The following is a 44,145-nucleotide window of genomic DNA, read 5'->3' as shown; positions in this document are numbered from 1 at the left end:
ATAGCTTGTTCATTATAATGAGAGTCACCATCTATTTCAATCACTAGGTTTAATTTATTGCTGTATAGATCAACGATGTAATTGCCTAGAGGCTTTTGTCTATTAAAGCCATAACCTCGGAATTGACTCGCTCTTAACTTCTGCCAAAGCAGAATTTCAGAAAGAGTGCTATGGGCTCTAAGTTCTCTGGAGAATTCACGTAATGATTTGTTGTATGGCAAAAAATACATACAGTTAATTTAAAAAAAATATGGAGTTAAATCCCCCTTACCCCCTTTACAAAGGGGGAGTTGATCCGTATTCAAAATGTATTGAGATCAGTTATGGTGTGATTGAGTTCAGTAAATAGTCGTCTATAATCTAGTAATTGCCTGTAAACACTTTGCGAAAATAGTTGAAGTGCAACTGACGCGACTCCCCCTTTTCAAAGGGGGAGTTGAGCCGTTTTCAAAAGGTATTGGTATCAGTCAAGCTGTGACGGAGTTCAGAAAATAGCCGTCTATAATCTAGTAATTGCCTGTAAACACTTTGAGAAAATGGTTGAAGTTCAACTGACGCGACTCCCCCTTTTCAAAGGGGGCAAGGGGGATTTGTCTATTTCCGAGTGAACGACTCTTCAGCTTTACATAAGAGAGTTGATCCGTATTCAAAATGTATCTGGATCAGTCAAGGTGTGACGGAGTTCAGTAAATAGTCGTCTATATTCAAGTAATTGCCAGTAAACACTTTGAGAAGATAGTTGAAGTGCAACTGACACTTCTCCCCCTTTTCAAAGGGGGCAAGGGGGATTTTCTACCTTTCCGAGTGAACAACTCATCACCTTTACATAAGAGAGTTGATCCGTATTCAAAATGTATTGAGATCAGTCATGGTGTGATTGAGTTCAGTAAATAGTCGTCTATAATCTAGTAATTGCCTGTAAACACTTTGCGAAAATAGTTGAAGTTCAACTGACACGACTCCCCCTTTTCAAAGGGGGCAAGGGGGATTTTTGAATCTGTGTGTTGTCTTTTACCAAGAAGGAGTTGATCCGTTTTCAAAATCTACTTAGACTATAAGAGGTCTCATTTTTTTCTTACCTTAATAGCTCACTAACCCACTTCAAGTCAGATGAAAAAGCGTGTCACAGGAATAGGAGGGATATTTTTTAAAGTAGAAGATCCTAGCAAGACTAAGGATTGGTATCAGAAGCATCTGGGGTTAAATACCGATGCATATGGAGCTACTTTCGAGTGGCGGAATTCCGAGAATTCTAATAAAAAGGGGTATACCCAATGGTCGCCTATGAAGGACGATACTACCTATTTCAAGCCTTCGGAAAAGGATTTTATGGTGAATTACCGTGTGGAAAATCTGGTGGAACTGGTGCAAGAATTAAAAGCAGAGGGAGTGACTATTCTGGATGAAATCGATGATACCTCTTACGGAAAGTTTATACATATTTTAGATCCAGATGGGCATAGTATCGAACTTTGGGAGCCGGTTGATAAGGTTTATGATAAAATTGCCGAAAACAAAACTAAAACCTAAGCACCATGAATGATATTAAAATCCAACATGAGTTTGACGGAAAAAGGGGTTCATTTTTTCTGGAAGAGGGAGCCAAGCGATTTGGAGAAATGGTCTATGTGATGGCCGGGCCAAAGAAGATGATCATTGAGCACACTGAAGTCGATGAAAGCCTGAAAGGACAGGGAATCGGCGGAAAGTTGCTGGATGAACTGGTGGCCTACGTGCGTAAGGAAGAGATCAAAGTCATTCCATTGTGTCCTTTTGCTAAGGCGATGTTCAAGAAAAAGGAAGAATTGCAAGATGTACTTAATTAGTACTAGCGATTATCCCCATCCGATAGCTATCGGATGCCAGTTACCTAAAATTCTTTGCTAGCCAGCTGGACGGAAGAATGATGACCGAAGTGGCCTAAATGCTAATGTTGACCGAAACTTGTAATGCTTTTGTCTCTTGGTTGGTAGAAAAGCGTGTGTATTAGAACTTTCTAAAAAAAGAGTGTCCAGATAACCCAGGCCAAGGTTAGTATCACCATGAAGGCGAAGAAATAGCCACTACTGGAGGAGGAAGAGTATCTGCTAGCTCTGAACCGGATGCTGTCATTTATACTTTTGAGATCAGCTTTCTCCATGTTTTTCTCTCGAGAAACCCCATCTGAACTCGTGAGTTTTGGGCGTATTTTTCCCAGATTCCGATTCTCCTTAGAAGATTTATTTCCTGAAACACTGAAGCCGGCTCCTCCTGTCATGATTAACTAATTGTCCTTCAAAATAATAATTTCTTAGCAAGTAGAAAAGTATTTTTAGCTGGAGGACATTTGCAGGGATTTGCTTTCCCAACTCATAAAGGCTGCAATCAATTGAAAATTGAAGAAGACTTTCATTACTATAGGATTGTCTATATTCCGCTCACTTTGGGAAGGGTCAGCCCAAAAAACCTTTACTATTTTGGCTTCTAGTTAAACTATTCTCCTTGACCTTTATCTAATCGGTAGTTCTATTTATATGAAGTTTTTCACAAATTTAATGGCACACACGCTAAATTTTAAACACATGAGATTGATCGTACTGTGCTACCTGGCTTTTTTGATTTGTTCCTGTGCCGAAGCACAAAAACCTGCTCCTACTGCATCTAATCTCTATTTTCCCCCAAATCAATCAGTAGTTTGGGAAAAACAAGCTATCAGTGAGCTAGGTTGGGACGGGGTGAAATTTGCCGAATTTTTAGCTTGGCTGCCTACCCAGGATACTCGGGCTTTTATCATTTTGAAAGACGGGAAAATTGTGGTGGAGGAGTATTGGGGAGATAAATTGACAGGCTTGGGTAAGATGGATCAAAATTCTTATTGGTATTGGGCAAGTGCAGGAAAAACGCTTACAGCTACACTGGTAGGTATTGCTGAAAATCAATCGTTGCTAAAGACAAGTGATCGTACTCAGAAATACCTAGGAGAGGGTTGGTCTTCCTTGACCAATAAGCAGGAACGTGCTATTGATCTGATCCATCATCTCACGATGACTACGGGTTTGGATGATGCTGTGAGCAATATGGATGATACTAATCCGGCTTCATTAACATTTATAGCGGAGCCAGGAGAACGATGGGCGTATCATAATGCGCCTTATACTTTGTTGGAGAAAGTAGTTCAGAATGCCTCCGGAAAGAGCTTTCAAAAATACTTTGAGGATAATCTGGGTAGTAAGGTAGGGATGAAGGGTTTTTGGCAGAAGACAGGCTTAAACAATGTGTTTTACAGTGATGCAAGGTCTTTTGCCAGGTTTGGTCTTTTGCTGCAAGCTCATGGCAATTGGAATGGGGAACAGATCTGGTCTGGTGATTTTTTTGAAAAGCTATCACAGTCATCGCAGGTTGTCAATCGCAGCTATGGATATCTAACCTGGTTGAATGGTAAGTCCTCGTATATGCTTCCACAATCCCAAACGATATACCCTGGGATGCTGGTTCCCAATGCTCCGGCTGATATGTATCAGGCTATGGGTAAAAATGGGCAGTTCCTGATGGTAATTCCTTCTGAAGGGTTAGTGATTGTCAGAATGGGTGGAGCAGGAGATAACTCGCTGGTGCCTTTTCTGCTGATCAGAGAAATGTGGGAAAGGCTAGGTCCCGTACTCGTTAAGTAAAATTCCTTAACTGGGGAATTATAATATCCCTTGATTTCTAATTTCTTCGATTTTGCCAAGGGTAAGTGGCTTCTCTAGAAAACCAGATACAATTTCATAGCCTTGAGCTTTAAATCTGTCCTGGTAATCAATGGAGCTGGAAAGGATGACTATTTTGTCCAACCTGTGCCCATATAATTCTAAGTATTTATCAAGAAATTCCCAGCCATTTAGGACAGGCATATTGATGTCTAAAAAAATAAGGACAGATTGATCCGCCTCAATATCATTGAGTTTGTCTAGCGCTTCTTCTCCCTCTAGAAATTCTACGATATTCTCAGAAATGCCAATTTTCCCAAGTAGCCTTTTGTTAATAAGGTTGTTAATGGGATCATCATCCACTAGAAAAATTGTGTCAAAATGGGTCATTTAGATGATTAAGGTAGAAAAAAACCGTTTGGTAAAGCCAAAATACAATTAATACCGATTCAAGAAAAATGATTAACTACCTTTTTTATTTTAAGGCGAATTAATTTGGAATGTAAAGTAAAAAAAGGAGATCCATAGGATCTCCTTTTAGGTTATAAAGAAGGGGGATGATTACATCATGCCGCCCATTCCACCACCGCCCATTGGAGGCATTGATGGAGAATCTTCTCTTACGTCTGCTACCACACACTCAGTAGTCAAAAGAAGTGCTGCAATAGAAGCTGCATTCTCAAGAGCTAGACGAGTTACTTTAGTAGGATCGATTACACCAGCCTTGAATAAGTCTTCGTATACATCCGTTCTAGCGTTGTAGCCATAGTTACCTTTGTGCTCTCTGATCTTGTTGATCACTACAGAAGGCTCACCACCTGCATTGGAAACGATAGTTCTCAATGGAGATTCGATAGCCTGTCTGATGATGTTGATACCAGTATCTTCATCTTCGTTAAGACCTTTAAGGTTGTTAAGTGCTTCAGCAGCTCTTACAAGCGCTACACCACCACCTACAACAACACCTTCTTGTACTGCTGCTCTAGTCGCGTGAAGTGCATCGTCTACACGATCTTTCTTTTCTTTCATTTCTACTTCAGTAGCAGCACCGATATAAAGGATAGCCACACCGCCAGAAAGTTTAGCAAGTCTTTCCTGCAATTTCTCTCTGTCGTAATCAGAAGTAGTTTTGTCTATCTGAGCTTTGATCTCAGCGATTCTGCCTTTGATAGCAGCTTTATCACCAGCACCATTCACTAGAGTAGTATTGTCTTTGTCAATATTGATTTTCTCAGCTCTTCCAAGCATATCAATAGTTGCGTTTTCTAGTTTGAAACCTCTTTCTTCAGAGATAACTGTTCCGCCAGTAAGGATAGCGATGTCTTCCAACATTGCTTTTCTTCTGTCACCGAAACCTGGAGCTTTCACAGCAGCTACTTTCAAAGCGCCTCTGATCTTGTTCACTACTAGTGTAGCAAGTGCTTCGCCATCTACATCTTCAGAGATGATCACCAAGCCTTTGCCTGACTGAGCTACTGGCTCAAGAACTGGAAGCAATTCCTTCATCGAAGAGATCTTCTTGTCGTAGATCAAGATGTAAGGCTGCTCCAATTCAACTTCCATTTTCTCCGTGTTAGTCACGAAGTAAGGAGAAAGGTAACCTCTGTCAAACTGCATACCTTCTACAGTTTTCACATCAGTTTCAGTACCTTTTGCTTCTTCTACAGTGATCACACCGTCTTTACCTACTTTGTCCATGGCGTTAGAAATCATCAAACCGATTTCCTCGTCATTGTTAGCAGATACAGTCGCTACTTGAGCGATTTCCTTAGAAGTAGAGATTTGCTTAGAATCAGCTTGAAGTTGCTTAACAACAGCAGAAACTGCTTTGTCAATACCTCTTTTAAGATCCATTGGGTTAGCTCCGGCAGCTACGTTTTTGATACCAACGCCGAAGATAGATTGAGCAAGGACAGTAGCAGTAGTAGTACCGTCACCAGCATTGTCAGCAGTTTTTGAAGCTACTTCTTTCACAAGCTGAGCGCCCATGTTTTCGATTGGCTCTGCCAATTCGATTTCTTTTGCTACAGATACACCATCTTTAGTGATAGTAGGTGCACCGAATTTCTTGTCAATGATCACATTACGTCCTTTTGGACCCAATGTTACTTTTACTGCATCAGCAAGTGCATCAACGCCCTTCTTCAGTTGGTCTCTTGCACTTGTGTTGAAAAATAATTGCTTAGCCATATTGTTAAATGTTTTTTGTTAACGATTAGGGATGATTAATTAAAGGATTGCAAAGATGTCTGATTCTCTCATGATCAGATAGTCACTGCCTTCTACAGTCAATTCAGTACCTGAATATTTACCGTACAATACTGTATCGCCAACTTTTACAGTTAGAGGCTCATCTTTTTTACCATTTCCTACTGCCACGACAGTACCTTTCTGTGGCTTTTCTTTAGCGGTATCTGGGATATAAAGTCCAGAAGCTGTTTTCTCTTCAGCTGCAGCAGGTTGTACCAAAACTCTATCTGCAAGAGGTTTGATGTTCACATTTGACATAGTATAAATTCGTTTAAGGTTAGATTAAAATGTACTTGCCTAATAGCACTTCCTGTGCCAAGGAAAGAATTGGGTTAAAGGCTGACAAATCGGCTGTTATTGATCGTCAAATGAAGGGGTGAGCCTGTTTTTATTGGCAGGAGAACCTGACATTTTTGCTCTCATGGCTTCAGAATTGTCAGAAATTCGTAATTTATATTCAAAGCTATTCCATATGACTACTCTACCTAAAAATTGGATTACCGAAGGCCATATAGATTTTGAATATAAAAAGTATCAGTTGTTGGCCTACCTACAGGAAACGAACAAGCATTTTAATGCAATGAAGCTTTATCCTGTGCTCTCAGATTTGATCGACCACTACCATGACTTGAAAGAATTGAAATCAGGTAGCTCAGAAATGGACAAACTTTTTCCGAAAACCTTAGATTCTATTGACTTTGAAAAAGGCAAGCTGAATTACCAGTCTAAAGTAAGCGAAGATGGGGTGATGAAAGAACTTTCTTTGATTACTGAATTCGCATTGCCAAAGCTGGTTTCACAAATTGAAGAAGGTAGGACTATTTACGATTATGTAGAGGATCAATTGGAATTTGAACCGGTGGGTATCGTTCCAATCTACAATCAGGAAGGGTATATTTTGCTTTCTAGAGAGCAAAAGAAGGAGGTTCATGCCTTTCGCTACAAATCAAGTTTGCTCCATTTTGCTGGTGAAAAATTCCGGAGTATTAGTATGTGGCTTGTTGGAGTATTTCAACGAAGCTTGGTCAATACCCTTGAAAAGATAAAAATGGACCTGGTGCGAGAGATTAAGGAGCTGCCAAACCCTGCTACTTGGAGAATCCATAGTCAGCTAGAATTTCCTATCGAAGAGACGCTAATTCCTATCAGTAAGCGCCTTCTCCTTAAATCTGTGACCAGTTAGGCTATTTCAAGGTTCTGCCTCCTTTCAAAAAGTTTGCAGAAGCTATAAACTGAAAAAGTCTGCCCGATTAGGAGCAGACTTTATAAAGTCGTAGGAAGTTTTCTTCTTAGTTTCCTGAAGTAGTATCAGTCTCCACTGGAGTTTCTTCAGTAGCTGCTGGAAGCAAGCTTTCAGTTTCGCCAAAAGTAGGAGCGACCACTTGTTGCTTAGCGCTATCAATGTTTGGAGAAGAAAATTGGTTGGATTGTGCTCCTGTATAGAAAGCAGAAGATGCCAACGATAATGCAAGAATAGAGATCGCCAATACCCAAGTAGCTTTTTCAAGTACATTTCCGGTACGGGTAACACCCATGATTTGAGAAGCACTACCGCCAAATGCTGCACCAGCTCCACCTTTAGAATTCTGTCCAAGGATAACCAAGATTAGCAATACCGCTAAAATTAGAATAATTGTAATCAATAAAGTAAACATATAATATGGGTGTTAATCTTTCAGTTTTTCGATCAAGTCCGCAAAGTAAGTCCTTTTATCCGGAAACTTCAATACCAACTTCTCATAAATTTCTTTAGCTATTTGCTTCTTACCCTGTTTGGCAAGAATTTTCGCGTAAGACTCTGACATCAATTTGTCATTGATCTGAGTACTTGCCGCTGCAAGGTTCTCTGTGTTCTGGTTTGCTTCGATCTCTTTGATCGTTGCCAGCTTAATATCTTTTTTACTAAATGCCTTGATCAAGTCTATCTGCTCGATCTTCTTTTCGCCCACGATTACCCTTTTTTCTTTTCGCTTGATCGTTTCGATCAGGTCATCTTTCGGAGGTTTCCTTCTTCTAGGTTTTGGTTTCACTACCTCAGGTACTTCCGGGGTTGCTTCCTCCTTAGGGATTGTCTCTGGTATAGGTTCTGATTTGGCTTCCGTTTTTACCTCTACTTCTGAAGTAGTGGTTTTAGCTGGAGTAGTCTTTTCTTCTGCCTTCTCAATCAGTACTTTAAGCCACATTCTATCTGGACTTGTGATCGCCGCATATCCTAGAGCGGGAGTTTTTACGGTGCTATCTTTTTGAAATTCATAGCGCGCTGTAAGGATATGAGGTATTTGGAAGTAAGGGAAATTTTCCTGCACCTTCTGTAACTGCAGGATCTCACTGCGATCTAAAGGATCGGATTTTTGGATTATTTCTAAAAATTGGGCTGCGTTCACGTGAATATTTCTTTTGGCTTGAATATAGGTAAAATACGAGTTATCGACTGGCGCTGTGAAGATATCTTGAATGATAGTGAAAATCTCATCTACCAACTCTTTTTCCATAGCGGAGAAGGTGGTAGTTCTCGGATCGTAATCTTTGAAAAACGTGAGGGGTCTTTTTAGAGTTTCCTCGTCGTTTGAAGTGTTAATATATTCTACATCAATAACAATAGTTATGCGCATGGTGGCAGCACTCAGATTATATTTAATCTCGGTATTGCCTGCTGCTAGGTTCTCAGTATGCTGCTTTGCTTCGATCTCTTTGATCGATTCTAGTTTGACTTCCTTTTTGCTAATAGATCTGAAGAGAGTTGTTGGCTCCTTCGTCTCGTCTACCAATTTTTTTTCCTCTTCTTTTTCCCTTTTCTCTATCACATCCTCCTCAGTCGTAGCATTATTTTCTTTCTGCTTTTCTATCAGGCTTTTAAGCCAGATTCTGTCTGGACTTGTGATCGCTGCATACGCTAGGGAGTAGGTGTTTTCGGTTACATTTTGTTGATATTCATAGCGTGCTGTGAGGATATACGGGATTTGAAAATAGGGGAAATTTTCCTGCACCTTCTGTAGCTGCTGAATATCCCTGTGATCTAAAGAATCGGCTTTATGGAGTATTTCTAAAAATTGGGCTGAGTTCAAGTGAATATTCCTTTTAGCTTGAATATAGGGAAATTACCAGTTAGCGACGGTTGCTGTAAAGATATCCTGAATTATGCTGGTGAATATTTCGTCTACTAAGTCACTTTCCACATCCAAAAAGGTCGTAGTCCTAGGGTCATAATCCTGATAAAAGGAAAATGCTCTTTTTAAATTTTCTTCTTCATTAGTTGTGTTGATGTATTCCACTTCCACACTAATAGTCAGGCGCATATTACCCGCACGATCAGGGAGATTTGGATCGCCACTCGAAACTGCCGCCTGAGGAGTCAGGGTGTATCGTGTGATTGCTCCCATGAATTGCAAATTACCATTCGACCGTACCAATTCTAATTGGGTGTTTCTTTGGTAATATTCTTTCAGCGCTTCGGTGAATTTCTGCTCAATATTCGCCGTTCCTCCACCGGAATCATTGAAGAAGTTATCAACGGTGAACGTTTTCACTTCTTCATAATTGATGTTGGTACCTGTGAAGCTATATTTTACCGCGCAGCTTTGGAAAAGGAGAAAGACCAACCCCAGAGCAAAGAGTGTAAGCTTATTGGTCGATTTCATATTGTTTGATCTTTCTATAAAGTGTACGTTCTGATATTCCCAGATCACTTGCAGCATATTTTCTCTTATTATTATGCTTGCGCAAAGCTCTGAGAATCATTTCTTTTTCTTTCTTTTCCAGCGAAAGAGAGTTGTCATCTTCCTCATGAATAATATCCTCTATAGCGTCATCTTCATAATCTTCGTCGTTAGTGGAGTTTGATTTTTTAGAATCAATCACTAAAGGAACGTAGCTAGAATTGGATTCCGTACTTTCTTTAGTGCCAAATCCACTATCCAAATCTTCAAAAAGTCCTTGGTGCTTCTGTATGATGTTTTGATTCAGCCCGCCATTTTGATAAGTCTCCAGCACAAGTTTTTTCAACTCATTCATGTCTTTTTTCATATCAAAAAGCACCTTGTACAACAAATCTCTTTCGGAGAAATCTGAAGAATCACTGTTTTTGCCCAAACTTGGAAGGGTCATAGGCAGACGGGAATTGTCTGAAGGAAGGTACTTCGCCAAAGTGGCGGCATCTACATCCCGCTCACTTTCCAAAAGGGAGATTTGCTCCGCAATATTTTTCAGTTGACGAATGTTGCCGGGGAAAGAATAACGCATCAAAGCTGCTTGAGCTTCCGCGTCCAAGGAAATAGGGCGGACGTGATATTTTTCAGCAAAGTCGGATGTGAATTTTCTGAAAAGTAAAACCATGTCCTCTCCACGCTCTCTCAGAGGTGGTACAAAAATCGGCACTGTATTAAGTCTGTAGTAAAGGTCTTCTCTGAAATTTCCTTTTTCTACAGCATTGAGAAGTTTGACATTGGTTGCCGTGATTACACGGACGTTCGTTTTAAGCACTTTTGAAGAACCAACTTTGATGAATTCTCCATTTTCAAGTACGCGAAGTAGTCTGGCCTGAGTACCAAGAGGCATTTCGCCAATTTCATCAAGGAAGATGGACCCGCCATCAGTCACTTCAAAATAGCCTTTTCTGGCTTCGTGAGCTCCGGTAAAAGAGCCTTTTTCATGACCAAAAAGTTCGGAATCAATCGTTCCTTCTGGAATAGCACCACAGTTGATTGCAATGAATTTGCCATGCTTGCGAAGACTGAGTGAATGAATAATCTTCGAGAAACTTTCCTTTCCACTACCACTTTCACCTGTGATCAGCACAGTCATGTCAGTAGGAGCTGCCTGCATAGCCACTTGGATAGCATGATTCAGGTGTGGACTATTGCCAATGATCCCGAAGCGCTGTTTGACGCTTTGTATTTCCGGATTAGTAATCATTAATGTTTCGGGTTTATTTCAATCACCTCACCAAACAGTGTTGCTGGAGTGCAATCAATGATTTTTACGCTTAAGTAGTCGCCTTTGGAATAGTTACCAGCAGGAATGATCACCACTTTATTTGCTGAGTTTCTGCCTTTATAGTCATCTGCTGATTTCTTCGATGGGCCTTCCACTAGTATTATCTGTTCTTTTCCGAGGTCGAGTTTATTTCTCATAAGAGAAGTAGCGCTCTGCTTAACGATCACTTCAGATAATCTTCGTTTTTTTACTTCCAAGGAAATATCATCTGGGTATTTCTTTGCTGCCAAAGTCCCTGGTCTCTCCGAATAGTAGAACATGTAAGAGAAATCGAATTTTACGATATCCATCAGAGAAAGTGTGTCTTGATGCTCTTCCTCTGTTTCGCTGCAGAATCCAGTGATCATGTCGGATGATATTCCACATTCCTCACCTAGGATCTCTCTGATTTTGGAAATGCGCTCCAAGTACCATTCACGATCGTAGGTTCTATTCATCATTTCCAACACGCGTGAATTTCCGCTTTGTGCAGGCAAGTGGATGTAATTACAGATGTTATCGTATTTCTTTATCGTGTATAGTACCTCGTTGGTAATGTCTTTGGGATGAGAAGTGGAGAATCGTACGCGGAGCATAGGGTCTACCAAGGCAACCATTTCCAGCAAATTGGCAAAGTTGACAACCGTAGTTGAATCCTCATCTTTTTTGTTCAGTCTGGCTTTGTTATTCTCTTCAGCAGACCATTTGTAGCTATCCACATTTTGACCGAGTAGCGTGACTTCCTTGTATCCTTTGGAGAAAAGGTCTTTTGCTTCTTCGACGATGGAATAGGGGTCACGGCTTCGTTCTCTACCACGAGTGAAAGGCACTACGCAGAATGAGCACATGTTGTCACAGCCCCGCATGATAGAAACGAATGCTGTTACGCCGTTGGAATTCAGACGAACCGGAGAGATGTCTGCGTAAGTTTCCTCACGTGAAAGGAATGTGTTTACTGCTTTCTGACCGTCTTCGGCTACCGAAAGTAAGTTTGGTAGATCACGGTAAGCATCTGGGCCTACGACGATGTCCACGATTTTTTCCTCTTCGAGAAGCTTCTCTTTCAGTCGCTCAGCCATGCAACCAAGCACGCCGATAGTCATTCCGGGCTTGCTTCTTTTAGCACGTTGAAAATCTGTGAGGCGCTTTCGTACGGTTAGCTCGGCTTTTTCGCGGATGGAGCAGGTGTTGAGAAAAATTACATCTGCTTGATAAAAATCAGAAGTCGTGTCAAATCCACCTTCTTTCATGATGGATGCTACGATCTCTGAATCTGCGAAATTCATGGCGCAACCGTAGCTCTCAATGTAGAGTTTTCTGGTTTTGCCGGTATTTTCATCTGCGGTGATTTTGAAGTCGCATGCTTGAGCTTCTTCTGCTGAGATGATATCTATGTCTGCAATTAAATTGGTCATGTACCTTCTTTCCTTCTTTCGGATGGCGAAATTACTAAAATGCGGACAAAATGGCAGAATGTATGATCCTTTTATTTTGCCAGCGTACTTAATGTTGGTTAACTGGCTACATACTGGAATTCATTTAGGTCTTCTAGCCTTCAAATGGGATCTTGAGCTGTTCTCCGAAGTGCTGATGCTCCTCAATAATATTGAGATTGGAGATACCAAGCCCAAGTAAACGAATTGATTTCTCAAAGGGTTCTTGAGCCAGAAGTTCCTGAGCTATTTCCCAGATGAGTTCATCGTCAGGATATTGTTCTTGGGTTTTGCTGCGTGTCTGCTGAGTGAAATCTGAGAATTTGATTTTCAGGGTTACTGTTCGGCCCTTGATCCCAGACTTTTTAATTCGCTTGATCAGCTCATCACAGATAGGTTTTAGGGCGAAAAGCAGATCATTCATCGCCAAGATGTCTTTTTCAAAAGTGTTCTCAGCACTGAGAGATTTTCGAATTCGATGTGGCTGCACCTCGGAAAGGTGGATTCCTCGGACGATGTTGAAGTAGTGAATACCAGATTTCCCGAATTTCCGAGTGAGGTATTGCAGAGAAAATTGCTTAAGCTCTTTGCCACTGTGAATTCCTAGAGAGCTCATTTTCTCCGCTGTTACTTTCCCTATTCCGAAGAATTTCTTGATGGGTAACTTCTCTAAAAAATCCTCAGCCTCCTCAGGAAGGATCACGGCCTGGCCATTAGGCTTGTTTAGATCAGAGGCGATTTTAGCTAAGAACTTATTGTAGGAAACACCTGCCGAAGCATTCAATCCTGTGCGCTCCTTGATCTTTTGGCGGATTTGCTTGGCTATCAGTATGGCTGATTTTAGGCCTTTCTTATTTTCCGTCACATCCATAAATGCCTCATCCAGTGAAAGTGGCTCGACTAGATCTGTGTACTCGTGAAAAACCTCTCTGATCTGACTGGAAATCTCTCGATATCGATCAAATCTCGCTGGTGCAAAAATTAGCTGCGGGCATTTACGAGCTGCCAAGACGGAGGGCATAGCGGAGTAAACACCGAATTTTCTAGCTTCATAACTAGCTGCTGCGATCACGCCTCGAGCAGCATTTCCGCCCACCACAAGCGGTTTTCCTCGCCATTCGGGATGGTCAAGCTGCTCTACGGACGCGTAAAATGCGTCCATATCTACATGGATGATTTTCCGGACTGGAGGGGCTACTATGTCTTTTTCAGTTTCCACGGAGTACTTCTAGAATTGCCTGGGCTTTGAGACCGCATTCCTCGTATTCTTGTTCTGCTTTGGCATCGTAGGTGATGGCGCTGCCTACGCCGAAGTAGAGTTTTTTCACTTCCAAGTCAGCGATAATGCTGCGAATGATTACGGAGAAATCAAAATCCCCGTTTTCTTCGATTACCCCAAAGGCGCCCGAAAACCAACCTCTCTTGAAGCTTTCCAGTTCATCGATAATTTCCATCGTACGAATCTTCGGTGCGCCAGTCATGCTGCCCATTGGGAATGAAGCTTGAATGATTTGGGAGAAGGTTACATCTTCTTTTAGGTCAGAAACTATCGTGCTGATCATCTGAAAGACTCTTGGTAAGGGATAGATACCAAACAGCTCTTTGACTTGCACAGAACCAGTCTTTGACACTTTGGAGAGGTCATTTCTCATCAAGTCCGTGATCATCAGATTTTCGGCTTGTTCTTTTTCGCTGCTGGCCAAAGTTTCTCTATTCGCAGCGTCTTCAGCGGCAGATTTTCCACGCTTAATAGTTCCTTTGATAGGTTGCGCGATGATTTTGCTGCCAGTTCTTTTCAAATAACGCTCAGGAGAGGCTGAAACTAACCACTGAGACTTTGCTTTGAAAAGTGATGAGAATGGCATGCGAGAAAGTTCGTTCAGCTTGAAATAAGCTGAAATTGGGTCCCAAGACTCAAATGATCCTGCGTAAGCTTGGCAAAAATTGGTTTCGTAGGTATTCCCTTCGATAATGTGATTCTGAATCGTATTCACAGTCTCCAGATAGCTATCCTTTGTGAGTTGTGGGCTGACTTCGCAAGTGGTGTCCGCTGAGAAAGGAAGTTTGATTCTAGCTATTTCTTTCCAGAAATCATCAGACAATTCGTTTTCAGAATAGATATTTTTCCCATCAAAATCCAGTGTAAAGGAGGGTTGGAAGAAGCAGATTTCTGGAAGTTCGAAAAAAGCTTCGTTCTCACTTTGAAGTTTCTCTAAGTGGTTTTTGAAGTCGTATCCTATGATGCCGACCTTTTGGAACTTACTAGATATACCCCAGATTTCATTTTCAGCCAACTGCTTATGTCCAGCGAAAAATCGGGTAGCAAAAGGTTCTTCTGGATATTGGTGGGCATTTCCATTGGTAAAAGCAAAAAAGTCAAAGTGCAGGTCTGCCCATCTGCAAAGTTTTTCGATCCAATTTGGATCAGTGATAGGATAGATGAAGGAGGTGCTTTTTTCCATTGGTAGCACAAAAAAAGAGGAATCCTGTTAGAATTCCTCTTTCAAATGAGTTTGTTATGGATTAATTGGCTTTCACGTCCAATACCAAACCTACGCTGTTGTAAACAAATTTGTCTTTTGCCTTATCAACTGCAGTAGCTTCGTCTCCGTATGCAAGACCCCAATCAGTTCTGTTGATGTTGAAACCAGCTTTCGCAGTTACAGCTCCGTCAGCTACATTGATAGTCGCAGGGAATTTGATGTTTTTAGTAGTTCCTCTCATAGTCAAGTTTCCGCTTACCCAGTAATTAGGAGCTTCAGGAGAAAGTTCGCTATTAGTTTTTGGCGTGTTGTCAGAAGCAAACTCTTCATTGTCCGCAACTACGTCATCAGCAGTGAAAGGCTCCACTGCAGTGATTTCGAAAGTTGCAGTTGGGTGATTAGCAGCATCGAAGAAATCATCAGATTGTAAGTGAGTGCTCAATTTACCATGCATCTCTGTACCTGCTTCCATATCGTGGATTTCTAGTGCAGTGATGTCAAACGTGAATGAACCACCAGTTACTTCAGTGCCATTTACAGTTACAGTACCAGTCGTAGCAGGGATTACTCCATGATGCTGTCCGGTTGGTTTGTAACCCATCCAAGCTATTTTAGAAGCTTCTGGACTCAAAGTTAAAGTCGTTCCTTCTGAAGATGCTACTTCTTGAGCATCAGTTGTTTCTACCGTGTCAGCAGGTTTGCTGCAAGCAAAAGTCATTAGTGCGGCCGCTACAATTAGGCCTGTTGGTTTGATAATTTTCATTGTGCTGAGTTAAATTTCAATTTTGTGTGTATATACATGTAAACTCAAAGTTTGTTAAAAAGTTCATTACTCAAAAGAAAAAGTGAAACTTTGTTTTTGAGATAGTGATAAACGAACCAAAATTAGTCTTCCTGAAAATGGCATTGTTACTTGATGTAAATAATAAAACTCCGGCCTTTGGGACGAATTGTTGGTTAGCGCCAAACGCTACGATTGTAGGTGATGTGATCATGGGAGAGAATTGTACAGTTTGGTTCAATGCGGTAATTCGTGGGGATGTTCATGAAATTCGAATTGGCAATAATTCCAATATTCAGGATGGTGTGGTGATCCACTGCTCCTACAAGAAAGCAGGTACTTATATCGGTAACGAGGTTTCTGTAGCACATAATGCCGTGGTACATGGCTGTACTATTCATGACCGGGTACTAGTAGGAATGGGAGCAATCGTAATGGATGGAGCCATCGTTCATTCAGGTGCAGTGATTGCGGCAGGCGCAGTGGTTTTGGCAAATACTGTCGTGGAGGCTAATTCAATCTATGCGGGAATTCCTGCTAAAAAAGTGAAAGATACTGGAGCCGAAATGGAAGAGGTGATTTCAAGAACGGCTAGAAATTATCCTATGTATGCAAGTTGGTATACAACCTGATTATAGATTACTCGTACAGGAAATGCAGTCTGCTTTATAATTTTTAGATAGAATCACCTAAATTGGGCATTATTCATTTTTGTTAGATTTTTTTATGGAAGCAATTTTTAGAAAATTAGAGAGACCGCCAAGTTTACTTGCTTTGGTCGTGCTTTTCGCCTTATTCAATCTTCTGCTCAACTATTTTATGCCCAGAGAATTAGCTCTGGATGTGCGTTTTGCTTATTCCGCAAATGAAGCCTACAACTCGATACAAAGCATGGGGCCAAAAGTAAGGGAGAACTACCTTGCTGTGATTTGGATTTTGGATACTGCTTACATGCTCGTCTACCTCTTGCTATTTAGTATTTTGATAATGAAGATCTCGAAAAGAAAACTACTAGTGATTTTACCACTTGTGATTTTTATTTTGGATTTATTTGAAAACCTGATGGTGACTTTTTTACTTTTAAAATTCCCTGTAGAAAGTCAGGTTTTAGGATTTATCGCATCTTTTTTCACGACTACTAAGTGGTTGACTGTTGGCGCTTTTTGTGTCATATTTATTTTTTGTGTCATTCGGAATTATGTCCTTAAAAATCAGCCAGATCTAAAGTTAAATCGGTAGAAGCTTTATTTTTTATTAATAAGCTAACCTCAGTTACTTTTCTTTTTAGGAAATTTTGACTAGTATTTGAAATGGAGAGAAAACCTCTGATTTTTAACTGTTAGTTGAAATTTTATATATGAAAGAAGAGTATTTAAAATGGTTTTCTCCCTTTCTGCAGCGGGACGTAGAAATGTTGGTGTTCGGACATGCGGGATATCCTGTTGTGATTTTCCCGACTTCAAAAGGATCCTTTCATGAAAACCGGGATATGGGACTGGTGAAATCTGCCCAATGGTATATAGAACAGGGGCTTATTAAAATCTACTGTCCTATAAGTAATGATGCCGATAGTTTTTACAATAAGAGCATTCATCCTCATCAGCGAATTCAGAATCATGTAGCTTATGACAAAATGATTTGTCATGAGATCGTGGAGCGTATACGCTTAAATACGCCAGCCGGTAAAGTAGTCATGGCAGGATGTAGTTTTGGTGGATATCATGCTGCAAATTTTGCTTTTAGGCATCCCGGTTATGTAAGTCATCTATTTAGCATGTCCGGTGCGTTTGATATCCGGAGCTTCATGGATGGATATCAGCACGATGATATCTTTTACAATAGTCCCTTGGAGTATCTTCCTGGACTAAACGATCAGGAGCTTTGGCAGATGGATGTAGTCTTGGGTACATCTAATTGGGATATCTGCTACGATGCCAATATCAAACTACATGAAACTCTTAAGTCAAAAAATATTGCTCATTGGTTTGACGTTCGTCAAAACCGAGCGCATGATTGGGAGGTATGGAAGGAGATGTTTCCACATTACCTGAGCAGAATCAAATTTAATTAGGTCAACGTATTATCAATTTAGATATGAAGAAAATAGGAATACTTTTCGGTATGGAGGATACTTTTCCTCAGGCTTTTATTGACCGAGTTAATCAAAAGGCAGAAAAAGGGATTATTGCTGAAGCGGTGCAAATAGATAAAGTGATTCAGAATCAGTTATCAGATTACGCAGTCATTATAGATAGGATTTCCCAGGATGTGCCCTTCTACAGAGCGTATTTGAAAAATGCGGCATTGACTGGGACGGCAGTTATCAATAATCCATTTTGGTGGAGTGCTGATGATAAATTTTTCAATAACGCCCTTGCAGATCAATTGGGAGTTCCCCTGCCTAAAACTGTGATTTTGCCATCTGCAAAGCATCCTGATGACACTACAAGCAAATCCTTTAGGAATCTTGTTGCCCCGTTGGATTGGGAAGGGATATTCGACTACGTTGGATTTCCAGCTTATATGAAACCTTACGCAGGGGGTGGATGGAAGAATGTGTACCGCCTAGAAGACAAGGAAGAGTTTTTCAGAACTCATCCTGAAACAGGGCAGTTGGTGATGATGCTTCAGGAGGAAATTGTATTTGAGGAGTATTTCAGAGTGTATTGTCTTGGAGGAAAAGCCGTGAAAATCATGCCTTACGAACCTCGCAACCCGCACCATCTTCGCTATGTAGTAGACGGACCGCCTACCTCAAAGAAGTTGTTGGCTACGGTCAAAGATTACACTCTTCGACTTTGCCATGGCCTAGGCTATGATTTCAATACCGTGGAATTTGCAGTGAAAGACGGAATTCCTTATGCGATTGATTTTGGAAATCCAGCTCCTGATGCAGATGTGAATTCGGTAGGGCAGGAGAATTTTGAATGGGTAGTGGAGGAAGCTGCGAAAATGGCGATCAGCTACGCAAAAGCTCAGAAACCTGGGAAAATGAATCTAACATGGGGCACATTTATGAGAGATGCAGTAAGCAGCTCCAAGAGATTTTAAACTTTTCGCTTAACGAATTACCATGGCTTCATCACTGAAAAAGCTCCCGAAGTTCACGCTTGGAGTAGAAGAGGAATATCAGATAATAGATCCTGAAACCAGAGATCTTCGTTCACACATGTCCAAAATTGTGGAGGGTGGAAAAATCACACTCAAGGAGCAAGTGAAGGCTGAAATGCATCAGTCAGTGGTAGAAGTGGGGACCAATGTCTGTGAAAATGTTGCTCAAGCCCGTAAGGAAGTTTCTTACCTCAGAAATAAAATATCTGAGTTGGCAGCAGATCAAGGCTTAGTAGTAGGAGCGGCAAGTACGCATCCTTTTTCACGCTGGCAAGATCAGGAGATCACAGATGACCCTAGATACCATACGATAGTAGATGAATTGAAAGACATTGCCCGATCAAATCTTATTTTCGGGCTCCATGTGCATGTAGGAATCGACAATAGGGAAGTTGCGCTTCAATTGATGAATCAGGCGTGTTATTTTCTTCCTCATATCTATGCTTTGACTACCAATTCTCCATTTTGGGAAGGAAGAAATACTGGTTTTAAAGCATTCAGAGCCAAGATTTTTGCCAAATTCCCTAGAACAGGTTTGCCTGAATATTTTGACTCAGTTGCTTCTTACGATAATTATTTGGAGACTTTGGTGAAAACCAATTGTATAGACAATCCCAAGAAAATCTGGTGGGATCTTCGGATCCATCCATTTTTCAGTACGATTGAATTCCGGATTTGTGATATGTGTCTTACTGTAGATGAGACTACTTGTATAGTGGCTTTGATACAGGCTGTAGTTGCCAAGTTGTACAGGCTTCTCCTGAGCAACACCAGCTTTAATATTTACAGAATTGCCTTGATCCGTGAAAATAAATTCCGTGCTGCGAGAAATGGAATTGAGGGTAAATTGATCGATTTTGGTAGAAAAATAGAAGTGCCTACCTATGAGTTGATCATGGAACTTCTGGATTTCGTAGATGATGTCGTAGATGAATTAGACAGTAGAGAAGAGATCAACTATGTGCATCAGATTCTGAAAAATGGTACAGGTGCCGATCAGCAATTGGCAGTATTTGACCAGACACAAGATTTGAAAAAAGTAGTGGATATGATCACTTCAAAGTTTACAGAAGGGATTTAAGTGCTTTGATTACCTTTGCGGGCTAAATAAACCAAACAGGCAACGTGGGAAAGAGGAAATTGAACTTGGCTATATTAGATATGTACGATGGTGAGCCCAATCAAGGGATGCGTTGTATCAAGGATATCTTGGCCAGATTTGAAGGTCAGTTGACTTATAAAATATTTGATGTTAGAGGTAAAGCTGAGATTCCTGAGATCCGGGATTTTGATATTTTTATCTCTACAGGAGGCCCAGGCAGTCCCGAAGAAGGTGACGGTCATTGGGATTTGAAATATTTTGATTTTCTGGATCAGATATGGATTTGGAATCAGAACCATAATCATAAAAAACACATCCTTTTGATCTGTCATTCATTTCAAATGGCTTGCAGACATTTTGGGCTAGGAACACTCACTAAGAGAAAATCTACTTCCTTCGGAGTGATGTCTGTGCATAAGACTGCGGAAGGCCAAAAGGATTCCTTATTGCAAAGTCTGGATAATCCTTTTTGGGCAATTGATTCTAGAGACTACCAGGTAGTTCAGCCAGATATGAAGAAATTCAAAGTGCTTGGAGCCAAAATCATAGCACTTGAAAAGATCCGTGATCATGTGGAATACGAGCGCGCAATCATGGCCATTCGCTTTACGGCTGAGATCGTAGGCACACAATTCCATCCTGAAGCCGATCCTGTTAGCTTTTTAGCGCATTTGAAAAAAGCTGAAGTCAAAGAAAAAATCATAGCTGTCAAAGGAAAAATCAAGTTTAGAAAGATGCTGGAGCATTTGGTAGATGAAGACAAAATCTACAAGACGAATGAAACTCTGATTCCCAATTTCCTTGAGCAATCCATACAGAAAATCAAAGCATCGAAATCGCTTACCTTAATTTAATCCTCTATGATTGAATCCCGCAGAGCTCAGTTCAACACTGAATTTTCTATTGAAAAATATCAGGCTTTTCTTGATGATTTAGCTGCGGACTTCAATTATTCACCTACTTTCAGAGTAGCAGAAACACCTTTTTTCATTCCAAAGGACTTGAAAAAGCAGCTGGAAGCAGCTTGCGAAGAAGTATGTGCTTTCGTGAAAAAGCAGGATTTCAAAGCAATTACTCAGCGAGCTATCGATCTTAACACAGCCGTACCAAATGAAGATGCTCATACGCAGTTTATGGCCATTGACTTCGGTATTTGTGAGGAAAATGGGCAGATCATCCCCAAGCTTATAGAGGTTCAGGGCTTTCCTTCCATCTTTAATTTCCAATTCAATCTGTTCAGGAAGATTCAGCAACAGTATCCCTTTATTTCGGAATTGACGCCTTACTTGTCTGGATTAGATGAGGTGACTTACTTGGGTAAATTGAGAGAAGTTGTTCTCAATGGCTACGACTCTTCAGAAGTGGTGCTGTTGGAAATTGAGCCTGAGAAGCAGAACACAAAGATTGATTTTTACTTTTGTCGTAGAGACCTAGGAATTCCGATCGTTTGTGTGACGGAGGTGATCAAAGAGGGGAATCAACTTTTTTATCTAAATCAAGCTGGAGAGAAAGTTAGAATCAAGCGGATTTATAATCGGGTGATTTTTGATGAGTTGGATCTGCGCAAGGACTTGAAGTTGCAGTTCAGTTTTGAAGAAAAACTGGATGTGGAGTGGGCAGGACATCCAAACTGGTACACGAGGATTTCTAAGTTTATTTTGCCTTACCTACAGGGGCAATATTTTATTGAAACCAAGTTGCTCAGTGAGCTGGATGAAATACCAGAGGATTTGGAGAATTATGTGTTGAAGCCCTTGTTTTCTTTTTCAGGGTCTGGGGTGGTTTTCAATGTGACCAAAGCTGATGTGGAAGCAGTAAAGGACAAGGATCTGTATATTCTTCAGAAGAAAGTTGCCTATTCTCCTGTGATACAATCTCCAGACGGAAAGGTAAAAGTAGAAGTAAGGATATTAGCGCTTTGGCCAGAAAAGGATGAGAAACCTACTTTGGTGGGGAATCTAGTGAGACTCAGTCGAGGAGAGATGATCGGCGTGAAGTTCAACAAAGACAAAGACTGGGTAGGGGGTTCGATCGGCCTTTTTGAGAAGTAGTTTTATTCTCTACCCATAAATGAACAAAGGCAGTGATTTCTCGCTGCCTTTGTTCGTTATAAAAGTTCTTATTGTTTCCAGATTGCTGGGGCCTTTCTCCATTCTGAAAGAGATTCTAGGACATCGTCTGTAATGTATTTTCTCTGTACAGCCATAGGAAGCATTGCTTCGTAATGACTTAGGCAAATAAGTTTTACGCCTGCCTTCTCGAAGTTTTGCGCAGCTACATCAAATCCATAACTGAAAATGGCGACCATTCCCAGTACATCAAATCCAGCGTCTAACAAGTCCTGAGTAGCTTTGAGCGAACTGCCTCCCGTAGAGACTAAGTCTTCTACCACGACTACCTTTTGACCTGGTACTACCTTTCCTTCGATCATGTTTTCCATTCCGTGGCCTTTGGCTTTGGATCGGACGTAGATAAAGGGTAGATCAAGATCATTTGCCAGCAAAGCTCCCTGAGGAATCCCGGCAGTAGCTACTCCAGCAATTGCTTCCACGTTTGGGAAATAATGCTGAATGCTTCTCACCAACTGCTCTTTGATCATCGTCCTTACCTTTGGAAAAGATAGGGAAAGTCTGTTATCACAGTAAATAGGTGATTTCCATCCAGAAGCCCAAGTGAAAGGCTTTTCGGGTTGTAATCTGATTGCTTGAATTTCCAGTAATTTGTCGGCTACTTCAGCAGCCACGTTCGCGTCTAAAATTTCCATGGCTTAAAAATAAGCGATAAACTTCGGCTAAGGTTGTAGCAAGTGAAAAAAATATGCACTTTTGATTAATTCCCACCATGCCAAACCCTTGATTCGCCCATGAGAATCTTCGTGAATGACAAGCCATTTGATCTGATAAGCTACGAGGAGCTGAATCCTGCGAAGTCTTACGACACTGTTTATCACCAACAAGAGGACTTACCAGCCCATTTGCCGTGGAATGATGATATTCTATTTCATGAACCTTCACATGATCTGATCATCCGCTTGCTCTATACCCTCAGGACTCGAAAACTGAAGGATCTGGATTCGATCACTTTGGTGACTAAGGATAAAGCTGCTTTGAAAAAGTTTGTGAAAAGCCGATTTTCTATCATCAAAGCTGCTGGCGGAGTGGTTTCCAAAAAAGATAAAATGCTACTTATTTTCCGTCTTGGAAAGTGGGATTTCCCGAAAGGAAAGTTTGAAAAAGGAGAGACACCTAAGCAATGTGCTGTACGTGAAGTGGAGGAGGAGTGTGCTGTAAAGGTGAAAGCAGGTAAAAAGATCTGCAATACTTGGCATACTTATACCCAAGACAGAAAGAGTATCCTGAAGAAAACGTACTGGTTTGAAATGGACTGTTTAAATGATTCCCAAATGACTCCGCAAAAGGAGGAGGGAATAGACGATATCAGATGGTTCTATGAAGGCGATGCAAAAATTGCCTTGATCAATTCTTATCCATCAATGCGCTTTCTCTTCAAGCAATACATCAAGACGCACTTAAAGCCTCAAATATTGTAGGGAAGAAATTCTGACACATCACCACCAAAGCGATGGACTTCACGGATGATCGTGGAGCTGATCGCAGCATACCTAGGTGAGGTAATTAAGAAAACTGTTTCCAGCTCTTCGTTCAAGTAACGATTCATTTGGCTGATTGTATTCTCGTATTCGAAATCAGTAGTATTTCTCAGTCCTCTGATCAGAAACTGGGCATTATGCTTTTTGGCTAGGGTAGAGGTCAGTTCGTTGTAGAGAATGACCTTGACGCCAGGGATATGTTCATATACACTTTCCACTTTTGCCACCATATCATCGATCTCAAAGTATCTAGATTTCTTGGTCGAATTGTATCCAATCCCTATAATCACCTCATCAAACAAGTCCAAACTTCTCATCACAATATCGTGGTGACCTAGTGTATATGGATCGAAGGAACCTGGGAAAATGGCGATTTTTTTCATGGATTGTTTTATTGGTTCAGTGGCCACATGGAACCTTCGATGAGCGGTCTGATCATTGCCAAATAGGTCGAATGATTAGTTTGCACATATCAGTTTCATGGATTAATCAAATTGCCAATTGGTCTCAAATAGATTCACTGATTTCAAATGCTTGAATCCATGGGTGAAATTCTGATTGGCATGTGGAGTTAACAGACGGAAGTTATGGAAGTATTTCTTTCCCCAATCTTCAGTGATTTCACTTTCACTTGTTGCACCGAAGAGACTAATCCGCACATGATTTCGATCAAATTTCAATTGCTCGATAAGGATCAACGCATATTTCAAAATGTCTTCCTTGGACTCAATGGTGAAGATATTGAACGCAGCAAGTTCTTGGTTAGAAAATGCAGCTGCATAGATTTGATTTTCAAATATGCTGACCAAAATCTCTTGCCCGATCAGGTTAAATCTTTCTTTGAATAGATAAGAAAGAAACGATACAGATCCGTGGTGAAATGTAAGGTCAGAAAACCGAGCTTCCAGCGTCTTCTTTAGCTTGCCTGAGATGCAAGAGAGCACCTGAAGGTTGTTGCTGTCCAGAGGAGTGTTGAAATAGCTTGTGTTTGCTTGCTGAGCTGCGGCAAAAGACAAGTAAGTAGCTTCTTTGCCAGGCTGAAATAAAACGCCGGGGACAAGGCTAAATTCAGGTTGATGCAGATAAATCTTCGCGGGTAAGTCCGCTCTCAAGAGATGATCTGAAATCACCAACTGTTCTAGAGAAGTCCAGCTGAAGTTTATGTATTCGTGAATACCAATATTCGACTGGTTCTTATCCTTCGCAAAAATGAATAGGGAATCAGGATATAAAAAAAGTGATAGGCTTGCTGCGTCTTCCACATCAAACCTATCACTTTTAAATACTTTAAGGTTGCTTTCCAAAATAGGAGGTATTATTTCCAGTTACCCTCAGTAGAGGCATCTGTTCTTGAACCTACTTTCAAGGCTTTTTCGTTGTTGTTCAATCTTCTGTTAGGATTCACTGGAGCAGGATCTCTAATCTCGAAAACAGAGATTTCGTAAGAGTTTCTTTCCACTTTGTCTGCGAAGAATTCAAACTGCTTTCCACCAGAACCAGGAACTACTGCAAGAGATTCTAGATTGAAATTAGGATATTTTCTTTCGTTGAATAGAGAATCGATTACTGGTACAGAACCAAGCGTATCGAATGCTACTGTGGTTTCTTCTTTACCGTATTCTAGAAGTGTAGTAGTTTCAGTTCTTTGAACAAGCCAGATTTGACCAGATTGGATAAATGCTTTCAATTCATTCCAGTTCGCGGCATATCTTCCGTTTGACGCTTGGAATGCCAACTCAGCATCTCTAAGCATTTGCAATTTTTCGATAATTGCTGCTTCGATAAGAGCGACTCTTTTTTCGTCTTCGACTACATCGTCAACACCTTTCCAGAGAAGGTAGCCGAGACCAAGTGCAACTACTAAGAAGACCAAGGATAGTACTTTTGATAAATTCATTTGCTAAAATTTTAAGAATCTGGGTAAGGTTGAAGGTTTTAAATCGTGCTATTTTAGAGAATTATTTTCAAAATTAAAATATCCTCGCAACAATACTAAGTCCTCAAGGGATTTAATTCCCCAAAAGATTTGATGAAGGGCTTCATTAGGCAATGATCGGATTTCATTTATGCTCATCCAACTGATTTCTTCGATAATTTGAGAATCTGAATAGAGTTCTGGATCCGTACCTAGTGTTAAATTCCCTCCAATTTTTTCCACACTAAAGAAATGTTCCATCGCATGAAGTGGTGCCGCAAGGTATTCGTGGACGAAAAGATAGTCTTTTACTTCTATATCTAGGCCTGTTTCCTCAGAAAACTCTCGTTTTAAATTTTCAGATGCATTGTGGCCAAAATGCATTCCACCACCGGGAACAGACCACATGAACTTGCCATTTCCCATTAAATGTTTGATCATCAGGATTTTTCCGTCTTCTATCAGAATGCCATTCACGCGTGACCTGAGATGATTTCCGAACTTTGCTTCGATTTCCTTGCTGATTTTATCTTTTGGCATTTACATTCGTCTGTATGAGTAAAGATAATGAGTCATTGCTGAGGCCATCAGCATTGCTAAGTAAATATTTTCCATTTGAACCCACATCGGGCCAAGCTGCTTTTTTCTCCAAGATGGATTACTTCCTACTCATGGAGCCGGAGAATAAGCCAACGTTTGTCCTGCGAGGGTATGCTGGTACAGGAAAGACCTCTGTGATCTCAGCTTTGGTGCAAGCGCTACCCAAATTATCCATGCGCTCGCTTTTGCTTGCTCCCACTGGTCGTGCTGCCAAAGTAATGAGCAATTACTCTGGACGAGCAGCTTATACCATTCATAAGATTATCTATAAGCCCAAGGCGGAAGATGGGAGCTTGGGAGGGGGATTTATCCTTCAAAAGAATTATTACAAGGATACCGTTTTTATCATAGATGAATCATCTATGCTCGCAGATGATGGCGGCATGTCGGGCAATTTGCTTGGGGACTTGATCAGCTTTGTTTTTCATGGACAGAATAATCGACTCATCTTAGTAGGGGATACTGCCCAACTTCCACCAGTGGGTTCTGAGTTTAGTCCTGCACTTGAGGCCGATTACTTGCTGCGACATTATCGATTGGATGCAGATTACATCGAATTGACGGAAGTGATGCGGCAACGACTCGAATCTGGGATTCTTTATAATGCCACCAATCTAAGGCATCAGTTGCTGCAGGAGAAGCAAGTGATACAGATCAGTACCAATCAGTTTAAAGACACATTCAAAATGACCGGAGAGCGGCTGGAGGATGGGTTGAGGTATGCGTATGATAAGTTTGATACGGAGAACACGACAATCATCACCCGGTCCAATAAGGCGGCTGTACAGTACAATCTATATATCAGGCGAACGATCCATTTTTTCGAGGATGAAATCAGCTCTGGGGATTTGCTGATGATCGTGAAGAACAACTACACCTATATGGCGGAGTCCGAAAAGGTGAATTTCCTAGCAAATGGTGACATGGCTGAGGTGATGAAAATTCGAAATTTCGAAGAGTTCTATGGGTTGCGCTTTGCTACATTGGAACTTAGGCTACTGGATTACCCAGAAGAGCCACATTTCGAGGCAAAAGTGATTTTGGATACTCTTTATTCCCCTAGTCCTTCGCTGACGCGTGATCAATACAGAAGCTTGTACCAACAAGTGTCGGAAGATTATGCAGATGTGGCCAGTAAGGTGGAGCGCAAGGAATTGATCAAGAAAGATCCTTTTCTCAATGCGCTGCAAATCAAGTTTGCTTATGCTTTGACCTGTCATAAAGCGCAAGGGGGGCAATGGAAAGCGGTCTTTGTGGATCAAGGATACCTGCCCGAAAATCAAGTAGATAAGGATTTTACCAGATGGCTTTATACTGCGATTACCAGAGCTACAGAGGAACTTTACCTAGTGAATTTTGCGCCTGTATTCTTCGTGAAACCAAAGGAAATCGAGGATTCGGAGTTTTGAGGGAGTAGGAGGTGAGTCGAAAATGTTGTGAGTTGTAAGTAGTAAAATGTAAAAGGTAATCAGTGAGAGGTTGAAAGGATTAGTGTTAAGAAAAGCATAAATAGTAGTAAGTAAAAGTATGCTGGGTATGCTGAATATGGGGGCTCGAAAAATGATAACAGTATAACTGTGCCCTCTGTGTAAAACTCCGCGTGCTCTGTGGTTAACGTTAAAAAATCAGTACTTGAAAATCGCTTTTGGCAAGGTATTTTCAATATAGTCTAGGTCAAAGGCATCTAAAACCTTTGGATTCCGTTATTTTGAACTTGACACAAAAAATTGAATATTTGAAAACCAAATATGTATAGATATGAAATCGAGCTTGAGGGAGATTGTCACCCTGTGATATGAATTTTATCCATGCAAGATTCCTCACTATAGTTATTTGGATGACCACTAAAAAATAAATTAAAACCATATGAAAAAATTAGGATTCTTATTGACCGTCTTTGCTTTGGTATTTGCATTTAATGCCAATGCGCAGGAACAAAGTGGTGCAGCCATCACTTTTAAAGAAAAATCAATTGATTTCGGTGACATCACCCAAGGCGATAAAGTAGAGCATACATTTCAGTTGACAAACACAGGAACTACCCCGTTGATTATTTCGAATGTAGCCGCAACTTGTGGATGTACAGTTCCAAGCTGGCCGAAGGAGCCTATCGCTCCAGGTAAAACTTCAGAGATCAAAGTGTCTTTCAATTCAACTGGAAAAATGGGCAAGCAGAATTCTGTAGTGAGAATTTACTCCAATGCTTCAGAGCCTATCGAGAAAGTATCCTTGATTTCAAACGTTCTGCCGAAGACCAAGTAATCAGAAAGTAAAAATTATAAGTACAGCCTCTTGAGAAATCGAGAGGCTTTTTTTGTAGGGTTTTGTCTAGGCAGTTGAGGTGACTAGGTTATGTTCGAGCCGTTAGACGCTGTCTATAGTATCCAAGTGCTCCAGAGGGAGGATTACAGATTTACCAGCCTTCTCCTTTTAAAAAATCTAATGATCTCCTAATGAAGTCTGTATCATTTCCTGGCCCATATTGTGGCATATGCCCAGTATTAGGCGAAATCCAAATACGAGCATAGGGAATGTTGTTGTAGATTTCCCACGCTTGGGTCACAGGGATAAAGTCATTGTCGCCATGAACTACCAGGGTGCGCGCCGTAATCCTTTGCAATAGCTCATTCGATAATGATGGATCACCATTCAATTTCCAAAAATTGTAAAATTGTCTTTTCAATAGTTCGCTCTTCTTTCTCCCGTGCAATGAATCGAGTTCTTCTTGATCAAAAAAATCTTCCCAGATTTTACTCTTAATCCAATCTCTAACCGGTTCAGAATAGTGATGTTGGCCGGCAATTGGAATGATGGCTTCAAATTTTTCAGGGGCAATGGATGCAGCATACAAAATCGTGATAGCCCCAGAGCTGTGTCCAATGGCTTTTGTTTTGTCGATAGTTAACTTGTCCATCAATTCCAACAGATCCATCGCTGCCTGCTGATGTTTAAAATCCTTCTGATCATCCGGATTAGTTGAGCGACCATGGCCTCGCATATCCCAAACAATAACTCTATAGTTTTTTGAATATTCTTCGATAAAGTTACTCCAGTTGTCCGCTGTGTTGAGAAACCCATGAAGAAGAAAAAGCGGTTCACCTTCTCCATACTCTTCAAAATAAATTTGTGCTTTATTGATTTCTAAAAATCTACCATTTTTGTTAACTGGAAGTTGTCCAAACGCTGTGTTGGTAGAGATAAGGGTAAAGAAAAGCAGTATAAAGAAATTTCTCATGTTTCGATATTCTATAGTGCTAACGGGATTCAGCTTGGAGTTGATGGGCTTTCAGAGCTGCTCGTTACCAACCTACTTCTAGCTTATTCAATATACTGAATTTTCTATTTACACTGAACAGCCCGCTGTATCCAAGGTGATGTGTGTGCCTTGAATGTTGAATATAGATATGTGCAAAAAGATGGTCGTTCCAACGCATGAAATTGCCTTTTACTCGGCTGTGACGTTATACTTACTTTTTCATTTTCAGAAATCTGGCCGTGCTTTTACATATATCTCAAGGTAACTGAGCATCTTCTATTCCCAATTCATTTAACCTGATACTTTCAAATGTCATTTGGGCCTGACTTCCCTCATACAATATGCCTATGGTATTGTTGTCGATGCTTGTTAAGGATGAATAACCACCACTAAGACTTAGTTTATCCAATAGAGTCCAATACTCCTCAGGCCAAGTTTTACCTTCATCTAGGCTTATTTTAATTGTCATTTGCTCACGCTTGTATTTTGAGTTCGGATTCGAAAACAGTAATATGCTTTTTTGATTTCCAGTGGCGGTGGTATAGGTGTGTTTGTAGATAGACGCCATGCAAACTGGTTCAATCAGAGCATTATGATGCGTGGGATGTTCCACCCATTCTTCTCCTAAATCCTTGGTTACGAACACAGCACGTCCATTACTATCAGATTTGTTTGAGGCATTTCGATTGTCTCGCATATTTTGCATAATGCTTCCATCATTTAATTGCACGACCATATTTTCAGTCGTATTGCTGTAGGATGGATTACTTGATTGCCATGCTTGACCACCATCTTTACTGAATGTAATATTTGAAAAAGGTAGTTGATTCTTGTCTTTGCCTTGCGTAGGGAATACCAAAGTGCCATCATCTAGAGTTATCCCACTTCCGGGAGCTGGTGCAAATAGATACCATTCAGGTTGTTTCACCTGCTTGGTAATATTCACGGGTTCTCCCCATGTTTTGCCGTCATCAGTTGATTTTGTTAGGAGAATTTGAGAGGTTATGTTGATGTCTAATCCAGGTAAGGATCCATTATTCCTCCATTGATGGTTCCAATTCGTTGAATTCTCAGTTAGATTTTTAATCGGAATGCCTTTTTGTTCATCGATTACGCCATGCATCCAGCAGCCAATAATATAAATCGCATTACTGTTTTTGTCCACTAATATACTCGCATCACTAACTCCATTGAACTTCTGTGGGAGATTGCCGAATTCCCCCATATCTAATGCTATGCGCATAGGTTCCCAAGTATTTCCCCCATCTATACTTCTGCTGACACCTATATCAATATTACCCTGCAGATCTCTGCCATTATCTCTTCTAATATCATAAATGGCAAGTAAACTGTTTTCATTGGTACTGGCTATACCGGGAATTCGATATCTAACGACCCCATCATCTCCTCCATTCCTTAAGGCAACACCTACACGCTGTCTAATTCGATTGGTATCAGCTACAAATGAAAGCGATTGTGCTTCGATGAATTCAACCTTTTTTACCCCTGCTGAAATGGAATGATTAAGTGAAGTAGAATCTCTAAGTTTTACAGCAGCAATGAAATAGTTGTTTTTAATCTGTTGCGGTGTTGAAAAAGTAAAAGTAGCAGTCTCTTCCGTCAGCGCTTTCTGTTTGACTATGCTTCCTCTTTCTGTATGCCAGGTACTATCTTGCCCCATGTCAATCAGAAATACTGAATCTATATCGTTAATGTTGGTAGTTCCTTCAAATTCTAGCACCAACTTTTTGACACTAAACTCATTTTTGGACTGTAGTTGAAATTGTATAACCGGTGAAAGTTTTTTGTACTTTAATACAGGTGTTTGTATGCTATTTTGAGTAATTAGAATGTCTTGACCCCATAAAAATTGTGTCTGTATTGAAATTATAATAATTAATAGTAATTGTTTCATTCGTCTTGTGTGAATAATAATTAGAACTCAATTTATATTAACGTGGTCTGTGAGCAGCGGCGTTGTTGTGTATGATTAGACGTGTGTTTTAAGTAAGTGATTTAGCAGTAAATCACAGATAGAATATTCCGAAGGAATGTTCGTAAGTCGGCAGTGACCAAGTCCTTAATATACACGATGTTGGTAACCGTTTTATAAGATTTTTTTGACTGTTTATGACAAAAAAAAACTCTAGTAATTTACTTTTGACCTATTCTTTAATTTATTTTCTATTATAGGGTATAGGTTGTAAGTTGGGTAAATTTCTGTTGTAAAAGCCTTCCATGCGGTTCTTTCAATAGCCAAATTTACAGCAGCTAATTTTGAAGCAGGAAGTTCCAACACAACCATTTGACCAAGTCCCATAACCACAAACCAATTAACTACAGAAACACCATCTGGAGGGAGATTTTCATAAAACCCTTGATTGGTTCTTATTGCTTCAATCTCATTTAAAACCATACTTTGATTATGTTTAAGAAAGACAGTGACTAACAACTTGTCATTCGCTTTTTCAGAGTAGGGTTTGGAATCAAGTACTACTTTTGATTTATTTTTCAACTTATTTTCTATGATAGGATATAGATTGTAAGTTGTATAAAACTCTGTTTTAAAAGCTTTCCAAGCCGTTTTCTCAAGCGCCACATTTACAGTTCTTAATTTGGAAGCAGGAAGTTCTAATACAACCATCTGACCAATTCCCATTACCACATACCAATCAACAACTGATACACCTTCTGATGGGAAATTTTCATAAAATCCCTGATCGGTTTTTATTTTCTCAATCTCATCTATGTTCATACTTTGATCATGTTTAAGAAAGATTGTTAATAATAACTTGTCACTACCTTTTTCAGAGCTGGGTTTTTCATTAAGCGTTTGTGAATAACCAGTGAATTGTAATATGAATAGTGCGAGTAATAATATGTATTTCATGTCTTATAATTTTTACATTTATTAGTGAGTTAATTTTATTCCACTTCGAAATAGAGGAAATGGCTGGCAACGGTCTGGCTAAACTGCGTTTTAATGCAGTTTAGGCATTGTGATAGGCTTTTACTTTCCTTTTTTTACGAATAAATGCTTGCTCACCCTGCATTGACAGGCGCAACGTTATCATCATCCCCTTGGTAATTTGTTGGGTCGACTCGATTAACAATTCTTATTAAATTTTGAATACCATGTAAAACACGATTTCTGGTTTTGTTAAAACTGTCCTCGCCTCTTCGAATAGGGTGTGCCAAATCTATAAACTTCGCTTTTTCTACTGCATCTCCAGGCCTTCCTGCTTGCCCTTGAGAAATATTGACAAGAATACTTGCGGCTATATAAACGGTATCTGATTGGGCGAAATAATCATGTATTCCTTGTAAATCTATAGCTACCTGTGGTAAAAAGGGGGTTTGAGCACCATCGTCCCTTGCTCTATCAGAAATTAATTCTTTAAAAGGTTTCAATGTTTCAGCCATTTTAAAAGGTAAGAAACTCCACTTTGACATTCCTTTGGCGGCATCAGAATCTCTTAAACCAAGGGTACTTGTTTCTGTAGAACGGTCCACCAAACCCATCTTCTTTTTCTTTATACGGGCCTCACTTTTCGATTTACCATGGTTTCTTTCCAGTTCTTCTCTACTTACCGTACTGGTTCCCATTTTAAAGTCAAATACCTTATCTCCTGCAGGTCCTAAAGATTCTATTTCAACATAAAAGTCACCCGCTTTAGCACCCTCTAACCAAGATTGAACTCTGGCATCACCAGCGTTATACCCCTGGTTTATCCTTGCTCCAACTTGATTGAATTCAGCTGCAGTATACGTTCCGAATACTCTTGGAAATACGTTATTCGCGGGTGCTTCCCCAACGGCTTGTTCATTTCTTACACGTTGGTATTCTTGATATTCGTTTACTTCAACTCGTTTAAAAATTGCTCTACCATTCGGGTGACCACCAAATATCATAACTCCAGCATGTCCAGCCATTTGAATCGGTCCATAGGAATTACTAGATACTTGTTGTAAACTGTTGCCAAAATCATTGCTAGTTTTACCCAAGGAGATTGCTCTAGCTCCCATAACATCGGCTTCATGTTCTAGGGTAACATTATCGTTTATGTTTGCTTTACTTTTTAATTGTTTAGTAGGTTTTACTCTACCTTGTTTTTGTTGTACCACATGCCAAGCTTCGTGAGCCAAGTGCTTTTCTTGTCCCGGCCCCAAATGAATATCGGCTCCTTGTGCATAAGCATGAGCTTGTAACTGTGCTGGCTTACTGGAGTTGCGATAGACTTTTAGATCATCCATAGCATATCCTGATAATTGTTCAATTCCAGATTTTAAATTGTCAGGTAACCCTGTATTGTTTTCTTTCTTCTGGATAGGTTGCTGTTGTTTAGCAGAATGGTTATCTGCCATCGTCTGCAATTGTGTAGCGCGTTTGGCTTGAGGGCTATTATTAGCCATTTCCTGCAATTTTCGTTGTGCAACAGCTTCTGGTCGATTGTCAACAAACTGAAAAGTAGATTCAGCACTGCTCTGTCTATGATAAACTACATTGGCGTCTGATTGGCTTTTGTTTTCTTGCGTTTTGTCAGCGTGAGTATGCATAATTTTCTCTTTTCGGATTCTGGTCTATTGCCTATAACGGGGTTCAGCTTGGAAACGGCGGGCTTTCGAAACCATTCTCTTCCAACCTACTCCTAAATTTTTAAAGACACTGATTTTCATATTTACTCAATACCGCCCGCTGGATCCAAGGTGATGTGTGTGCCCAGCATGGGCATCTGATATCGAAGATATCAAATTATACCAGAGGGTGAAAGTCCCTTATGTGCGGGGGTAACGCCCCGAAGCATTAGCAAGTCGCAAGGTGGTTTGTCGTAAGACATGCACTAAAGGAAGTGAGACTGCAAACCTTGGTTCCAACGAATACGCCCGAGCACGTGAGTGCGAAGGGGGCGCACGAAGTGCTGGATACTGAGGCTATTTAAGTCGGATGAGGTAGCACAGCATACTGACGTCCAAAGGTTGGGTAACCAACAAGTGCTTAGATGGTAGATCCAGTGGATATTGAGGGAAGGAATATGCTCTTACCTGGGGAGATCTCTGGCTGTCGAGAACATTCAAGAGAAGTCAGCAGAGGTCATAGTAGCTATGCGGAACGAGCCATAAGAACTATGGAGGTCTCACAGAAGTAGTGAAAGCCTGTCCCGATTTTTATCGGGAGACTGAACATCTTGTGAAATGAAAATTCGGTAAGGAGCCTTTGTGTAGCCTTATCTTAAAAGTAGCGGAAAGATGTAGCGGTGTAAAGAGCGTTGCATTTTGCTTTACGAACCGCCGTATACAGCCTGTCCCGATTTTATCGGGAAGACCCGTACGTACGGTGGTGTGAGAGGCGCACCGTGGGCTTATGGCTCACGGCCGTCTACTCGATTATGTGGTGTTTATATTCTTTTTTTCAATAGCTCCAATGTTTCCCTTTTCCCAAAGGTGAAGGGAAAGCGTCCCCTTAAGCCGTATTCTAGTCTCACATTTGTATAAACTCCATTTGTAGCATAGATAATTGTTATTTCCTTACCAGCTACCACTCCTGATTTGGTAAATGCCTTAAAGTATTCTTGATTATCATAATTAATCTTCCAACGCTGTTCTTTTGCTAAGTTCCTAAGAGCTTTCCTAGCTTCTTCTTTTGTATGTGTATATCCAATGAAGATCAGCTTTTTGGTCAATTTGATTTGATATAATGACAAAGCGGTTAATAATAGAACAAGCACGAAGAGGACGATAAAAAGCGTTTTTTCGGTAGGACCAGTCTCATATTTGAATTCTCCCACATAAACCTTAACTCCCAAAACAAATGCAATTGCTATGAGTGCGTACATCAGAACATACTCAAGCAGTTTTGATTCACCCCGTTCTACAAGGTAACCAGTTTCTTTTGATGCTGTAAGGTTGATATTGCTCATTTTTAATACCACGGTTAGTATGTGAAGCGTAGCATCCCGAAGGGTGCTATGATCTCATATACAGTGTTATATGCTTTTTTTATTTTTTCTTCCAATTATTTTATGTCTCCAAACTTCGAAGAGGTAACAATCAGCGTGATGTTCTTCCGGATTATTTATTCTTAAGTCCGTCTGAATTTTTTTAGCCTTTGCCCATTCAGTTAGTAGTCCAAATTCATTTAAATCTTTCGGTAAAAACGATTCGTCAAACCCACCACAATTTGTCAAAGCACTAACGTCACCATCTGTTTCAATCAAATCATATCCAATAAAGTCAAATTCACTATCTAATTTACTCTTTGCTTCGTTTGGTTCTCTGACGACTGCTAATAAATTAAAATATTCCAAGTCCTTCGTCTTTTCAACTACATAATCCAAAGAGTTGAAAAACTGCGTTATCATTTGTTCTTCCGTAACAATATATTTCCAATCTTCTGCAGAGTCAAAGTCTGGCTCAAATGCCAACCCGTTTAATATTCCATCAAGTGATACCAACTCTGATAAATGTGTCAATTTGGACCATTTAATATACTTTTTCCAACTAAATTCCACTTCATAGTCAGAGTCATAAGTTTCTCTTGCAGTATACCAGATTTCACTATTCATTCTAATTGCATATAACGTTTTGCGGCTTGGCGAAGGTGGCGATTTTCAGCATAAATGATAAAACGAAGTACTTCTGTTTGTTTACCAACAAAACTGTCATACGAAGCACTGAACCGCCACTTTTGCCAAACCGCTGTTATGCACAGTTTTTCTCATATTGTCTTGCCGTCTTTTACCTCAATTAATGAGCCTTCAGCCAGAAAAACTGATGTCGGGTTAACATTGTCTAAGAAACTAAAAGTCTGGCCATAAATGTCGCCAAAGCTTACATCTATGTTATAGTCAACGGTTTTATAAACATACCACTTTGGATGTTCAACGCCATATTCAGATGTTTTACTGTTATTAATTTTTGTATAGCCCCAATAATGTTCAGTTATAAATTCTTCTTCGCTACCTTCATCTATTTCAAGTAAGTCAAGTCCTGTTTGGACTTTAATTGAGTGCCACTTTGTTTTTTTTCGCCATTTGTATTCAATAACTTGTTTGTCCGAGTCTATGGTCCAGTTGTGTGCCATTGGCATTGTTTCATAATTCTCACCATAAACTGTATTTGCAACAAATGTCAAAGCGTGCTTAGGAACAATTTCTTTAATAAATACAACTCCTCTTTTCCATTTGTCGTTGTCTTTAAAACGGACATAAAATCTAAGATTGACTTCTTCAAAGTCAGTGTGAAATGGAATTTTAAAACCTTTTATTTTCGTGTCTTGGAACATAAAACCAACGAGACTAACATAACAAGTGTTTTTCCAAAAGTCCAGTTCTGTTTTTAATGGTAAAAAAGGTAGTAACAGTTTAGGGTCAACCTTATAATTTGCCATTGCTAATTTTTTCCATTCTGCTTGTAAAAAAGTCTTAGCCATTTGTGATTTAGTTGGTCGTTTTAAAATTGTGCATAACGGCTTGGCTAAACTGCGTTTTGATGCAGTTTAGGTTCTGTTGTAGCACGTTATTCGTATTTATATTTATTCCGCCAAATATCTTCTCCTTTTAAAAAGTCAAGAAGTATTTCAATCATTTGATCAACCGTTTCTATTGATTTTGTCATAAGTATGTGGTCATCATCTGTAACCAGCCCCGAAGCCAATCCATCTTCAAAACTCCCACTGACATGTAAGGCTTTAAATCCTTTACTACTTATGTCTTCTAATTGAACAACGTGAAATTTTTTCCAGTTGGTTGACTTCATTTTCTCTATAATTATCTCTGAATTTGCATTATCGGAAATAGTTTTTTCTTCCCCACCAAAACCAGAGGTTACCGTCAGTTTTAAAACCCGCTTTTCTTGTTGAATTCCACTAGCTTTTTCTTCAATTTTGGATTCTTCGATGTTGCTTTTTTTTGCTTTTGGACTGGTATAAAAGCTACAAAGTATTACTACTCCGATTAATACAATAGTTCCAATTATCAGATAGGTATTCATTTTTTTCACTTTGCTTTATTTTAATGTGCTACAACGGGGAGTATATGAAAAGTAGGCGATTTTGAAACACTAAACTTTCGGTTAAGCACGAACTTTGACATAAGCCAAAAGCCTTGATTTTACTACTGTTTCGCCTATTTTTTATATACATTGTTAGGCTTTGTTATTTTATTCTTACTATAAATTTCATAAATGAACTTGCCATTTCAATGATGATTTCTACTTCATTTTCATTTACATTGTCATTATGCTTTACATAAGTATTTTGATACTTAGAAAAGTAGTCAATTAGCTTTAGAAACATATTATTCAATTCCTTAGAACCGTTTCGTTCACTGATAAATTTGCCTAATTCCGCAATTTGATTTTCCAACGATTTACCATTTTCGAGAATAGTTTTTAGCAAAGTTTCCAATGAAAGTCTCAAGTCGTCCAATAAATTCCTTTGATGTATTCCATTTGAGTGCTTTTCTAAACAGTCATTGTAAAGTTTTAAAACTTCAGGATATTCAGAGAGCCAATGCTGTGTCTCTTCAACCAAAGATTCATTAATCTCTTCTTTTGCATTTCCTTCTCCTAATGCTCCATATCGTGAGATTAATTTTATTCTTAAATTTTTTACACCTGCATTATTTTCAAAATGGGGAAGTTCAGATAGTTCTTTTATGATTTTAAACTGTTGTTCTGGACTAAACGCTTTTAAATTTTCTCGAAGTGCGGTTCTTTTATTGGGCAAATCTGCTGGAAATGGATATTCTGGATAAGGAATTTCGATGTCGAAGTCAATCGCATATGCTGCACTGTATTCGGCAATTCGACTTCCTGTTAATCCGTCTTGTGTTTCGGCAAGTGTGTCAGCTGAATAATTTATAAATGTTGTTGGAATCATTTAGTTTTTCTGTTTTTTTTTAATAAAGCCTAACGTTTTTGTTTGCGCAACTACCTTCGCTAAGCATCCAAATAGGTGTGCCTTGCGAAGGTAGTTGCGGGTATTTTTAAATTATCTTTAGTCATCTAAGTTTAATTGATCCAGAGGACTTATGATTTGATCAAACCCCTTAGTAGTAATATGAGTGTAGATTTCGGTTGTCTTGCTACTCTCATGACCTAGTAGATTTTGAATATATCTCAAGTCTGTTCCGTGTTCTAAAAGATGCGTAGCAAAAGAATGACGCAAGGTATGGGCAGTTACATTTTTGGAAATGCCCGCTTTTGTTACCGAAGCCTTCAGGAAGGATTGGATACTTCTCGAGCTATAAGGTAGCGGCGTTTGACTAGTGCTTCCCTGGCCTTCAAACAAATAGTGATGAGGCCTGTAGATTCTAATATATTCTCTCAGCATTAGTAAGGTTTTTTGAGAAAGGACTGTGTATCGATCTTTCTTGCCTTTGGATTGTAAAACCCTGATTTGCATGCGGTCAGAATCAATGTGGGCGATCTTTAGGTTAATCAGTTCACTGATTCGTAGTCCTGCTGAATATATAGTCATCAAAATTGTCCGATGTTTTAAGTTTTCTGTGGACTTGAATATACTAACTATTTCTTCTTCACTACATACCTGTGGTAGAACCTTTTCCCGCTGAGGTCTGTCAATGTGATAAAATTTTCTTGGACCACTTTTTACCTTCTCAAAATAGAACTTGATTGCATTGATTGCCTGGTTTTGGTAGGAAGAGGATACCTTGCGTATGGTGACCAGGTACCTAGAAAAATCAGTCACTTCCTTGTCTGTAAGTTGATCTAAATCTTGCTCTGGGAAGAAATTGATGAATTCAGTTAATAATGCGGTGTACGTTTTGATTGTCTGGGGACTATAGCGTCGTTCTTCTAATTTATGGAGATATTCTTTTGGATAGGTTTTTGTAAATACTTTGGTGTTTAATCGTTGTATTTTCTCCACTCCTGCATTTTCTACTTCGCGGTAGATCAATTCCAACTCCAAGTCGGCTACTTTCTGCTTAAGTTCATCTTCGAACTTTTGAGTAAAGGGAACTGTCCATTGTTTTTTGGAGGTGTCCCAACGATAATAGGGAATAGATTTGATTGCTTTGATCAATTCTTCCTGAAATTGAAATTGTAGTTTAAGTTTTCCTTTTTCTTTACTAATGAAAACTTGATTTCTGCTTGGTACGAAAGCAGTGGTATCTAAGTTTGTGTGCTCTGTCTGACTTTCTTCATCGAATTTAGTGATCCGATCTACAAAGTATCGTTTGAGTTTTTCAAGATTTCCAGGATGGTTGGAGATTTCCCAATAGTAATTTTCTTTATTCCATCGACTATACTTTAGACTTCTTACAATGTCCAAGTCAGCCTCGTTTTTAGGCATTTTCAGCAGGATTTTCCTGCCTGCAACCCGAATTTCTACTGTAGTGGAGTGCATAATTGAAAAAAATAAAAAGTTTCGTATATATCTCTATAGGGCTAATATCCGCAATATTTTGTCATTAGAAAATTCATCCTGAGTCGATTTGTCTTAAGTAGGAGTATCATTGCAGAGCAAATTAACTTCATCCCCTTTTGGAACTGACATGCCCATAATGGGGTTTTCAAATCTTAACATACTATTTCATGGCTAAGAAAGCAGAGCGCAAAGTGACCATGGGTCAGGTCTTTAAGACGATTATTTGGCCTAGGAGAAAGCATTTATTTTTAGGGTTATTTTTGATTGTGATCTCCCGCTTGGCAAGTTTGGTGCTGCCTGGAGCGAGTAAAATCTTGATAGATGACGTGATTCCTTCCAATGATTTGACCATGCTGAAGTGGTTGATCGGAGGCGTGGTTTTGGCGATAGTAGTGCAGTCGGTTACATCCTATGCATTGACCCAGATACTTAGCGTAGAGGCTCAAAACCTCATTTCCAAGTTAAGATCTCAGGTTCAGGCACATATTATCAAGCTCCCGATTCGCTTCTTCGACAATGCGAAAACGGGCGAGCTGGTGTCCAGAATTATGACCGATGTGGAGGGAGTTCGGAACTTGGTTGGAACAGGCTTCGCACAAATGATAGGAGGGATCTTGACAGCAGTGATTTCCCTATTCCTTTTGATAAGCATCAGCCCGATGATGACGCTTTATGTGTTGCTTCCCGTGGTGGTTTTTGGATTGGTGTCTTTGAAAGCGTTTAGCAAAATCAGACCAATATTCCGTGAGCGCGGCAAAATCAATGCGCAGGTGACTGGTAGATTGACTGAGACACTTGGGGGAATCCGGGTAATCAAGGGTTTCAATGCCGAGCAGCAGGAGATCAATACTTTTGCTAAGGGGGTAGATGAGCTTTTTCAGAATGTAAAGGCAAGTTTGACCGCTACTAGTTTTGTGACTTCAGCAGGAGCTTTGCTTTTGGGTTTGGCATCCGCTGGGATTATGGGAATGGGTGGCTATATGATTATGCAAGGGGATATGACTTTTGGAGACTTCCTTGCTTTCACCCTTTACTTAGGTTTTATGATCGCACCGATCGTGCAGATGTCCAATATAGGCTCTCAGCTTACCGAGGCTTTTGCAGGTCTGGATCGTACAGAAGAAATCATGAATACTCCGCTGGAGGCTGATGATCGCACCAGAACGTTGGCTTTGAAGGAATTTCGTGGAGATATAGTTTTTGACAATGTGTCTTTTGCCTACGAGGAAGATAAGGAAGTGATCAAAGGAGTGAGTTTTAACGCACCGGCAGGTTCGGTGACTGCTTTGGTAGGAACTTCCGGTTCTGGGAAAACAACCATAGCAGGACTTGCTGCTACTTTTTTGAATCCTGATTCGGGTAAAATTACTTTAGATGGCAACGATCTGCAGACGGTGACTTTGGATTCATTTCGCTCTAGACTTGGCGTAGTGTTACAGGATGATTTCCTGTTTGAAGGGACGATCCGAGAGAACATTCTATTTCCAAGACCAGATGCGAGCGAGGAGGATTTACAGAAATCAGTAGTTGCAGCTCATGTACAAGAGTTCACGGATCGATTTGAGGATGGTTTGGATACGTTAATCGGAGAAAGAGGAGTGAAGCTCTCCGGCGGACAACGGCAGCGTATAGCGATTGCCAGAGCGATCTTGGCGGACCCGAGAATTTTGATACTTGATGAAGCTACTTCCAATCTGGATACAGAGTCTGAGACTTTGATTCAGGCAAGTTTGAAGGAATTGATGAAAGGCAGAACAACCTTCGTGATTGCTCACCGATTGAGTACGATTCGTCAGGCAGATCAGATTTTGGTAGTTGAAAAAGGTAATATCGTAGAGCGGGGCAAGCACGATGAGTTGATTGCCTTGGAAGGAAGGTATTATCAGTTGTACACGTATCAGTCGAGGATTTAAAAAAGACCGGAGACGGGAGACGGAAGACAGGAGACGGGAGACGGAAGACCGGAGACGGAAGACAGGAGACGGGAGACGGAAGACCGGAGACGGGAGACCGGAGACGGAAGACGGAAGACTGGAGACCGAAACCTCAATTCCGAATTCCCATATCTTTACATTCCTTTTATCATTTCCACCACCTGAGCGATGTGCTCAGCTTGGTAGAAATTGTCATGCTCGACCTCATGTTGTATCATCTCATGCTCCCAGGTCGTATGAAAAGGAATATGGATCGCGTGTCCGCCGAGTTCCAGCACTGGAAGTACGTCTGATTTCAAACTATTTCCCATCATCAAAAATTCCTCAGGAACGACATCAAGATGGCGGATTAGCTTTGCGAAATCTGCTTCCTTCTTTTCACTCATGATTTCTATATGATGGAAATAATGATCCAAACCTGACTTCTTTAGCTTCTTCTCTTGATCCACCAGATCTCCCTTGGTGGCCATCACAAGTCGATAATCGTCCTGCAACTCAGCGAGTACCTCTTCTACTCCAGGTAGAATTTCTACTGGTTTTTCCATCATATCGTATCCGATTTCCAATATTTTGTCGATAAAGGTGACGGGGATTTTATGATCAGAAATACGTAAAGCAGTCTGAATCATGGATAGGATAAAGCCTTTGATACCGTAGCCATATCGGCCAAGATTGTCTATTTCTGTTTGGTAAACCTCCTTGATGACACTATGCCTAGGCATAAAAGCTTCCATCAAACGCGCGAATTCCTCTTCTGCTTCGCGAAAAAATGGCTCGTTGACCCACAGAGTATCGTCCGCATCAAAGGCTATTACTTTGATCATTTTTTCAGATTGAAAGATTTTAAAATTGAAATATTGTATTGACAGTTTAAGTAATCAGTAAGGCTATCTTAATGCCCTTTTTTGCACTCAATTTGATAGTTTTAGATTAATTACTGGAAACTTAATTCAGCCAACCAACAACTAAGAACCCATAACCAGCCTTCACTCACTGCTCACTGCCCAACTGTTTTCATCCAATCCAACAACACCTCTCTCCAACCATCCACAGGACCTTTTCCTAAGCCAAAACCGAAACCGTGTCCGCCTTTTGGATAGATATGTAATGAAGCAGGTACCTTGTTAGCATTGAGGGCTTTGTAGTAAAGGAAACTGTTCTCGATAGGAACTCCGCCGTCATCCTGAGCATGTACCAAGAAAGTTGGAGGTGTCTCAGCTGTTACATTCAGTTCACTAGAGAAACGATCAATCAATTCCTGACTGGCATCAGCACCGATTAGATTTTTTCTAGAACCCGAATGCGCTGCTGCATCACGAAAAGAAATCACTGGATAGGCGAGTATTGAGAAATCAGGACGGGCAGAAAGTGCGTCTATAGCATCTTTCGGTCTATCTACTTCATGCGCATACTGCGTGCTGACAGTAGAAGCCAGATGTCCTCCGGCAGAGAAGCCCATGACACCAACCCTTGCTGGGTCGATTTTCCATTCTTCCGAATGATGTCTCACTAGACGAACAGCTCGCTGTGCATCAAGCAAAGGAACCTCCTTAGCATCAGTCAGGGACTTGGAGTCAGGAAGTCTGTATTTCACTACGATTCCCACGATCCCTTGTGTGTTTAGCCACTTGGCGAAGTCTCTTCCTTCCCAATCATACGCTAAAATATGATAGCCGCCTCCAGGGAAAATCACTACAGCTTGGCCAGTCCGCATTTGCTTACTTGGAAGGAAAACTTCAATCTGGGGGATCTGTACATTTTCAATTCTGATAATGCCTTCTTCCACCGCTTTTTCCTCCAACCCCATGTCTTTCTGAAGTGGTGGAGTGCCTTCCCAAAGCGGAAGGATGATTTCTTGTGCATTTACGAGAATGCTAATCATAGTCAAACTGAGTGCTAGTATTAACTTTTTCATTAGGTTATTTTAGGCGTGAAAATCAAAAATTTTGTCTGTTAGCTGCCAGCGCCAGTTATCAGGTGTGCCTGGTAAATTGGTTTGGTATTGACCGAGAAAAGCTTCCCATTCCTGCACTTTCTCATTGGCATTGTCCAAGGCGGCTTTCTTTTCGAATGTAAAGTTTTCATCCCCAACCAGTATCATGGTCAGTCTGTGGCGCCATCGATAGATGCTCATCTCCAAAATCCCGGAATCATGAAGGCTCTGGATGATGGCTGGCGCAACAGCTTTATGACATTCCACATAAGCCTGAATTGCTTCCTCCTCATCTTTCAGATCACAGATTAATACAAAAGTTTGGGTATTCATTTTTCTATTTTTCTCAATTTGTTGAAGCCTTCGACTTTGCACAGGCTGACTATTTACTTAGTTCAGATCTGAAGACCTAATTCTAGAAATCTCTCAATCTCTCAACCTTCCACTTTCTTCACTCTAAGACTAAATAGCAACACCATGACAAAGCAGGCAAGAGGAAGTATGAAAGAGAAATTTACTTCAGGAACACCCAGAATTAATGTGTCATCATATCCAACTCCACCGATGTCCATGATCATTCCTTGCAGTGTTGGCATGATCGCGCCTCCAACTATAGCCATTACAAGGTAAGCTGCAGCAAACTTCGAGTCCTCGCCCAAGCCGTCCAAAGCGATCCCGTAAATAGTAGGGAACATCAGGGACATAGCG

At 40.4% G+C, this 44,145-nt stretch carries 47 protein-coding genes (1 of these 47 only partly in view); 15 read left to right on the top strand and 32 right to left on the bottom strand.

The genetic code is table 11. The features are described 5' to 3' along the window. On the bottom strand, positions 1–230 hold a 230-nt coding region (locus BM291_RS11605; RefSeq protein ID WP_139229081.1), incomplete at its 3' end, for an endonuclease domain-containing protein. Positions 231–1,110: 880 nt separating this feature from the next. Here BM291_RS11605 and BM291_RS11600 point away from each other — a divergent pair. Together BM291_RS11600 and BM291_RS11595 are read left to right on the top strand one after the other, a co-directional pair. After that, positions 1,111–1,530, top strand: coding sequence for a VOC family protein (locus BM291_RS11600; protein ID WP_092897514.1), 420 nt, complete (start codon positions 1,111–1,113; stop codon positions 1,528–1,530). A gap of 5 nt (positions 1,531–1,535) precedes the next feature. Next, a complete protein-coding gene (locus tag BM291_RS11595; RefSeq protein WP_245786846.1) occupies positions 1,536–1,826 on the top strand; it encodes a GNAT family N-acetyltransferase in 291 nt (96 codons plus the stop codon). 170 nt (positions 1,827–1,996) lie between these two features. Here the strand turns inward: BM291_RS11595 and BM291_RS11590 are convergent, their stop codons facing one another. After that, on the bottom strand, positions 1,997–2,257 hold the full coding sequence (locus BM291_RS11590; protein WP_092897512.1) for a hypothetical protein: 261 nt from the start codon (positions 2,255–2,257) through the stop codon (positions 1,997–1,999). A 304-nt stretch (positions 2,258–2,561) separates the two neighbouring features. Between BM291_RS11590 and BM291_RS11585 the strand changes: the two genes are divergently transcribed. After that, positions 2,562–3,650: a serine hydrolase domain-containing protein gene (locus BM291_RS11585; protein WP_245786845.1), complete on the top strand. Its 1,089-nt coding sequence runs from the start codon at positions 2,562–2,564 to the stop codon at positions 3,648–3,650. 18 nt (positions 3,651–3,668) lie between these two features. Here the strand turns inward: BM291_RS11585 and BM291_RS11580 are convergent, their stop codons facing one another. From BM291_RS11580 to BM291_RS11570, 3 genes are all read right to left on the bottom strand, one after another. Further along, the gene (locus BM291_RS11580; RefSeq protein ID WP_092897507.1) at positions 3,669–4,058 is read right to left on the bottom strand and encodes a response regulator; all 390 of its coding nucleotides are present in this window, start codon (positions 4,056–4,058) and stop codon (positions 3,669–3,671) included. A gap of 171 nt (positions 4,059–4,229) precedes the next feature. Next, positions 4,230–5,858: a chaperonin GroEL gene (gene groL, locus BM291_RS11575; RefSeq protein ID WP_092897505.1), complete on the bottom strand. Its 1,629-nt coding sequence runs from the start codon at positions 5,856–5,858 to the stop codon at positions 4,230–4,232. A gap of 39 nt (positions 5,859–5,897) precedes the next feature. Continuing rightward, on the bottom strand, positions 5,898–6,176 hold the full coding sequence (locus BM291_RS11570) for a co-chaperone GroES (protein ID WP_092897503.1): 279 nt from the start codon (positions 6,174–6,176) through the stop codon (positions 5,898–5,900). A 214-nt stretch (positions 6,177–6,390) separates the two neighbouring features. Here BM291_RS11570 and BM291_RS11565 point away from each other — a divergent pair, with 214 nt between their 5' ends. Continuing rightward, on the top strand, positions 6,391–7,101 hold the full coding sequence (locus BM291_RS11565) for a hypothetical protein (protein WP_092897550.1): 711 nt from the start codon (positions 6,391–6,393) through the stop codon (positions 7,099–7,101). Between the two features lie 106 nt (positions 7,102–7,207). Here BM291_RS11565 and secG read toward each other — a convergent pair whose 3' ends face one another. The 8 genes from secG to BM291_RS11525 all read right to left on the bottom strand — a co-directional run bounded on the left by secG (position 7,208) and on the right by BM291_RS11525 (position 15,568). Further along, the gene (gene secG, locus BM291_RS11560) at positions 7,208–7,573 is read right to left on the bottom strand and encodes a preprotein translocase subunit SecG (RefSeq protein ID WP_092897501.1); all 366 of its coding nucleotides are present in this window, start codon (positions 7,571–7,573) and stop codon (positions 7,208–7,210) included. A 12-nt stretch (positions 7,574–7,585) separates the two neighbouring features. Next, a complete protein-coding gene (locus BM291_RS22265; RefSeq protein ID WP_245786844.1) occupies positions 7,586–8,983 on the bottom strand; it encodes a hypothetical protein in 1,398 nt (465 codons plus the stop codon). Positions 8,984–9,016: 33 nt separating this feature from the next. Beyond that, entirely contained in the window at positions 9,017–9,556 is a 540-nt protein-coding gene (gene lptE, locus BM291_RS11550; protein WP_092897499.1) for an LPS assembly lipoprotein LptE, read from the bottom strand. Then, positions 9,540–10,829, bottom strand: coding sequence for a sigma-54 interaction domain-containing protein (locus BM291_RS11545; protein WP_092897497.1), 1,290 nt, complete (start codon positions 10,827–10,829; stop codon positions 9,540–9,542). The genes lptE and BM291_RS11545 overlap by 17 nt, the downstream gene beginning before the upstream one ends. Then, positions 10,829–12,304: a tRNA (N6-isopentenyl adenosine(37)-C2)-methylthiotransferase MiaB gene (gene miaB, locus BM291_RS11540; protein WP_092897495.1), complete on the bottom strand. Its 1,476-nt coding sequence runs from the start codon at positions 12,302–12,304 to the stop codon at positions 10,829–10,831. The genes BM291_RS11545 and miaB overlap by 1 nt, the downstream gene beginning before the upstream one ends. Positions 12,305–12,437: 133 nt before the next feature. Continuing rightward, a complete protein-coding gene (gene dinB / locus BM291_RS11535) occupies positions 12,438–13,523 on the bottom strand; it encodes a DNA polymerase IV (RefSeq protein ID WP_092897546.1) in 1,086 nt (361 codons plus the stop codon). Between the two features lie 7 nt (positions 13,524–13,530). Further along, complete coding sequence (locus BM291_RS11530) at positions 13,531–14,784, bottom strand: anthranilate synthase component I family protein (protein ID WP_092897493.1); 1,254 nt, start codon at positions 14,782–14,784, stop codon at positions 13,531–13,533. Positions 14,785–14,845: 61 nt separating this feature from the next. Further along, complete coding sequence (locus BM291_RS11525) at positions 14,846–15,568, bottom strand: YceI family protein (RefSeq protein ID WP_092897491.1); 723 nt, start codon at positions 15,566–15,568, stop codon at positions 14,846–14,848. Between the two features lie 137 nt (positions 15,569–15,705). Here BM291_RS11525 and BM291_RS11520 point away from each other — a divergent pair, with 137 nt between their 5' ends. The 7 genes from BM291_RS11520 (at position 15,706) to BM291_RS11490 (ending at position 21,850) form a co-directional block, all read left to right on the top strand. Further along, positions 15,706–16,218, top strand: coding sequence for a gamma carbonic anhydrase family protein (locus BM291_RS11520; protein ID WP_092897544.1), 513 nt, complete (start codon positions 15,706–15,708; stop codon positions 16,216–16,218). 94 nt (positions 16,219–16,312) lie between these two features. Then, positions 16,313–16,825, top strand: a complete 513-nt coding sequence (locus tag BM291_RS11515; RefSeq protein ID WP_092897489.1) for a hypothetical protein — start codon at positions 16,313–16,315, stop codon at positions 16,823–16,825. A gap of 118 nt (positions 16,826–16,943) precedes the next feature. After that, positions 16,944–17,657 (top strand): esterase family protein, encoded by a 714-nt coding sequence (locus tag BM291_RS11510; RefSeq protein WP_092897487.1) that lies wholly within the window; start codon positions 16,944–16,946, stop codon positions 17,655–17,657. A gap of 23 nt (positions 17,658–17,680) precedes the next feature. Then, on the top strand, positions 17,681–18,637 hold the full coding sequence (locus tag BM291_RS11505) for an ATP-grasp domain-containing protein (protein WP_092897485.1): 957 nt from the start codon (positions 17,681–17,683) through the stop codon (positions 18,635–18,637). Between the two features lie 22 nt (positions 18,638–18,659). Further along, positions 18,660–19,778: a carboxylate-amine ligase gene (locus BM291_RS11500; RefSeq protein ID WP_217647306.1), complete on the top strand. Its 1,119-nt coding sequence runs from the start codon at positions 18,660–18,662 to the stop codon at positions 19,776–19,778. 44 nt (positions 19,779–19,822) lie between these two features. Next, complete coding sequence (locus BM291_RS11495) at positions 19,823–20,653, top strand: type 1 glutamine amidotransferase (protein WP_317045657.1); 831 nt, start codon at positions 19,823–19,825, stop codon at positions 20,651–20,653. Between the two features lie 6 nt (positions 20,654–20,659). Then, positions 20,660–21,850, top strand: a complete 1,191-nt coding sequence (locus BM291_RS11490) for a hypothetical protein (protein ID WP_092897481.1) — start codon at positions 20,660–20,662, stop codon at positions 21,848–21,850. A gap of 68 nt (positions 21,851–21,918) precedes the next feature. Here the strand turns inward: BM291_RS11490 and pyrE are convergent, their stop codons facing one another. After that, positions 21,919–22,563: an orotate phosphoribosyltransferase gene (gene pyrE / locus BM291_RS11485; RefSeq protein ID WP_092897479.1), complete on the bottom strand. Its 645-nt coding sequence runs from the start codon at positions 22,561–22,563 to the stop codon at positions 21,919–21,921. Between the two features lie 99 nt (positions 22,564–22,662). On the opposite strand from pyrE, the gene BM291_RS11480 reads away from it, so the two are divergent. After that, a complete protein-coding gene (locus tag BM291_RS11480; RefSeq protein ID WP_092897477.1) occupies positions 22,663–23,349 on the top strand; it encodes an NUDIX hydrolase in 687 nt (228 codons plus the stop codon). Here the strand turns inward: BM291_RS11480 and coaD are convergent. The 4 genes from coaD to BM291_RS11460 all read right to left on the bottom strand — a co-directional run bounded on the left by coaD (position 23,337) and on the right by BM291_RS11460 (position 25,864). Further along, positions 23,337–23,792, bottom strand: a complete 456-nt coding sequence (coaD, locus tag BM291_RS11475) for a pantetheine-phosphate adenylyltransferase (protein WP_092897540.1) — start codon at positions 23,790–23,792, stop codon at positions 23,337–23,339. The genes BM291_RS11480 and coaD overlap by 13 nt on opposite strands. Before the next feature lie 102 nt (positions 23,793–23,894). Beyond that, entirely contained in the window at positions 23,895–24,713 is an 819-nt protein-coding gene (locus BM291_RS11470; RefSeq protein ID WP_175499689.1) for a DUF3822 family protein, read from the bottom strand. 11 nt (positions 24,714–24,724) lie between these two features. Beyond that, positions 24,725–25,306 (bottom strand): hypothetical protein, encoded by a 582-nt coding sequence (locus BM291_RS11465; RefSeq protein ID WP_092897473.1) that lies wholly within the window; start codon positions 25,304–25,306, stop codon positions 24,725–24,727. A 48-nt stretch (positions 25,307–25,354) separates the two neighbouring features. After that, positions 25,355–25,864 carry an NUDIX domain-containing protein gene (locus BM291_RS11460; RefSeq protein WP_092897471.1) on the bottom strand — a complete coding sequence of 170 codons (510 nt, stop codon included), beginning with the start codon at positions 25,862–25,864 and terminating at the stop codon, positions 25,355–25,357. A gap of 14 nt (positions 25,865–25,878) precedes the next feature. On the opposite strand from BM291_RS11460, the gene BM291_RS11455 reads away from it, so the two are divergent. Next, the gene (locus BM291_RS11455) at positions 25,879–27,333 is read left to right on the top strand and encodes an ATP-dependent DNA helicase (protein ID WP_092897469.1); all 1,455 of its coding nucleotides are present in this window, start codon (positions 25,879–25,881) and stop codon (positions 27,331–27,333) included. 457 nt (positions 27,334–27,790) lie between these two features. After that, positions 27,791–28,186 carry a DUF1573 domain-containing protein gene (locus tag BM291_RS11450; protein ID WP_092897467.1) on the top strand — a complete coding sequence of 132 codons (396 nt, stop codon included), beginning with the start codon at positions 27,791–27,793 and terminating at the stop codon, positions 28,184–28,186. A 151-nt stretch (positions 28,187–28,337) separates the two neighbouring features. On the opposite strand, the gene BM291_RS11445 is transcribed toward BM291_RS11450, so the two are convergent. The 10 genes from BM291_RS11445 to BM291_RS11395 form a co-directional block, all read right to left on the bottom strand. Next, positions 28,338–29,159, bottom strand: a complete 822-nt coding sequence (locus BM291_RS11445; RefSeq protein ID WP_092897465.1) for an alpha/beta fold hydrolase — start codon at positions 29,157–29,159, stop codon at positions 28,338–28,340. Between the two features lie 277 nt (positions 29,160–29,436). Next, a complete protein-coding gene (locus BM291_RS11440; RefSeq protein WP_092897463.1) occupies positions 29,437–31,095 on the bottom strand; it encodes a sialidase family protein in 1,659 nt (552 codons plus the stop codon). 231 nt (positions 31,096–31,326) lie between these two features. Then, a complete protein-coding gene (locus BM291_RS22145) occupies positions 31,327–32,070 on the bottom strand; it encodes a hypothetical protein (protein ID WP_217647305.1) in 744 nt (247 codons plus the stop codon). Positions 32,071–32,222: 152 nt separating this feature from the next. Beyond that, positions 32,223–33,737 (bottom strand): eCIS core domain-containing protein, encoded by a 1,515-nt coding sequence (locus BM291_RS11425; protein WP_092897461.1) that lies wholly within the window; start codon positions 33,735–33,737, stop codon positions 32,223–32,225. Positions 33,738–34,576: 839 nt separating this feature from the next. Continuing rightward, positions 34,577–35,098 (bottom strand): hypothetical protein, encoded by a 522-nt coding sequence (locus BM291_RS11420; protein ID WP_092897459.1) that lies wholly within the window; start codon positions 35,096–35,098, stop codon positions 34,577–34,579. Between the two features lie 66 nt (positions 35,099–35,164). Further along, complete coding sequence (locus tag BM291_RS11415) at positions 35,165–35,743, bottom strand: hypothetical protein (protein WP_092897457.1); 579 nt, start codon at positions 35,741–35,743, stop codon at positions 35,165–35,167. Positions 35,744–35,895: 152 nt separating this feature from the next. Continuing rightward, entirely contained in the window at positions 35,896–36,609 is a 714-nt protein-coding gene (locus BM291_RS11410) for a YqjF family protein (protein ID WP_092897454.1), read from the bottom strand. An 86-nt stretch (positions 36,610–36,695) separates the two neighbouring features. After that, the gene (locus BM291_RS11405) at positions 36,696–37,169 is read right to left on the bottom strand and encodes a hypothetical protein (RefSeq protein ID WP_092897452.1); all 474 of its coding nucleotides are present in this window, start codon (positions 37,167–37,169) and stop codon (positions 36,696–36,698) included. A 163-nt stretch (positions 37,170–37,332) separates the two neighbouring features. Then, positions 37,333–38,058, bottom strand: a complete 726-nt coding sequence (locus tag BM291_RS11400) for a hypothetical protein (protein ID WP_092897450.1) — start codon at positions 38,056–38,058, stop codon at positions 37,333–37,335. Between the two features lie 117 nt (positions 38,059–38,175). Further along, a complete protein-coding gene (locus BM291_RS11395; RefSeq protein WP_092897448.1) occupies positions 38,176–39,549 on the bottom strand; it encodes a tyrosine-type recombinase/integrase in 1,374 nt (457 codons plus the stop codon). Between the two features lie 188 nt (positions 39,550–39,737). Here BM291_RS11395 and BM291_RS11390 point away from each other — a divergent pair, with 188 nt between their 5' ends. Next, positions 39,738–41,483, top strand: a complete 1,746-nt coding sequence (locus tag BM291_RS11390) for an ABC transporter ATP-binding protein (RefSeq protein ID WP_092897446.1) — start codon at positions 39,738–39,740, stop codon at positions 41,481–41,483. A 155-nt stretch (positions 41,484–41,638) separates the two neighbouring features. Here BM291_RS11390 and BM291_RS11385 read toward each other — a convergent pair whose 3' ends face one another. The 4 genes from BM291_RS11385 to fucP form a co-directional block, all read right to left on the bottom strand. Beyond that, a complete protein-coding gene (locus tag BM291_RS11385; RefSeq protein ID WP_092897444.1) occupies positions 41,639–42,328 on the bottom strand; it encodes an HAD family hydrolase in 690 nt (229 codons plus the stop codon). 173 nt (positions 42,329–42,501) lie between these two features. Then, positions 42,502–43,419: an alpha/beta hydrolase gene (locus BM291_RS11380; RefSeq protein WP_092897442.1), complete on the bottom strand. Its 918-nt coding sequence runs from the start codon at positions 43,417–43,419 to the stop codon at positions 42,502–42,504. Between the two features lie 9 nt (positions 43,420–43,428). Then, complete coding sequence (locus tag BM291_RS11375) at positions 43,429–43,770, bottom strand: L-rhamnose mutarotase (protein ID WP_092897440.1); 342 nt, start codon at positions 43,768–43,770, stop codon at positions 43,429–43,431. A gap of 101 nt (positions 43,771–43,871) precedes the next feature. Further along, positions 43,872–44,145, bottom strand: partial view of an L-fucose:H+ symporter permease gene (fucP, locus tag BM291_RS11370; protein ID WP_092897438.1) — the 3' portion only. It continues 1,034 nt past the right edge of the window; the window shows 274 of its 1,308 coding nt (coding positions 1,035–1,308); the start codon falls outside the window, past its right edge; it ends in the stop codon at positions 43,872–43,874.

It is taken from the genome of Algoriphagus aquimarinus (assembly GCF_900112005.1).
Taxonomy (GTDB): Bacteria; Bacteroidota; Bacteroidia; order Cytophagales; family Cyclobacteriaceae; genus Algoriphagus; species Algoriphagus aquimarinus.
The sequence above is the reverse complement of the archived record's forward strand: the minus strand, read 5'-3'. Positions and strand labels throughout refer to the sequence as shown.

Excerpts from the sequence above, each read along its gene's own strand:
- BM291_RS11415 (WP_092897457.1), bottom strand. The coding sequence starts at position 35,743 with ATGAATAGTGAAATCTGGTATACTGCAAGAGAAACTTATGACTCTGAC.
- BM291_RS11440 (WP_092897463.1), bottom strand. The coding sequence starts at position 31,095 with ATGAAACAATTACTATTAATTATTATAATTTCAATACAGACACAATTT.
- BM291_RS11395 (WP_092897448.1), bottom strand. The coding sequence starts at position 39,549 with ATGCACTCCACTACAGTAGAAATTCGGGTTGCAGGCAGGAAAATCCTG.
- secG (WP_092897501.1), bottom strand. The coding sequence starts at position 7,573 with ATGTTTACTTTATTGATTACAATTATTCTAATTTTAGCGGTATTGCTA.
- BM291_RS11590 (WP_092897512.1), bottom strand. The coding sequence starts at position 2,257 with ATGACAGGAGGAGCCGGCTTCAGTGTTTCAGGAAATAAATCTTCTAAG.
- BM291_RS11595 (WP_245786846.1), top strand. The coding sequence starts at position 1,536 with ATGAATGATATTAAAATCCAACATGAGTTTGACGGAAAAAGGGGTTCA.
- BM291_RS11425 (WP_092897461.1), bottom strand. The coding sequence starts at position 33,737 with ATGCATACTCACGCTGACAAAACGCAAGAAAACAAAAGCCAATCAGAC.
- BM291_RS11410 (WP_092897454.1), bottom strand. The coding sequence starts at position 36,609 with ATGGCTAAGACTTTTTTACAAGCAGAATGGAAAAAATTAGCAATGGCA.
- BM291_RS11405 (WP_092897452.1), bottom strand. The coding sequence starts at position 37,169 with ATGAATACCTATCTGATAATTGGAACTATTGTATTAATCGGAGTAGTA.
- BM291_RS11545 (WP_092897497.1), bottom strand. The coding sequence starts at position 10,829 with ATGATTACTAATCCGGAAATACAAAGCGTCAAACAGCGCTTCGGGATC.
- coaD (WP_092897540.1), bottom strand. The coding sequence starts at position 23,792 with ATGAAAAAAATCGCCATTTTCCCAGGTTCCTTCGATCCATATACACTA.
- BM291_RS11515 (WP_092897489.1), top strand. The coding sequence starts at position 16,313 with ATGGAAGCAATTTTTAGAAAATTAGAGAGACCGCCAAGTTTACTTGCT.
- BM291_RS11465 (WP_092897473.1), bottom strand. The coding sequence starts at position 25,306 with ATGAATTTATCAAAAGTACTATCCTTGGTCTTCTTAGTAGTTGCACTT.
- BM291_RS11490 (WP_092897481.1), top strand. The coding sequence starts at position 20,660 with ATGATTGAATCCCGCAGAGCTCAGTTCAACACTGAATTTTCTATTGAA.
- BM291_RS11375 (WP_092897440.1), bottom strand. The coding sequence starts at position 43,770 with ATGAATACCCAAACTTTTGTATTAATCTGTGATCTGAAAGATGAGGAG.
- BM291_RS11585 (WP_245786845.1), top strand. The coding sequence starts at position 2,562 with ATGAGATTGATCGTACTGTGCTACCTGGCTTTTTTGATTTGTTCCTGT.
- lptE (WP_092897499.1), bottom strand. The coding sequence starts at position 9,556 with ATGAAATCGACCAATAAGCTTACACTCTTTGCTCTGGGGTTGGTCTTT.
- BM291_RS11450 (WP_092897467.1), top strand. The coding sequence starts at position 27,791 with ATGAAAAAATTAGGATTCTTATTGACCGTCTTTGCTTTGGTATTTGCA.
- BM291_RS11455 (WP_092897469.1), top strand. The coding sequence starts at position 25,879 with ATGAGTAAAGATAATGAGTCATTGCTGAGGCCATCAGCATTGCTAAGT.
- BM291_RS11390 (WP_092897446.1), top strand. The coding sequence starts at position 39,738 with ATGGCTAAGAAAGCAGAGCGCAAAGTGACCATGGGTCAGGTCTTTAAG.
- BM291_RS11400 (WP_092897450.1), bottom strand. The coding sequence starts at position 38,058 with ATGATTCCAACAACATTTATAAATTATTCAGCTGACACACTTGCCGAA.
- BM291_RS11420 (WP_092897459.1), bottom strand. The coding sequence starts at position 35,098 with ATGAGCAATATCAACCTTACAGCATCAAAAGAAACTGGTTACCTTGTA.
- BM291_RS11380 (WP_092897442.1), bottom strand. The coding sequence starts at position 43,419 with ATGAAAAAGTTAATACTAGCACTCAGTTTGACTATGATTAGCATTCTC.
- BM291_RS11510 (WP_092897487.1), top strand. The coding sequence starts at position 16,944 with ATGAAAGAAGAGTATTTAAAATGGTTTTCTCCCTTTCTGCAGCGGGAC.
- BM291_RS11385 (WP_092897444.1), bottom strand. The coding sequence starts at position 42,328 with ATGATCAAAGTAATAGCCTTTGATGCGGACGATACTCTGTGGGTCAAC.
- BM291_RS11505 (WP_092897485.1), top strand. The coding sequence starts at position 17,681 with ATGAAGAAAATAGGAATACTTTTCGGTATGGAGGATACTTTTCCTCAG.
- BM291_RS11525 (WP_092897491.1), bottom strand. The coding sequence starts at position 15,568 with ATGAAAATTATCAAACCAACAGGCCTAATTGTAGCGGCCGCACTAATG.
- BM291_RS11600 (WP_092897514.1), top strand. The coding sequence starts at position 1,111 with ATGAAAAAGCGTGTCACAGGAATAGGAGGGATATTTTTTAAAGTAGAA.
- miaB (WP_092897495.1), bottom strand. The coding sequence starts at position 12,304 with ATGACCAATTTAATTGCAGACATAGATATCATCTCAGCAGAAGAAGCT.
- BM291_RS11565 (WP_092897550.1), top strand. The coding sequence starts at position 6,391 with ATGACTACTCTACCTAAAAATTGGATTACCGAAGGCCATATAGATTTT.
- BM291_RS11530 (WP_092897493.1), bottom strand. The coding sequence starts at position 14,784 with ATGGAAAAAAGCACCTCCTTCATCTATCCTATCACTGATCCAAATTGG.
- BM291_RS11520 (WP_092897544.1), top strand. The coding sequence starts at position 15,706 with ATGGCATTGTTACTTGATGTAAATAATAAAACTCCGGCCTTTGGGACG.
- BM291_RS11500 (WP_217647306.1), top strand. The coding sequence starts at position 18,660 with ATGGCTTCATCACTGAAAAAGCTCCCGAAGTTCACGCTTGGAGTAGAA.
- BM291_RS22145 (WP_217647305.1), bottom strand. The coding sequence starts at position 32,070 with ATGAAATACATATTATTACTCGCACTATTCATATTACAATTCACTGGT.
- BM291_RS11445 (WP_092897465.1), bottom strand. The coding sequence starts at position 29,159 with ATGAGAAATTTCTTTATACTGCTTTTCTTTACCCTTATCTCTACCAAC.
- BM291_RS11580 (WP_092897507.1), bottom strand. The coding sequence starts at position 4,058 with ATGACCCATTTTGACACAATTTTTCTAGTGGATGATGATCCCATTAAC.
- BM291_RS11480 (WP_092897477.1), top strand. The coding sequence starts at position 22,663 with ATGAGAATCTTCGTGAATGACAAGCCATTTGATCTGATAAGCTACGAG.
- pyrE (WP_092897479.1), bottom strand. The coding sequence starts at position 22,563 with ATGGAAATTTTAGACGCGAACGTGGCTGCTGAAGTAGCCGACAAATTA.
- BM291_RS11570 (WP_092897503.1), bottom strand. The coding sequence starts at position 6,176 with ATGTCAAATGTGAACATCAAACCTCTTGCAGATAGAGTTTTGGTACAA.
- BM291_RS11460 (WP_092897471.1), bottom strand. The coding sequence starts at position 25,864 with ATGCCAAAAGATAAAATCAGCAAGGAAATCGAAGCAAAGTTCGGAAAT.
- groL (WP_092897505.1), bottom strand. The coding sequence starts at position 5,858 with ATGGCTAAGCAATTATTTTTCAACACAAGTGCAAGAGACCAACTGAAG.